Consider the following 56,228-nt stretch of genomic DNA (forward strand, 5'->3'; position numbering starts at 1 on the left):
TCGTGGGCGATCACGTCGACCTTGCCGCCGATCAGGCTCACCTTGAGCTTGCGGACGAGTTCGAGGTCGATGACCCGGGAGTCGCCGGGTGCGATGACCCACTTCTCGATGGCCATGGTGTTCTCCTTCTGCGGGACCGGGGTGCCGGCGGCATCCGTCGCCCTGCTGGTTTTCGCGATATATCGCGTTTGTGATGAGATCACGATATATCGCGTTTGCCACGATTGCAAGCGATCGGATGCCGCATCGCTTGACATTGACGCTGCGTCAATGTCTAGCGTGGATGCCATGGACACGGGAACGAGGGTCGCCGACTGGTCGATCCAGGAGATCGCGAAGATCGCCGGGACGACGAGCCGCACGCTGCGGCACTACGACGACATCGGGTTGCTGCCGCCGACGCGGGTCGGCGGCAACGGCTACCGCTACTACGACGACGACGCGCTCGTGCGGCTGCAGCGCATCATGCTGCTACGCGACCTCGGCCTCGGGCTCCCCGCCATCGCGGAGGTGCTCGACCGCGAGGCCGACGCCGAGCGCGCCCTGCGCCGCCACCTCGAGTGGCTGCGCGAGGAGCAGAGCAGGCTGGCGCGGCAGATCGCGTCGGTCGAACGCACCATCGGAGCACTGGAAGGAGGTGAACGACTCATGGCAGAGCAGATGTTCGACGGCTTCGACCACACCCAGTACAAGGAGGAGGTCGAGGAGCGCTGGGGGAAGGACGCGTACGCGAAGGGCGACGCGTGGTGGCGCTCGATGAGCGCCGACGAGAAGGCCGCATGGCAGCAGCTCGCGGCGCAGCTCGGCAGCGACTGGATCGCGGCCCACGAGCGGGGCGTCGACCCCGCCGGCGAGGAGGCGCAGGCGCTGGCCCAGCGCCAGTTCGACTGGCTCCGCGGCATCCCCGGCACGCCCGGCGGCGGCGCGGAGGGCCCGTCGAGGGAGTACTTCCTCGGCCTCGCCGAGATGTACGTGGCGGATCCGCGCTTCGGCGCCAACTACGGCGGCCAGGCGGGCGCGGAGTTCGTGCGCGACGCGATGACCGCGTACGCCGAGCGCAACCTGTAGTTCGGTCGTCGAGTAGCGCCGCGCGGAGCGCGACGCGTATCGCCCCCGAGGTGTCCCAGCCTCGGGGGCGATCGGCACCCGGTCGTCGAGTAGCGCCGCGCAGCGACGCGTATCGAGACGCAGCACGAGGTCTCGATACGCGTCGGCCTGCGGCCGGCGCTACTCGACCACCGGAACGTGCGGCCGGCGCTCCTCGACCACCGGACCGCGCGGCCGGCGCTACTCGACCACCGGAACGGCGCCCGTGCCTGCGCGGACGCGCGTCCGTCGCGCCTGCACCCGATCCGCCGGCATCCGCTCGGAGCGCCGGATCGCGAACAGCGGGATCGTGTAGCCGCAGAGCGGCCCGATGAGCAGCGCGAAGGCGAGCGTGCCGATGCCGACGTCGCCGCCGAGCAGCCAGCCGGCCGCGAGCACGACGACCTCGATGCCCGTGCGCACGATCCAGATCTTCCAGCCGGTCACCCGGTGCAGGCCCGTCATGAGGCCGTCGCGCGGGCCGGGGCCGAAGTGCGCGCCGATGTAGAGGCCGGTCGCGATCGCGAGCACCACGATGCCGGCGGGCAGCAGCAGCGCGCGGATCCAGAGGTCGAGGCCCGGCGGGATGAGCCACAGGCCGAGGTCGGCGAACGGGCCGACCAGCAGCGCGTTCATGACCGTGCCGAAGCCCGGCTTCTGCCGGATGGGGATCCAGAGCAGCAGCACGACGCCGCTCGTGAGGATCGTGATGAGCCCGAAGTTGAGGCCGGTCTGCTTCGCGATGCCCTGCGTGAGCACGTCCCACGGGGCGACGCCGAGCTCGCCGCGCACGATGAGCGCGATGCCGATGCCGTAGAGGAACAGCCCGACGAAGAGCTGCACGAATCGTCGGACGAGCACGGGCGCGGGATCGGTCGGTCGGCGAAGCATGTCCCAATCCAATTCCATGATTGGCCTGTTCTCATATAGCCAATTCGCCTAAAGTGGCCTTATGGCCGATCTCGCGCTGACCGCGCGTTCCCTCGAGCTCCTCCTCGGCGACTGGCGCGGACCCGGCAGTGCCTACGAGGCGCTCGCCGAGCGCATCCGACTGCTCATCGTCGACGGGCGCATCGCCGTCGACACCCGGCTGCCCGCCGAGCGCGACCTCGCCGAGCGGCTCGGGCTCAGCCGCACGACCGTGACCGCGGCCTACCGGCACCTGCGCGAGCAGGGCAACCTGCACAGCGTGCGCGGGTCGGGCAGCGTCGCTCGCCTGACCGGCGCGCCCGCCATCCTGCCGGCGCCCCCCGAGGCCGAGTACATCGACTTCTCCAAGGCCGCGCCCACCGCACTGCCGTGGCTGCCCGAGATCGCCCGCCAGGCGGTCGAGGACCTGCCCGCGCACCTGCTCGACGCGGGCTTCGACCCGATCGGTGCGTCCGCGCTCCGGCAGGCGATCGCCGACCGCTACACGGCCCGCGGCCTGCCGACCACGCCCGACCAGATCATGGTCACCATCGGCGCGCAGCACGCCATCGCCCTGCTGTCCCGCGCGCTCATCGGCCGCGGCGACCGCGCCGTCACCGAGGTGCCGATCTACCCGCACGCCTACGAGGCGCTGCGAGCGGCGGGCGCCCGGCTCGTTCCTGTGCCGGTTTCGCCGCACGACGTCGACGACGACCTCGACGATCGCGAGGAGACCATGGGCCTCGTGCAGGCCATCCGGCACTCGAATCCGGTCATGGCGTACGTCATCCCCGACTTCCAGAACCCGACGGGCCGCACCATGAGCCGGGTGTCGCGGGCGCGCGTGCTCGACGCCGCCGCCCGCCAGGGCACGGTCGTCGTCGCCGACGAGACCACCGCCGAGCTCTCGATCGACCGCCCGGGCCACTTCCCGCCCATGGCCGCCGACGGGCCGGCCGTGCTCATCGGCTCGGTCGGCAAGACCGTGTGGGGCGGCCTGCGCGTCGGCTGGATCCGGGCCGAGCGCCCGCTCATCCGCCGCCTCCTCGCCGTGCGCTCGCCCGGCGACCTCGGAACGCCCATCCTCGAGCAGCTCATCGTCACGCGGCTCCTGCCCCGCATGGACGAGATCCTCGAACTGCGCCGCGGGCAACTCCGCGCCGGCCGCGACCGCCTCGAGGAGCTCGTCGCCCGCCACCTGCCCGAGTGGGAGGTGCCGCACGTCGACGGCGGCATCGTCACCTGGGTCGGCCTCGGCGCTCCCGTGAGCTCGCAGCTCGCACTCGCCGCCCGCCGCGAGGGCCTCATCGTCGCGGCCGGGCCGCGGTTCGGCATCGACGGCGCGTTCGAGCGCTTCCTTCGCCTGCCCGTCTGCTACTCCCCCGAGACGACGGATGCCGCGGTGCAGGCGCTCGCCCGAGCCTGGCGCTCGCTCGGGCACGTGCCCGTCGGCGAGCCCGAGCCCGAGCTGCTCGCGTCGGTGGTCTGATCCGTCGACTCAGATGACGGCGGAGGCTCCGGTGGCTCCTACCGTCTCGGACTGGGCGTCGCGCGGGGCGGCGATCGACGGGCCGTCGCTGCGACGACGGAACAGCGTCGCCGCGATCACCGCGCCAAGGGCGAAGAGGCCGGCGCCCCACCAGTACGCCACCGTGTAGCTGTGGATCGCGGCATCCGCGAGCACCGCCTCGGTGGGCGGAGTGTGCGCCGCGATGTAGTCGGTGGCCGCCGTCGCGGCGAGCGTGTTGAGCAACGCCGTGCCGACGGACCCGCCGACCTGCTGGCTCGTGCTGACCATCGCCGACGCGACGCCCGCGAACGATCGTTCCACGCCGAAGGTGGCCGTCTGCATCGACGCGGGCATGATCGAGCCCATGCCGAAGCCGAGGATCATGAGCGGCGGCAGGACGTCCACGGCGTACGTGCTCTGCGCGTCGAGGTGGGTGAGGTAGACCATGCCGGCCGAGGCGATGAGCATGCCGATCGGGACCATGACCTTCGGGCCGAATCGAGGCACGAAGATGTTCGTGGACAGCTGGGCGGCGAGCACCAGCATGAGGATCATCGGCAGGAATGCCAGGCCGGTCTGGATCGGCGAGTACCCGAGCGACGTCTGCAGGTAGTAGGTGACGAACAGGAAGACGCCGAACATGCCGGCGCCGGCGATGAACACCGAGATGTAGGCCGCACCGCGGTTGCGGTCGAGCACGATCGGCAGCGGCAGGAGCGGGTGGGCGGCGCGGCGCTGCCAGAGCACGAAGGCGACGAGCAGCACCCCGGATGCCGCGAGCATGCCCCACGTCTGCGGTGCGTCCCAGCCGTCGGTCTCGGCGTTCGAGAAGCCGTACACGAGGAGGAAGAGGGCCGCGGACACGAGCACGGTGCCGGGCAGGTCGAGCTTGGGGCGCGGGCCCGTGCGTGCGACGTGCCGCACGAACAGGGCGGCGCCCACGATCGCGATCGCCGCGATGAACACGTTGATGTAGAGATTCCATCGCCAGTTGAACTGCTCGGTGAGGAATCCGCCGAGCAGGAGGCCGATGGCGCCGCCCGCACCGGCGATGGCGCCGAAGACGCCGAAGGCACGTGCGCGTTCCTTGGGGATCGTAAAGGTGGTGGTGAGCACGGCCAGGGCGGTGGGGGCGAGGAGGGCGCCGAACGCGCCCTGCAGCGCACGGCCCGTGACGAGCACGCCGAAGGTGGGAGCGGCGCCGGCGAGGGCGGACGCGGCGGCGAAGCCGATCAGGCCGATGATGAACGTGCGCTTACGCCCCCACAGGTCGGAGAGGCGGCCGCCCAGGAGCAGCAGACTGCCGAACGCGAGCGAGTAGGCGGTGATCACCCACTGGCGGTCGCCGTCGGAGAATCCGAGGTCGGCCTGCGCGGCGGGCAGGGCGATGTTCACGACCGTCGCGTCGAGCACCACCATCAGCTGGGCGAGGGCCACCGTGGCGAGGGTCCACCACCTGCGTGAGTGGGCGATGGCGGGCGCCTGGGTCTCGACCGGAGCAGAAGTCATACGCGCCACTCTATACGAGACTCGACAGTTTCGGATATGAACAGTTCCTGAAGTAACATGTCAGCAACATCACGCATCACGCGAGAAACGGAGACGACCGCGATGACGCAGCCCGACTCCATGGTCGACCCCGAGCTCGAGGCCTCGACGTCGGCCCCCGCGTCGAAGCTCGGACGCAAGCGCGATCACACCCGCGACCCCGAGATCCTCGACGCGGCGATCGACGTTCTCGCCGAGACGGGCTTCGACGGGATGACGATCGACATGGTCGCTGCCCGTGCCAAGGCCGGCAAGGCCACGATCTACCGGCGGTGGACCTCGAAGGCCGACCTCGTGCTCGACGCCGTGGCATGCATGAAGGCGGGCGAGCTCGACGCGGAGCACCTTCCCGACACCGGGACCCTGCGCGGCGACCTCGTCGCCATGATCCGCCCGCGCTCCATCGAGGAGGGCGAGCGCAAGCTGCGCATCATGGGCGGGCTCTTCGGCATGATCTCCAGCTCGCCCGAACTCGCGGATGCCGCGCACGCCGCGATCATCGAACCCCGGGTGGCCGTGAATCGGCTCTTCCTGCGTCGGGCCATCGAACGCGGCGAGATCCCGGCCGACTGCGATGTCGAGACGCTGGCCGTGGTGACCCCAGCCATGGCCGCGTTCCGCCTGCTGATCCAGAAGCAGCCGATCGACGCCGAGTACCTGCTGTCGCTGATCGACGGGGTGCTGCTTCCCGCGGCCGGCATCGATTCCGGTCGTCCCGTCGCGAGGGTCGGCCCGGGCTCGCACGGCATGCACCTGGCCGTCTCGGAGCCGACCGCCGACTGACGGCGCCGCGGTGCCCCCGGGATCATTCCCGAGGGAGGTGGTGCGGGGCGGCGGGCGGGTGTCTCCGCCGCCCCGCACCTGGCCGCGTTCAGATCGCGGCCGGGGCCGCGCGCGTCGGGTCGCTGCGCGGCCTGGGAGGGGCGAGGCCCGGCACTGGGGGCAGTGCACCGGACCCCACCCGGTCAACGTCGCATCGGGAGCCTCCCGATGCGGAGCTCATAGGCGCCGTGGGGCACGGCGGCGCGGCGGAGCACGGGGAAGCGGCGCGACGCCTGACGTGCCTGCGTGATGGTTCGCGACATGACCCGGTCCTCCCGACTGATCGATGGACTGCTCCCGCGCAGGGAGCGACGACCGCTCGACGCCTGCATCACGGCAGGCGGAGCCGGCCCCGATCAGTCAGGGGTGGTGTCGGTGCCGAAGACCGGCGACGACGGCAGTTCGTCGTCGACCGAGCCGAGCACCAGCGACGCGAGCGCGTCGAGGCCGAACGCGGTGAGTGCCGCGTCCGAGGTTCCGGATGCCCCGGCCGCGCCGGCGCCCGCGCCGGATCCGCCGGTTCCCGCACCGCCGCCCGCCCCGGGCGAGCCCGATGCGGCGGGGCCGTTCGGCGTGCCGTCCACCGGCAGGATCGCGCCGGCCGGCGCGTCGGGGGTGCTCGTGTCGTCGGCGGCGTTCGCGTCGGGATCCGCCCAGGAGGGGGCGTCCACGCCCGCACCGACGCCGGCGACCGCGTCGGAGGTGGGCCCGACCAGCGTCGCGCCGATCGCGGCGAGCGCCGCGGGTTCGGCCGGCCGGGGATCGGCCGAAGCCGCGACGTCGGCCGCGTTCACGACGGCCGGGTGATCGGCCGGCTTGTCGGCGAGCCCCGGCGGCACCGTGTGCTGCGCATTGTTCGTGGTCGAGTTCTCGTTCGCGTTCGCGCGCTGGTTGGAGTTCGCGTTCTGCGAGGCGGGTGCGGTGCGATCGGCGGGCTTGGTGGACTGCCCGGGCGGCACTGCCTTCTCCGTAGCCTGCCACGGCGGGACGGCGTGCTGGGTCGCGCCGCTGCTCGCGGTCGAGCCCTGGTCCGCGTTGCCCTGGTTCGCGTTGCCCTGCTTCGCGCTCGCGTTCGCGTTCTGCGAGGCGGGTGCGGTGCGATCGGCGGGCTTGGCGGCCTGCCCGGGCGGGACCTTCTCCGTCGCCTGCCCCGGCGGGACGGCCTTCTCCGTCGTCGCCTGCCCGGGCGGCACCGCCTTCTCCTTCGCCTGCCCCGGCGGAACGAAGCCGGCGTCACGACCGGGTGCAGCCGTTGCGGCAGTGGCGGGCTCGGCTGCGACCGCGGCCGCGGGAGTCGTCGTCTCGGCGGGCGCCGGGGGCTCGGCGACGACGGGCTCAGGGGCGACGGCAGCCGGTGCGGCCGGCTCTCCCTGATCGCCCGAGACGGCCGCCACCGCGGCATCCGCGGCCGTATCCGGCAGCGTCTCCTCGGCCGACGCCGAGTGCGTGGACGAGAACAGGCTGAACGCGAGCCAGATCGCGGCGGCGATGAGACCGAGGAGGGCGAGGCGGAGCCACGGCATCGGCCGTGCGGCATCCGCTGTCGTCATCGAGCTCACCCCCCCCCGTGCCTCTCGACGGTACTCCCGGTCGGTCGGACGGTCCAGCGCGGGATCCGCGGGATTCCCAGCATCCCGTGACATCTCCGCGAGCATGCCCCTGCGAGAATCGGGGGCATGCACCTGCTTGCCGCGCTCAGCATGAAGAACCGCGCGCTCATCGCTCTCGTGACCGTCGTGGTCGCCATCTTCGGCGGCATCGCGCTGACGAACCTCAAGCAGGAGCTGGCACCGTCGATCGAGTTCCCGCAGCTGTCGATCGTGACGGCGTACCCGGGCGCCTCGCCCGATGTCGTGAACACGGATGTCTCCACGCCGATCGAGACCGCGATCCAGGGGATCACGGGGCTCGAGTCCACCTCGACCACGAGCTCGACGGGCCTCTCGCGCGTCGTCGCGAGCTTCACGTACGGCACCGACCTCGCGTTCGCCGAGCAGAAGCTGCTCTCGGCGGTGAACCGCGTCTCGAACCAGCTGCCCGAGGACGTCGATCCCCGGGTGCTCGCGCTGAGCCTCGACGACTTCCCCGTGATCGTCGTCGCCGTCACGGGGGCCGACGACGTCAGCGCGCTCTCCGACGAGATCTCGCGCACCACCCTCGGCGAGCTCAACGACCTTCCCGGCGTACGCGAGGCGACGCTCATCGGCGACGTCGGCCAGCGCGTCACCATCACGCCCGACCCGACCGCACTCGCAGCCCGCGGGTTGACCCAGCAGGCGATCCGCGACGCGCTCGCGCAGAACGGCCTCCTCGTGCCGGCGGGCACGATCACCGCCGACGACCGGACGTTCGCCGTGCAGACCGGCCAGGTGCTCACTGGCGTCGACGGCATCTCGGCGCTGCCGGTGCTCGGCACCCCGGGCGTCCCGCAACCCGCGACGACCATCGGCGACGTGGCATCCGTCGAGCTCACCGACAACCCGGTCACGAGCATCTCGCGCGTGAACGGCGAGCCCGCGCTCTCGATCTCGGTCACGAAGCTGCCGGCGGCCAACACGGTCGACGTGTCGAACGAGGTGCGCGCTGTCCTTCCCGACCTCGAGTCCTCGCTCGACACCACGAACCCGGGCGCGTCGTTCACCGTCGTGTTCGACCAGGCGCCGTACATCCAGCAGTCGATCGAGTCGCTCGCGACCGAGGGCCTGCTCGGACTCCTGTTCGCGGTGCTCGTGATCCTCGTGTTCCTGCTGTCGATCCGGGCGACGCTCGTGACGGCCATCTCGATCCCGACGTCGGTGCTCATCACGTTCATCGGGCTGCAGGCCGCCGACTACACGCTGAACATCCTGACGCTCGGCGCCCTCACGATCGCCATCGGCCGCGTCGTCGACGACTCCATCGTCGTGATCGAGAACATCAAGCGCCACCTCGTCGAGGGCGTCGACAAGGCCTCGACGATCGTGCACGCCGTGCGTGAGGTCGCGGGGGCGATCACGGCGTCGACGATCACCACCGTCGCGGTCTTCCTGCCGATCGCGCTGGTCGAGGGCGTCACGGGCGAGCTGTTCCGCCCGTTCTCGCTGACGGTCACGATCGCGTTGCTCGCGTCGCTGCTCGTCTCGCTCACGATCGTGCCGGTTCTCGCGTACTGGTTCCTGAAGCCCGCCAAGATCCACAAGCACGACGACGCGGGGGAGGCCGCCGCGGCGGCGTTCGTCGACGATTCGGGGCCCGCGGCCGCTTCGATGGGCTCAGGGGGCGTCGTCGACGAGCTCGAGCACCCGTCTCGCCTGCAGCGCGGCTACCTGCCGATCATCGAGTGGACGCTGCGCCACGGCGTCGTCACGCTCGTGATCGCGGGCCTCGTGCTCGTGGGCACGCTCGCGCTCACGCCCTTCATGAAGACGAACTTCCTCGGATCGTCGGGCCAGAACACGTTCCAGGTCACGCAGGAGCTGCCGGTCGGCACGAGCCTCGATGCGATGGACGAGGCCTCGAAGCCCGTCGAGCGCACGCTGCTCGACATCGACGGCATCGAGACGGTGCAGACCTCGATCGGCTCGGGCGGGCGCGGCCTGGCCGCCGTGCTCGGCGGCGGCAGCGGCGCCACCATCACCTACTCGGTCACGACCGACGAGAACGCCGACCAGGAGGCGCTGCAGGACGAGGTGCGCACCGAACTCGACGACCTCGGCGACAGCATCGGCGAGATCACCCTCGCCGCCTCGAGCGGCTTCGGCGCCTCGAACGACATCGAGGTCGACGTCACCGCCTCGAACGCCGAGGACCTGCAGGCCGCGACCGACGCGGTGCAGTCGGAGGTCGAGGACCTCGACTCGGTGTCGCAGGTCACGTCCAACCTGTCGGAGTCGCGCGAGTACATCGCGGTCGAGGTGAACCGGTCGGATGCCGCGGCCGCCGGCTACTCGGAGGTCGCCCTCGGCGGCTTCGTCTCGGCGGCCATGCACCCGCAGTCGGCCGGCTCGATCGTCATCGACGAGAAGACGCTCACGATCTACCTCGAAAGCGAGGACCCGCCCACGACCGTCGAGGAGCTCTCGGCGCTCACGGTGCCCACGGTGATCGGTCCCGTGCAGCTCGACTCGCTCGCGACCGTCGAGGAGGTCGAGGGCCCCTCGTCGGTGACGACCGTGCAGGGCCTGCGCAGCGCCACGGTGTCGGCGACCCCGAGCGGGAGCGACCTCGGCACGGCGAGCGCCGAGGTGTCGGCCGCCGTCGCCCGCGCCGACCTGCCGGCAGGCGCCACCGCCTCCATCGGCGGCGTCACCGCCGACCAGCAGGAGTCGTTCTCGCAGCTCGGCCTCGCCCTGCTCGCGGCGATCCTCATCGTCTACATCGTGATGGTCGCGACGTTCCGCTCGCTGCTGCAGCCGCTGCTGCTGCTCGTGTCGATCCCGTTCGCCGCCACGGGCGCGATCGCGCTCCAGGTCATCACGGGCATCCCGCTCGGCGTCGCGTCGCTCGTCGGCGTGCTCATGCTCATCGGCATCGTGGTGACGAACGCGATCGTGCTCGTCGACCTCGTGAACCAGTACCGCGATCGCGGCCGCAGCGTGCGCGACGCGCTGCTGCACGGCGCCTCGCGCCGACTCCGTCCGATCCTCATGACCGCGCTCGCGACGATCTTCGCGTTGCTGCCCATGGCGATCGGACTGACCGGCCACAGCGGCTTCATCTCGCAGCCGCTCGCGCTCGTGGTGATCGGCGGCCTCGTGTCGTCGACGGCGCTCACGCTCATCGTGCTGCCCGTGCTCTACGACCTCGTCGAGGGCGGCCGCGAGCGGCGCCGGGAGCGGAAGGCGGCGAAGGCCGCGGCGGAGCCGGTTTCGGTCGTCGAGTAGCGCCGCCGCAGGCGACGCGGTGTGCCCGGTCGTCGAGTAGCGCCGCCGCAGGCGACGCGGTGTGCCCGGTCGTCGAGTAGCGCCGCCGCAGGCGACGCGTATCGAGACGCAGCACGGGTCTCGATACGCGTCCGGCTCCGCCGGGCGCTACTCGACCACCGGAACCGCGCCGGGCGCTACTCGACCACCGGGCGGAGCCCCGCCGCCTTCGCGAGGAGCGCCGCCCGCTCGCGCTCGTTGCCCGTGAGCCGCGCGGCGCTCTCGAGCTCGCCGCGGGCCTCCTCGTTGCGCCCGAGGCGGGCGAGCAGCTCGCCGCGCACGGCGGGGAGTCCGGCGTAGCCGGCGAGCCGTCCGGAGCGCTCGAGGTCGTCCACGATGCGGAGCGCGCTCGCGGGACCCGTCGACATCGCCACGGCGACCGCGCGGTTCAGCTCGACCACGGGCGACGGTGCGATGCGCCCGAGCGCCTCGTAGAGCACCACGATGCGGCCCCAGTCGGTGTCCGCTGAGGTCGGCGCGACCGCGTGGCACTCGGCGATCGCGGCCTGCAGCCCGTACGACGCGCGGCCGCGTCCGATGCGGTCGGCGCGGGCGAGCGCGGCGCGGCCCCGCTCGATCTGGGCGCGGTCCCAGCGGCTGCGATCCTGCTCGTCGAGGGGGATCGGCGTGCCGTCGCGCGCCACGCGCGTTGCGAACCGCGCCGCATGGAACTCCATGAGCGCCACCAGCGACTGCGCCTCGGGCTCGCGCGGCATGAGGCCGGCGGCCATGCGGGCGAGGCGCAGCGCCTCGGCGGAGACATCCGGTCGCACCCATTGGTCGCCCGCCGCAGGCAGGTAGCCCTCGTTGAAGATCAGGTAGAGCACGCTGAGCACCGAGCCGAGTCGCTCGGCGTAGTCCTGCGGCTCGGGCACCTCGAAGGGCACGTTCGCGGCGGCGAGGGTCTTCTTCGCCCGCACGATGCGCTGCTGGATCGTCGCGACCGGGACGAGGAACGCGCGGGCGATCTCCTCGGAGCTGAGGCCGCCGACGATGCGCAGCGTGAGCGCGATCTGCGCCTCGCGCGAGAGCACGGGGTGGCATGCGACGAACACGAGCCGGAGCACGTCGTCGTCGATCGTGTCAGGGTCCCAGAAGGTGCCCGACGCCGTGCGCCCCTCCTCCTCGAGGTCGTGGGCCATCGCGGCATACCGCTCGTCGAGCCGCTCGCGGCGCCGCCAGCCGTCGATCGCGCGGCGCTTCGCAACCGCCGTGATCCAGGCGCCGCCGTTGCGCGGCACGCCCTCGAGGGGCCACTGGCGCATGGCCTCGAGCATCGCCTCCTGCGCGAGGTCCTCGGCCTGGCCCACGTCGCCGACGAACCGCGTCAGCGTCGCGACGATGCGCGCCGATTCGATGCGCCACACCGCGGCGAGGGCGCGCCGGGCGCGGTCGGCGTCGGCGTCATCCGCCGGTGCGACCGCGCCCGCGGCATCCGTCACGTCGGACATTCAGCTCGACGATCCGAGGCGACCCTCGGCGTCGGCGCGCCACTGGGCCTCCTTCTGGATCCACTCGTTGTCCTGCGGGAAGTCCTCGAGCTCGTTGACGCGGCGCACCTCGAGCTTCGAGCCGGGGCCGAGCGGGCACCGCTTCGCCCACTCGATGGCCTCCTCCTTGCTCGAGACGCCGATGATCCAGAAGCCGTTGAAGAGCTCCTTCGCCTCGGCGTACGGGCCGTCGGTCACGACCGGGGGCGTCGCATCGAAGTCCACGACGAAGCCCTCCTCGACGCCCGCGAGGCCCTCGCCGCCGAGCAGGACGCCGGCCTTGATGAGCGACTCGTTGTAGGCGCCCATGGCCGCGATGACCTCCTCGAAGTCGACGTCCTGGAAGGCGTCGACGGCCTCTTGGGTGGACCGCATGATCAGCATGTACTTCATGGTGATTCGCTCCTTCGTCGGGTGGGCCGTGCGCCCGCCTCACTTGCACGTCGAACGGACCGGGGGCTGGATCGACATCGTCGGCGAGATTCCTCCGCCATGTTTCCACGACCGTGTGCGAGTGGCGAGACATACCCTAGGGGGGTATACTCTCCAACGACCCGACGAAAGGCCGACCATGACTCTCCCACGCGCAGTCGCCGTCGTCGGCGTCGCCCTCGCCGCAGCGCTCGCGTTCACCGGGTGCGCGGCCATGAGCAGCGGCACGGGTGGCATGAGCCACGACGGCCACGGCACGAGCGGCGCGGATGCCGCGGCCGAGGCGAACGCGGCCGACGTCATGTTCGCGCAGATGATGATCCCGCACCACGAGCAGGCGCTCGAGATGAGCGCGATCGTGCTCGCGAAGGACGGCGTCGACCCCGAGGTGGCCGACCTCGCCGAGCAGATCGCCGCCGCACAGGGCCCGGAGATCGAGCAGCTCGAGGCGTGGCTCGACGCGTGGGGCGTGCCGCGGATGTCGGGCGACCACGACATGGCCATGGACGGCATGCTCACCGAGGAGCAGCTCGACGAGCTCGAGGCCGCCGACGCGGCATCCGGTTCGGAGCTCTTCCTCGAGCAGATGATCGCGCATCACGAGGGCGCGATCGACATGGCCGAGCAGCACCAGGCGTCGGGCGAGCACGAGGGAGCGCTCGAGCTGTCGGCGGCGATCATCGAGACGCAGGCCGCCGAGATCGAGCGGATGCGGGTGCTGCTCGCCGCGTAGGCGACCGACGGCCGATCCGAGGCGGACGGACCCGCGGGGCGTACGCTGAGGATCGGTCGTTTCTCGCTGGGGGCTCCGTCTCGACCGCCGCCGGCCTGGGTCGGCCGCGTGCTCCGCACGAGCACGCTGCGGCACGAGCAAGGAGGCTCTCCATGTCCCCGTCACCCGCCACCGTACGCCCCGGCATCCGCCCCTTCACCGGCGACGTCCACGTGATCGGCGCAGGCCCGGTCGGCCTCATGCTGACCGCGCTGCTCCAGCCGATCGAGGGCATGCGGGTGCACCTCTACGAGAAGCGCACCTCGTACACGCGCACGCGGATGGTGCAGCTCGCTCCGTACCTCGTGGCGGATTCGGTCGAGAGCTACGAGACGGACGTGATCGACGGGGACAGCATCGGTGCGCTGTTCGATCCCGACGAGCTCCTCGACGGCCTCGCGTTCCGCGCGGCAATCCCGAGCGACCTGGGCGCGCTCCTCCACGAGTGGTCGCTGGGGTTCTGCGCGCTCAACGAGATCGAGCAGTCCCTCAGCGACCTCATCGACGCGCGCACGACGCGCCCGGTCGAACGCACGTCGGGCATCGTCACGGCAGAGGACGCGATCGCGATGCTCGATCCGGGCGGCATCCTGGTCGACTGCACCGGCAGCGGCTCCATCCTCAGGAACCACCTGACCACCGGGGCGGACGACGTCGAGGCGCGCGCGAACACGATGACGGTCCGTCTCGAGTACGCGCTCGTCATCACGTTCCTCTACGGGCAGCCGTACGACTGCAACGAGTCCTGCAAGTACTACAAGAACGTCGGGAACCCCCAGTACAAGTTCATCCCGATGGTGCATCGCACGCACTACGACGGAAGCGTCAGCCACGTGACCGGCATCGTCACCATCACCCCCGAGGAGTTCGCGGCGATTCCGCCGCGCTGCGACGGGGCGTGGCTGCGTGAGAACTTCCCCGCCATCGCCGAGTCGATGGACCGCTTCATCGAGAAGATCCGGCAGGAGACGAACGGCGACCTGATCGGAGACCTGGAGATCGTCCGCATCCCGCTCAACGTGTACCGCGCCCGGAACGCGACGAACCGGCGCTGGCTGCGGTCGGGACGCACCGACCACCCCCTCGCGCATGCCCCGGCGTTCCTCGCCGGCGACTCCGCCATCGGGTCCCCGTACTTCCAGTCGATCTCGCTCGGGTTCGAGTGCGCGATGCGCCTGGCGGAGCTCATCGCCCGACCCGACCTGCCGCTCGACGACCTGCTCGACGAGTACGAGCTGTTCATGTACAAGCAGTGGCTCCGCGTCTACATGCGCAGCAAGATGATCAAGCACAACAAGGACCTCTTCGAGTCGATCGACGAGCCGCTCCAGCTCCTCGAGAAACTGCACATCTACTGACGCCGAGTGCGGCCGTGTCACGGGCCGGATGCCGCGTGGTCGTCGGTCCTACGATTGAGCCGTGCTCGTCCTCGATGCGGTGATCCTCATGGGCGGCCGTGCCGAACGCCTCGGCGGCGCCGCGAAGGGCGACCTCCGCGTCGAGGGGCGCACGCTGCTCGAGCGGGTCGTGGCCGCCGCCGAGGTGGCGCGCGATCGCGTGGTGGTCGGCGAGGCCGGTGCGTCGGTGCTGCCCGACGACGTGCGCGTGGTCCGCGAGGAACCGCCCTTCGGCGGTCCGGCCGCGGCGGTCGCGGCGGGCGTCCGCGCGCTCGGCGGCGACGCGGATGCGGTGCTCCTGCTCGCCGGCGACCAGCCCTTCGTCGCGGCGGCGATCGAGCCGCTGCTCGCCGGGTTCGCCCGGGTGACGGATGCCGGCGGCGACGGCGTCCGGGCCGTGGACGCCGGCGGTCGGGCGCAGCACCTGACCTGCATCGTGCGACGGGCGGCACTCGAGGCGGCGATCGACGCGGCATCCGTCGACGGCTCGATCGATGGCGTCTCGATGCGCCGACTGCTCGAGCCGCTGCGACTCGCCGACGTCGCCGTGCCGCACGAGGCGACGATGGACGTGGACACCTGGGCCGACGTGGACAGGGTCGGCGCGACGGGAGGAGAGGGACGATGACGGTCTCCGACGAGGAGTTCGACCGCGTGCTCGGGGAGTGGGCCGCGCGCGTGCGCGCGGAGCTCGGCATCCCCGACGCGCCGCTCGACATCCAGCAGGTGCTCGGCGTCGCCGGCGTCGCCGCGCATGCCGTCATGCGTCCGGCCGCGCCCATCACGACCTGGCTGGCCGGGTACGCGGCCGGCGTCGCCGCTGCGGGTGGTGCGGATGCCGCGACCGCCGCCCACGATGTGCTCGACCGCGTGCGCAAGCTCGCCTCCCCGTGAGCCGCGGACTCGGCTGGGACATCGCGCGTGAGCGCGCGGCCGGGGCTGCGCCCGCGCCGGTGACCGAGCACGTGCCGCTGCATCGCGCCGTCGGGCGCGTGCTGGCCGAGGACGTCGCGACCCCGATCCCGCTGCCCCACTACGCGTCGTCGGCCATGGACGGCTGGGCGGTGCGGGGCGCGTCGCCGTGGCGGCTGGTCGAGGGGCCCGAGCTCGAGGCGGGCGAGGCGGTCGTGATCGTCACGGGCGGGCTCGTCGCTGCGTCCGCCGAGGCGGTACTCCGCTCCGAGGCCGGGCGCGTGGACGAGGGTCGGCTCGAGCCCGTCGGCGAGACGGGGCAACGCGATGTCGCCGAGCGGCGGCACATCCGGCCGGCCGGCACCGAGGCATCCGTGGGAGAGGTCGTCCTCGAGGCCGGCACACCGCTGACGCCGCCGCGCGTCGCGCTCGCCGCAGCGACCGGTGCCGATCGGCTCACGGTGCGGCGTCGCCCTCGGGTGGCGCTCGTGCTCACGGGCGACGAGGTCGTCGATTCCGGCGTGCCCGAGCCGGGCCGCGTGCGCGACAGCTTCCGGCTGGCGCTGCCCGCGATCCTGCACGAGCTCGGTGCCGAGGCGATCGCGGTGCACCGAGTGGGCGACGACCCCGTTGCCACCGCGGACGCGCTCACCGCCGATGACGTCGACCTCGTCGTGACGACGGGCGGTACGGGCGGCTCGCACGCCGACCAGGTGCGGGTCGCGATCGAGCGGCTCGGCGCGGACGTGCTCGTGCCGTCGGTCGCGATCCGCCCGGGCGGACCGACCTTCCTCGCGCGCCTGCCGGATCGGCTCGTGCTCGGGCTCCCGGGCAACCCGCTCGCGTCGGTGCTCGGGCTCCTCGCGATCGGCGGGCCGCTGTTGGGGGCGTGGACGGGCCGGACGTCCGTACCCGCGCGACTCGTGGCCGGGGAGGCGCTCGCCGGCACGCGCGGTGCGACCCGGCTGGTGCCCGTCACCATCCGCGACGGTGTCGCGTCGGCGACGGGTCACGCCGGGTCGGGGATGCTGCGCGGGCTCGCCGCGGCGGACGCCGTGCTCGTCGTGCCCGAGGCGGGCGTCGAGCCCGGGGCATCCGTCGGGGCGCTGGGACTGCCCTGGCCGACGTGAGCGGAGCGCCGACGTCGGCCACGACGGAGCGGTCGGCCTATCCGGCCACGGCGACGCGCTCGGGCTCGGTCGCACCCGAGGGGCGCCCGGCCCGCGACAGCACGGCGCGGGTCGACGCCTCGGGCCGCAGGTCGAGCCGGCGCAGCAGTTGCGCGTTGAGCGCGACGATCACCGTCGAGAGGCTCATCAGGATCGCGCCCACCGACATCGGCAGCACGAACCCGATGGGGGCGAGCACGCCCGCGGCGAGTGGCACCGAGATGAGGTTGTAGCCGGCGGCCCACCACAGGTTCTGCGCCATCTTGCGGTAGCTCGCGCGCGACAGCTCGATCACCGAGATCACCGAGCGCGGGTCGGACGATGCGAGGATGACGCCGGCCGAGGCGATCGCGACATCCGTGCCGGCGCCGATGGCGATGCCGACGTCGGCCTGCGCGAGCGCGGGGGCGTCGTTCACGCCGTCGCCGACCATCGCGACGCTGAGGCCCTCGTGCTGCAGCTCCTGCACCTTGGCGGCCTTGTCCTCGGGGCGCACGCCGGCGTAGACGCGGTCGATGCCGAGGCTCCCGGCGACCGTGCGTGCGACGGGCTCGGCGTCGCCGGTGATCATCACGACCTGCACGCCGAGCGCGTGGAGGGCGTCGACCGCCTCCCTCGACTCGGGCCGTACCTCGTCGGCCAGGGCGATGGCCCCCGCGACGCGACCATCCACGAGCAGGTGCAGCACGGTCTGGCCTCGCTCGCTCCAGCCGGCGGATGCCGCGAGCGGCTGGGCGCCCTCGCGGACGAGCAGCCCGGGGCCGCCGACCTGCATCGAGCGGCCGTCGACGGTGGCGTGCACGCCGATCGCGGCCGACGCGGTGAAGCCCGACGCGGGCAGGACGGTCAGGCCGCGGCGCGCGGCATCCGCGACGATCGCCTTCGCGAGCGGGTGCTCGGAGTCGCCCTCGGCTGCGGCGGCGAGCGCCATGACCTGGTCGGGGTTCCAGCCGGGTGCGGCGACGGCGTCGGTCACGGCCGGCTCGCCCTTCGTGAGGGTGCCGGTCTTGTCGAACAGCACGGCCTGCACGGTGCGCATGGTCTCGAGCGCGAGGCGGTCGGTGATGAGCACGCCGCCGCGGGCCGCGCGCTCCGTCGCGATCGAAACGACCAGGGGGATGGCGAGGCCGAGCGCGTGGGGGCACGCGATCACGAGGACGGTGATGGTGCGGACGACGGCGTCATCGGGGTTGCCCAGGAGCGTCCAGACGACGGCCGTGATGACGCCCACGCCGAGCGCGAACCAGAACAGCCAGCCGGCGGCGCGGTCGGCGAGGCGCTGGGCGCGCGAGCTCGACGCCTGCGCCTGCGCGACGAGGCGCTGGATGCCGGCGAGCGCGGTGTCGTCGCCGACCGCTGAGACGCGCACGCGGATCGCGGTGTCGGTCGCGACGGTGCCCGCGACCACGTGGTCGCCGGGGCCGCGGCTCACCGTGGTGGACTCGCCCGTGATCATCGACTCGTCCATCGCGGCGGTGCCGTCGATCACGTCGCCGTCGGCCGGGACGCGTCCGCCGGGGCGGACGATCACGACGTCACCGACGCGGAGGTCGGACGGCGCGACGATCTCGACGGTGGTCGCTGAGCCCGTCGAAGGGCTTCCCGAGCCCGTCGAATGGCCGGCGGCCTCCGTCACCCGCTCGGCCTCGTCGGGGAGCAGCGCGGCCAGCGCGTCGAGCGCCGAGGAGGTGGCCGCGATCGACCGCATCTCGATCCAGTGGCCGAGCAGCATGATGACGATCAGCAGCGCGAGCTCCCACCAGAAGTCGAGGTGATGGTCGAGCAGGCCGAGGCTTGCGCCGAGCGACGCGAAGTACGCGACCGTGATCGCGAGTCCGATGAGCAGCATCATGCCGGGCTTGCGTGCCTTCATCTCCGACCACGCGCCGGTCAGGAACGGGCGGCCGCCCCAGAAGTACATGACCGTGCCGAGCACGGGGGAGATCCACGGGATCAGGGCGTTGTCGGGCAGCTCGTAGCCGATGATGTCGGCGAACATCGGGCTGAACAGGATCGTCGGCACCGCGATGACCAGGTTGATCCAGAACAGGCGGCGGAACTGGCCGACGTGGTCGCCGTGGCCTCCGTGGCCCATGTCGTGGCCGGCGTGGTCCGTGCCGTGGCCGGCGTGGTCCATGCCGTGCCCGGCGTGGTCGTCGTGGCTCATGTCATGACCCGCGTGCAGGTCGTGGCCGCCGTGGTCCATGTCGTGCCCGGCGTGCATGTCGCGCATCTCGTGGCCCGCATGCGGGTCATGCACCGCGTGCGGATCGTGCCCGGGGTGTCCCTGCGTCTCGTCCCGCGTCATGTCCATCGATCATCCTCCAAGTCGAATGCTTCTGCAGCATATCCCCTAGGGGTATCTGTCACAACGACGAAGGGGACGGATGCATTCCCGGGCTCGTGGTTCGCGATCCGAGAACAGGCGTGCCCGCGGCATCCGTCGCATGCTGTGATGAGCGGATGGACCTGCTCATCCTCGGTGGCACGCAATGGCTCGGACGCACACTCGCCCAGACGGCGCTGGAGCGCAGACACCGGGTGACGTGCCTCGCCCGCGGCGAGGCGGGCGCGGTGGCCGACGGCGCGGAGCTCGTCGTCGCCGACCGCTCGAAGCCCGACGCCTACGACGCGGTATCGGGCCGCGATTGGGACGCGGTGATCGACGTGACCCGCCAGCCCGGCTTCGCCCGACGGGCGGCCGTTGCTCTCGCGCCGCGGGCCGCGCACTGGACGTTCGTTTCCTCGGGCAACGTCTACGCCGCGCAGGACGAGCCGGGCGCCGACGAGTCGGCGGCACTCATGCCGCCCCTCGCGTCCGACGAGTCGACGCCCGACACCTATGGCGAGGCGAAGTCGGCGATCGAGCAGGCGTATCGCGACGCACTCGGCGACCGGCTGCTCGTCGTGCGTCCGGGCCTCATCGCCGGACCGGGCGATGCCTCCGGACGCGGTGGCTACTGGGTGGCGCGGGCCGCGCGCGACGACGACCCCATGCTCGTGCCCGACATCCTCGACGCGTCGGTGCAGGCCATCCATGTCGACGACCTCGTGGCATTCACGCTCGACGCGATCGAGGCGGGGCGCACCGGCGCCTTCAACGCGGTGGGCGACCGCGTCACCTTCGAAGACTGGCTCGAGGCGAGCCGCGCGGTGGGCGGATACGGCGGCGAGATGGTCGCGGTGTCGCCGGAGTGGCTCGCCGAACAGGGCGTCGCCGAGTGGTCGGGGCCCGACTCGCTGCCACTGTGGATCATCGACCCCGGGTGGAACGCCTTCCTCGACCGGTCGAACGCGGCGGCGAAGGCGGCGGGCCTGCGGCTGCGTCCGCTCGAGCAGCTGCTCGCCGAGACGCTCGAGTGGGAACGCGACGAGGGCCTCGACCGCGAGCGCGGCGCCGGGCTGTCGAAGGCGAAGGAGCAGGAACTGCTGGCGGCGCTGCGGAGCTGACGTGGCGCGCATCCGCCGGCGTCCGGGATCGCAGACACGGCGGTCGACGGATGCCTCGGCTCGCGGCATCCGCCGTTGCTAGCGTCGTGGCATGGCGACGCTCTCGTACGACCCGCTCTGGCCCCGCGCGGGCGACTGGCCCGCCCTCTCGGACTTCGGGCCCGGGGCAGCCGTCGACCTCGCCCTGCTCGGCGTGCCCGCCTGGCGCACCTCGCTCTCGCCGACGAACGCGCACGCGACGCCGGCCGCGATCCGCGACGCGCTGCGGCGCTACAGCCCGGCGCTCATGCCCCACCGGTCGGCCGGCCGCGCAGCGATCCAGGTTCCGGATGCCGCGGGCGCGCATCATCCGCGCGACCTCTTCGAGCTGCGGTTCGCCGACGCCGGCGACATCGAGGAGCCCGACGGGCCCGAGGGCGAGGCGCGCACGATCGCCGCGGCATCCGCAGCCCTCGAGCGCGCGGAGGCGCTCATCGCGCTCGGCGGCGACAACTCGGTCACGGTCGCCACGGCGCTCGGCGCGTGGGGCGACGACCTCTCGACCGCCGGGCTCGTCACCATCGACGCGCACTACGACCTGCGCGACGGGGTCTCGAACGGATCGCCCGTGCGGCGCCTGATCGAGGCCGGCCTCGACCCGAAGCGGATCGTGCAGATCGGCATCGCCGACTTCGCCAACTCCGTCGCCTACGCGACGCGTGCGGCCGACCTCGGCATCACGGTGATCCATCGCGACGAGCTGCACGGCCGACGCCCGGCCGACGTCATGGCCGAGGCGCTGTCGATCGCCGGCGCGGCCGGGGGTCCGGTGCACCTCGACGTCGACGTGGACGCCTGCGACCGTTCGGTCGCGCCCGGGTGCCCGGCATCCGTGCCGGGCGGGCTCGCCGCGTGGGAGCTGCGGGCGCTCGTGCGAGCTGCGGCCGTCGATCCGCAGGTGCGGTCGGCCGACCTCGTCGAGATCGACGCGACGGCGGATGCCGCGGACGGGCGCACCGTGCGCCTCGCGGCGCTGTGCGTGCTGGAGTTCGCGGCGGGGCTGGCGGCGCGGGGCTGAGGTCCGTCTGCTCGCCCTGGCGCGACTCGGCGGCTCGCGGCATCCGACCTCGCGGCCCGTTGCGCGCGGTGGCAGACTCGGCCCCATGAAGACCCTTGCGCTCGTGCGCCACGCGAAGTCGAGTTGGGACCACCCCGGCGTGTCCGATCACGACCGGCCGTTGAACTCGCGCGGCCTGCGGGATGCCCCGGCCGTCGGTCGCCGGCTCGCCGAGCGCGGATTCCGGCCCGAGCGGATCCTGTCGAGCACCGCCCTGCGGGCGCGCATGACGGCGCAGCTCATCGCGGATGCCCTCGGATTCGACGCCGATCGGATCATCCTCGACGAGCGCCTGTACGCGGCATCCGCCGATGAGGTGCTGCGCGTGATCGGCGAGGTCGACGGCGACGTGTCGACCGTGATGGTCGTTGGCCACAACCCCGAGACGGCGTCGCTGGCGCACGAGTTCTCATCGGACATCCACGAGATGCCCACGTGCGCGGTCGCGGAGTTCACGTTCGATGTCGACGCCTGGTACGAGCTCGAGGACGTCGAGCCGTCGTCGGTGCGGGTGGAGACGCCGCGGGAGGGCTAGGCATCCGCCGCCACCAACCAAACGTTTCTCAGGACGCAGGTTCCCGAATCACCCCGTTCTCAGGACGACACGCCGAGGAACGGCGCCGACCGCCCGGCATCTCCTGAGAACGGCCGCGAGCCGGGGCACCGACGCTCACTCGCCCGATGCCGCGAGCATCCGTTCCACGTACGGCGTCGCGGGCGATGCGCGCAGCTCCTCGAGCGTGCCCCGCTGCGTCACGCGGCCCCCCTCGAGCACGAGCACCGAGTCCGCGAGCGCGCCGGCATCCGCCGGGCTGTGCGTGACGAGCACCGTCGCCCCGCCGAACTCCCGAACGTGCGTCGCGAGCTCCGTCCGCATGTCGGCGCGCACCTCCACGTCCAGCGCCGACATCGGCTCGTCGAGCAGCAGCACGTCGGGCTCGGCCGCGAGCGCACGGGCGAGGGCCACGCGCTGCGCCTGGCCGCCCGAGAGCTGGGCGGGGAACCGGTCGGCGAGAGCCAGGAGCCCGTAGCGGTCGAGCCACGGCTCGGTAGCGGCGCGCGCGGCGGCACGCGATCCGCGCATCCGGGCCGCGAACGCGACGTTGTCCCGCACGGTCAGGTGCGGGAAGAGCACGTAGTCCTGGAAGAGCACCCCGATGCGGCGGCGCTCCGGCGGCATCCGGTCGACCGAGCGAGCGCCGATCGCGACGCGTCCCGACTCGAGCGGCACCAGCCCCGCGATCGCCGCGAGCACGCTCGACTTTCCGGCGCCGTTCGGTCCGATCACGGCCAGCGGATGCCCCGGCGCCACGTCGAACGCGGCAGCGATCCGCGTCTCGCCGCGGGCGACCACGACGTCGGCGTGCAGCGCGGGTCGCGTCGCCGTGGCGGCCGACGACGAACCGGTGGCCGACGACGAACCGGCGGCCGACGACGCACCGGCGGCATCCGTCATGCCCGCACCTCCGGCAGCCAGCGGTCGCGGAGCCCCAGCAGCACGATCACCGAGACGGCGAGCAGGAGCAGGGCCAGTGCGATCGCCTCGTCGGGATCCGACTGCATCGCGAGGTAACTCGCGATCGGCAGCGTGCGCGTGACTCCGGGAAGGGAGCCCGCGAACGTGATGGTCGCGCCGAACTCGCCGAGCGCACGCGTGAAGCACAGCACCGCGCCCGCGGCGACGCCCGGCGCCACGAGCGGCAGCGTCACGTGCCGGAACACCTGCCAGCGCGACGCCCCGAGCGTCGCGGCGGCCAGCTCCGTGCGCCGATCCGCCGACCGCAGCGCACCCTCGACCGCGAACGTGAGGAACGGCAACGACACGAACACCTGCGCGATCACCACGGCCCCGGTCGTGAACGGCACGGTCACACCGAACCACTCTTCGAGGAGCTGCCCGATCGGCCCGCGTCGCCCGAGCAGCATGAGGAGCGCGATGCCGCCGACGACCGGCGGCAGGACGAGCGGCACCGTCACGGCGGCCCGCAACGCTCGGCGCGGCAGCGTCGGCCAGTCGGCAGCCCGCGCGAGCAGGGCGGCGAGCGGCACGCCGAGCACGAGGCAGCACGCCGTCGCGACGGTCGCGGTCGTGAACGACAGCACGAGCGCCTGCAGCACCGACTCGCGGGCGAGCAGCTCGGTCAGGTCCGCCCAGGGAGCGCGCACCACGAGCGCTGCGAGCGGCAGCACGAGGACCGCGAGGGCGATCCCGGCCACCGCGGCGACGGGCCACGCCAGTCGCCCGGCGACGCTCGAACCGCGCTGCGCGCCGCGCGCTGTCCGGGGTCCTCGTCCGATCCCGGGTCGGTCCGACACGGGTGCCGCCACTACGGCTTCCCGAAGCCCGCCTCGGCGAGCACGGCTCGACCGGCATCGCCCGTCACGAACGCGACGAACTCGGCCGCCGCGTCGGGATCGCCCGCCTCGGTGAGCGCCGCGATGGGGTAGCGGTTGACGACGGATGCCGCACCGGGCACCTCGATGCCCTCGACCTGGTCGCCCGCCGCGATGACATCGGTGCGGTAGACGAGCGCCGCATCGACCTCGCCGAGGGACACCTTCGTGAGCACGGCCTTCACGTCGGACTCGAGCGTGTCGGGCGCCGCGACCACGCCCTCCTGCTCGAGCAGCTTCAGGGATGCCGCGCCGCACGGCACCGACGCATCGCACAGGGCGATCCGCAGGTCGGCGTCGGCGAGGTCGTCGAGGCCCGTCACGCCCGCCGGGTTGCCGGCAGGCACGATGAGCTCGAGGGTGTTCGTCGCGAAGACGACCGGATCGCTCGCGAGCCCGGCGTCGACGACGGTCTGCATGGGCGGCTCGGCGGCCGAAGCGAACACGTCGACCGGTGCGCCCTCGACGACCTGCTGTGCGAGCGCGGCGCTGCCGCCGTAGCTCAGCGTGACCTCCACCGACGGATGCTCGGCCTCGAACTGCTCGGCGAGCTCGTCGAACGCCTCGGTGAGCGAGGCGGCGGCGAAGACCGTGAGGGTGGTCGGCTCGGTGTCGGCTTCCGTCGGCACGGCCGAGGGGATCGTCGCGCCGGCGCCGGCGGATGCGCACCCCGCGAGCACGAGCGCAGCGAGCGCGGCGACGGCCGCGGCTATCGAGCCGGCGAATCGCCCGGTCATGCGTCGCTCCCCGGCGGCAGCTCGATCGTGACGTTCGTCGCCTTCACGCTCGCGGCCGCGAGCATCCCGGGCTCGAGCCCGAGGTCGTCGGCTGCCTCGCGGCTCATGAGCGACACGACCCGGAACGGGCCCGCCTGCAGGTCGACCTGCGCCATGACGCCGTCGCGCTGGACGCGAGTGACGAGGCCGACGAAGCGGTTGCGGGCCGAGGCGCGCGCCAGCGGGAACGCCTCGGCCAGCGTGCCGCCCGATCCCGCCTCCGTCATGAGCGGCACGAGGTCGGTGCCGTCGACCACCTGCATGCCGTTCGCCCCGCGCCGGAGCGTGAGACGCCCGTGCTCCCCCCAACGGCGCACGGTGTCGTCGCTCACTCCGAGCAGGGCGGCGGCCTCGCTGATGCGGTATTGGGGCATCAGCGGATCCTCAGATGCGTGATCACAGGGCGATCCTATCCGTACCCGCGGATCGCCGCGACGGCGGCCGCGCAGGCTGCGGCGCCTGCGAGAATCGGAGCATGCCCGCGATCGATCCCGACTCGCCCCGCTACGCCCGCCAGCGCGTGCTGCCCGGCTGGGGCGCCGACGCGCAACGTCGACTCGCCGACGCCCGCGTCGTCGTGCTCGGCGCCGGCGGGCTCGGCAGTTTCGTCGTGCCCGCACTGGTCGCGGCCGGCGTCGGCACCGTCGTCGTGGTCGACGACGACGACGTCGACGTCACCAACCTGCACCGCCAGCTCCTGCACGCACCCGGCGACGTGGGTCGGCTCAAGGTCGAGTCCGCAGCGGATGCCGCGTTCGACCTCTCGCCCGACACGAACCTCGTCCCGGCGGCGATCCGCTTCGACGAGACCGTGGCCGACGAGCTCCTCGCCGGGGCCGACCTCGTCGTCGACGGCACCGACGACATCCTCACGCGATATGCGGCGGATGACGCGGCGACCCGAGCCGGCATCCCGTTGGTCTGGGGGTCGGCCGCGAAGTTCTCGGGCCAGGTCGGCGTCTCGTGGGACGCGCGCGGCGTCTCGTACCGAGACCTGTTCCCCGAACCGCCCGCCGACGCCGGGCTCAGCTGCGACGTCGACGGGATCCTGCCCACCGTGTGCACCGTGACCGGCGGCATGATGGCCGGCGAGGTGCTGAAGCTCCTCACTGGCGTCGGTGAACCGCTCCTCGGCCGCGTCGTCGTCTACGACGGGCTGAGCGGCCGGTCGCGTGAGATCGCGTACCGGCGCGCGGAGGACGCTGAGTCTCGGCAGGCGGGTTTCGAGACGCCTGCTGCGCGGGCTCCTCAACCCGCGGGGCCGGCACAGCCGGGCAACGTCGCGCCCGCCGCGCTCGCCGACGAGCTCGCGTCCGAGGCGCCGCCGCTGCTCCTCGACGTCCGCGAGCCGTGGGAGGCCCGGATCGCGACGATCGAGGGCGCCACGCTCATCCCGCTGCCGCAGCTCGCCGACCGGGCGAGCGAGCTCGACCCCGAGGCATCCGTCGTCGTGTTCTGCCACCTCGGCGTCCGCTCGGAGTACGCCGCCCGGATGCTCGCCGGATCGGGCTTCGCGAACGTGCGCAACCTCGTCGGCGGCATCGACGCCTGGTCGCGCACCGTCGACCCCGCGGTCGCGAGGTACTGATGGCCGACCGCATCTCCGTCGACGAGCACGCCGCGTTCGTGCGCTCGCTGCTCGCCGGGCTCGGCGCGCGCCCGACCGAGCGGGTGGCGCTCGCCGACGCGCTCGGTCGCATCACGGCCTCGCCGGTGGAGTCGCCGATCGCGCTCCCGCCGTTCCGCAACTCGCAGATGGACGGCTTCGCCGTGCGAGCCGACGACGTGGCGGATGCCCCGCTGTCCCTGCCGATCGCCGGCGAGGTCGCCGCGACGGCCGGCGCACCGGCATCGCTCGAGCCCGGCACGGTCGTCCGGATCATGACGGGCGCGCAGGTGCCCGACGGCGCCGACGCGATCGTGCCCGTCGAGGACACCGAGCCCGACGGCGACGGCAGCGTCCGCATCCGGAGCGCCCGGCGCACGGGGGAGTACGTCCGCGAGGCGGGCTCCGACCTCGCCGCCGGCGCCGACGTGCTGCCGGCCGGACTGAAGCTCGCCTCGCGCCACCTCGCGGCGGCCGCGGCATCCGGCCTGACCCAGCTGCTCGTGCGGGAGCGCGTGCGCGTCGCCGTGATCAGCACGGGCAGCGAGCTCGTCGCGCCCGGCGCGGAGCTCGAGCCCGGCGAGATCCCCGACTCGAACGGCACCGCGCTCGCCGCGGCGGTGCGCGCCGCAGGTGCGGTCGTCGTGCACGAGGCGCGCGTCCGGGACGCCGTCGATCGGCTGCGCGCCGAGCTCGACGCGGCGCACGAGGCGGACGCCGAGCTGGTCCTCACGAGCGGCGGCATCTCGCAGGGCGCCTACGAGGTCGTGCGCGAGCTCATCGAGCCGCTCGGGGCGTGGGTCGGCTCGGTCGCGATGCAGCCGGGCGGCCCGCAGGCGACGGGCGCGTACCGCGGCATCCCGCTGATCGGCTTCCCGGGCAACCCGGTGAGCGCGCAGCTCTCGTTCGAGCTGTTCGTCGCGCCGACCCTGCGCGCGATCGCCGGGCTCCCCCAGGCCCGCAGCGAACGCCTCGAGCTCGCCGCCCCGCTCGCGTCGGTCGCCGGCAAGCGCCAGTTCCTGCGCGGACGCCGCACCGATGACGGCCGAGCCGAGGTCGTGGGCGGACCGGGGTCGCACCTCGTGGCGGCGCTCGCGGCATCCGACCTGCTCATCGTCGTGCCCGAGGACGTCACGTCGCTCGACGCGGGCGCCGTCGTGGATACCGTGGAGCTATGACCTCGCTCACCCACCTCGACGACGACGGCCGCGCGCGCATGGTCGACGTCGGCGGCAAGCCCGTCACGCGCCGCGTCGCGATCGCGGAAGGCCGCCTCGACACCACGGCCGAGGTGGTCGGGCTCGTGCAGTCCGACGGCCTGAAGAAGGCCGACGTGCTGCCCACCGCGCGCATCGCCGGCATCTCGGGGGCCAAGCGCACGAGCGAGCTCATCCCGCTCGCGCACATCGTGCCGCTCGACGCGGTGTCGATCGACTTCGGCTTCGAGGAGGCGGCGGTCACGATCCGGGCGACCGTGTCCACGACGGCCCGCACCGGCATCGAGATGGAGGCGCTCACGGCGGTCGCGATCGCCGGCCTCACGCTGCACGACATGGTCAAGGCCGTCGACCCGGCGGCGCAGCTCGGCGGCATCCGCCTCGTCGAGAAGCGCGGCGGCAAGCGCGGCGTCTGGCGAGCGGATGCCGCGGGTGAGCCCGATGCAACGAATGAGGCGGATGCCGCGGGCGTGACGGATGCCGCTACGGAGACCGTGACCGCCGCCCCGCGTGCCGCCGGCATCGCGGAGGTCCTCGTCGTCTCGACCCGCGCGGCCGACGGCACCGCCGACGACACGACCGGGCCGATCATCGTGGAGTGGCTCCGGGAGCGCGGCTTCGACACCGATGCCCCGGTGATCGTGGCGGACGCCGACGTCTCCCAGGCGCTTCGGGGCGCGGTCGCGGGCTCGCCGGCCGTGCTGATCACGACGGGCGGCACCGGCGTGAACCCGGGCGACCGCACGCCCGAGGCGACGCTCGCGATCCTCGACCAGGAGCTGCCGGGCGTCGCCGAGGCGATCCGCGCGGCCGGTCGCGCGGCCACCCCGACCGCGGCGCTGAGCCGCGCGCTCGCGGGCATCGCCGGTCGCACCGTCGTCGTCAACCTGCCCGGGTCGCGCGGCGGGGTCGCCGACGGCCTCCGCGTGCTCGACGAACTGCTGCCGCACCTGCTCGACCAGGTCGCTGGCGGCGACCATGCGCCGCGCGGAGGAGCCGATGGCTGACCCCGAGCGTGACGAGCTCGAGCGCGACGACCCCGAGCTGGCTGACCCCGAGGTCCTCGCGCTCGTGCTCGACGAGCCCATCGACCGCGCCGAGATCGAGGCGTTCGTGCAGTCCGCGCAGGACGGCGCCCTCGTGACGTTCGAGGGCGTGATCCGCGACCACGACCACGGGGCATCCGTCACCCGGCTCGACTACCAGGCGCATCCAGAAGCCGAACGCTTCCTGCGCGAGACGTGCCTCGAGGTCGCGCGCGAGACGGGGCTGCGCGTGGCGGCGGCCCACCGCGTCGGCACGCTCGCCATCGGGGACGTCGCGCTCGTGGCCTCCGTCGCCGCACCGCACCGGGCCGAGGCGTTCGCCGCCTGCGCCCTGCTCGTCGACCGCATCAAGGAGCGCACGCCGATCTGGAAGCGCCAGCACCTCGAGGGCGGCGCGACCGAGTGGGTGAACCTGTAGGGCCGGGGCTCGCTCAGCCGCCCGAGAACGGCGGCAGCACGTCGACGTTCGCGCCGATGGGGGCGGCGGCGTCGCGTCGCACGACGCCGTCGACGAGGAACGAGCCGTTCGCGACGACGCGCGCCATCGCCGGACCGTAGCGGCCGACGAGCAGGTCGCGCAGCTCGCCCAGGGTCGCCCCGGCCTCGGTCGTGGGGAGGGTTTCCTCCTCGACCCCGGCCACCTCGGCGGCTGCCGCGAAGTACCGCACGGTCACGGATGCCACGTCAGCCGCCGATCCCGCCCATGGAGCGGACCGGGCGGTGGAAGTCCGCCGCGTCGATGCCATGGCCGGCCTGCTTGCCCCACATCGCGGCGCGCCAGCGAGCGGCGAGCTCTGCGTCGGATGCCCCGTCGCGGAGCATCGCGCGCAGGTCGGTCTCGTCGTCGCCGAAGAGGCACGAGCGCACGGTGCCCTCGGCGGTCAGGCGGGTGCGATCGCAGGCGGCGCAGAACGATCGGGTCACCGAGGCGATGACGCCGACCGTGGCCGGCCCGCCGTCGACGAGCCACTCCTCGGCCGGGGCCGACGGGTCGTCGCGGCCGACGGGCTCGAGGTCGAAGTGCGCGCCGAGCACGTCGAGGAGCTCCTGGGCGTCGACCATGTTCGCGCGGCGCCACGTCTCGTCGGCGTCGAGCGGCATCTGCTCGATGAACCGCAGGCGGCATCCGTGCTCGATCGCCCACGCGAGCAGGGTGGGCGCGTCGTGCAGGGTCTCGCGCATCGCGACGGCGTTGACCTTGAGCGGGCCGAGCCCGGCGCGGTGCGCCGCGGCGATGCCGTCGAGCACGCGGGGGAGGCGATCGCGGCGCGTGAGCCGGGTGAAGTGCTCGCGGTCGAGGGTGTCGAGCGACACGTTGACCCGGCTGAGCCCGGCGTCCTTGAGGGCCTGGGCCTTGCGGTCGAGGCCGATGCCGTTGGTCGTGAGGGCGAGCGGCGTGCCGGGAGCGGCGGCGGCGCTCAGGGCGATGATCTCGACGAGGTCGGCGCGCGTGAGCGGCTCGCCGCCCGTGAAGCGCACCTCCGTGACGCCGAGGTCGCGCACGGCGATGCCGACGAGGCGGGCGATCTCGGTCGCCGAGAGCAGCTCGTCGCGCGGGAAGACGGGCAGGCCCTCCGCGGGCATGCAGTACGTGCAGCGCAGCGAGCAGGCCGACGTGATCGACACGCGGAGGTCGCGGGCGACGCGCCCGAACCGGTCGACGAGCCCCGCGACATCCGGTCGCCCCTCGATCGACGGCGCAGCCGACGGCGGCCGGCGCACCGCCGGCATGCCGAGCGAGAGGGCCGCCATGCCTCCACACTAGGCGCTCGGATGTTTCGCGCCGATGTCCGTCCGTTCACGTCGACCGGTCGACTGCCTCGGATTCCGTGACAGCGCCCCCGCGCGTCACTACCCTGAGACGAGTCGGGAGGAGACGCCATGTCGTTCATCACTCGAGGGTTCAGCGGACGCAGTCGCGAGCGCGACGATCGGCTGCCGCCGGGGCAGACGTTGGTCGGCGACTTCCCGGTGCTGTCGGCCGGGCCCACGCCAGAGGTCGACACCGAGGACTGGGAGTTCACGATCCGCACCGAGACCGGCGCGCACTCGTGGAACTGGGACGAGTTCATGGCGCTGAAGATCGAGGACGTCGACACCGACATCCACTGCGTGACGCACTGGTCGAAGCTCGGCACGCGCTGGCGCGGGGTCTCGCTTGACACGCTCTTCGAGGACGTCGAGACCGAGTACGACTACGTGATGGCGCACAGCTACGGCGGGTACACGACGAACGTCCCGCTCGACGAGCTGCTCGACGGCAAGTCGTGGGTCGCGTTCGAGTTCGACGGCGAGCCGCTCGACCCCGAGCACGGCGGCCCGGCGCGGCTGCTCGTGCCGCACCTCTACTTCTGGAAGAGCGCGAAGTGGGTGCGCGGACTCGTGATGATGGACCAGGACGAGCCCGGCTTCTGGGAGCAGAACGGGTACCACATCCACGGGGATCCGTGGAAGGAGGAGCGGTACTGGTGAGCGACGCTCCCACCGCGCAGGCCGTCGCGCCGAGCGCGGCGCTCCAGGCCGTGCCACGCGCGGGCTGGCACGTCGCCACCGTGGCCGCGACGCACCGGGAGACCCCGAACGCGACCCGCATCGAGCTCGACGTGCCCGGCTGGCCGGGCAACGCCGCCGGACAGCACCTCGACGTGCGACTCACGGCGCCCGACGGCTACCAGGCCACGCGCTCGTACTCGATCGCGTCGTCGGGGTCGTCGACCCGCGTCGTGCTCGCGGTCGACAAGCTGCCCGACGGCGAGGTGTCGCCGTACCTCGTCGACGACGTGCGCGATGGCGACATGCTCGAGGTGCACGGCCCGCTCGGCGCGTTCTTCGTGTGGGCTCCGGCGGCCGAGACGGGCGACCATCGCCCGGTGCAGCTCATCGCCGGCGGCTCGGGCGTCGTGCCGCTCTACGCGATGGCGCATGCGCACGCGGGCGCTGAGGACCCGACGCCGTTCCGCCTGCTGTACTCCGTGCGCACGCCCGACGACGTCTACTTCGACGACGAGCTCGGGACGCTGGCGGACGCCGCCGCACCGTTGCAGCTCGACTTCGTGTACACCCGCCGCGCGCCCGACGGCTCGGCCATCGTGCCCGGCCGGATCACGCAGAAGGCGCTGGAGGCCGCGGTGTTCCCCGCGTCCGAGCGTCCCCGCGTGTTCGTCTGCGGCTCGACCGGCTTCGTCGAGCGCGTCGCCGACTGGCTGGTCATGCTCGGGCACGATCCGCGGTCGATCCGCACCGAACGCTACGGAGGAACCTGATGGAGCACGTCGACGGCAATGTCCTGGCCGGCCCGCTCGCCGAGTTCTTCGCATTCGACGTGACGATGGCCACCGGCCGCTGCGTCGGCTGCGGCTCCGTCGCCGAGCTCGCGCGGGCGATGGTCTACCGCAGCGGCGCCGGCACGGTCGTGCGCTGCAGCACGTGCGACACCGTGCTCGCCACGCTCGTCGAGGCCGACGACCGCGCCTGGATCGGCCTGCGGGGCCTGACCGCGATCGAGGTGCGCCGAGCCCCGAACGAGGGTTGAGGAGCGCGGTCGGAGCCGACGCGTCTCGAAGCCCGGAATCGATCGGGAGCACCCCATGTGGATCGGCTGGATCGAGTTCGACCTGCTGCTCGGTGACGTGCACTCGCTGAAGGACAAGCGCGCGGTCATCCGCCCGATCCTCGCCGACCTGCGCCGTGCCACGGAGGCGAGCGTCGCGGAGGTCGCCGATCAGGACCTGCACCGTCGCGCCGTGCTCGGCGTCGGCGTCGTGGCCTCCGGCGCCGAGCGCGTCACCGACACGCTCGACCGGGCCGAGCGGCTCGTCGCGTCGCGCCCCGACATCACGCTGCTGTCGGCGCGCCGGCGGCTGCGTCGTAGCGACGACGACGACTGAGCGGAGCCCACGAGCGGATGCCGCGGGCTCCCGTCGGTCGGATGCCGCGGGCTATGCGCCCGCGACCGCCACGCCGTCCTTCCAGACGCGCCCGACGAGCGGCACGCCCGGCCGATAGGCGAGGTGCACGTGGCTGGGCGCGTCGAGCAGCACGAGGTCGGCCGGACCGCCGGGGCGGATCGCGCCGACATCCGTGCGCCGCAGCGCCGCCGCCCCGCCCGCGGTCGACGCCCAGACCGCCTCGGCGGGTGTCATGCCCATGTCGCGCACGGCGACCGCGATGCAGAACGGCATCGAGCTCGTGAAGCTCGAGCCGGGGTTGCAGTCGCTCGCGAGCGCCACGGTCACACCCGCCTCGAGGAGCCGTCGCACGTCGGGGTACGGCTGGCGGGTCGAGAACTCGACGCCCGGCAGCACGGTGGCGACCGTGTCGGATCCGGCGAGCGCCGCGACATCCGCGTCGTCGAGGAACGTGCAGTGGTCGACGGATGCCGCGCCGAGCTCGACCGCGAGGCGGACCCCGTCGCCCTCGCCGAGCTGGTTGCCGTGCACGCGCACGCCGAGGCCCGCGGCCGCGCCCGCCTCGAGCACGCGCCGTGACTGCTCGGCGGTGAAGGCGCCGCGCTCGCAGAACGCGTCGATCCACTTCGCGTGCGGCGCGCACGCCTCGAGCATCTCGCCGACGACGAGGTCGACGTAGGCCTCGGCGCCCGTGCCCGGGTCGCCGGACGGGTCGGCGTAGTCGGCGGGCACGACGTGGGCGCCGAGGAACGTGACCTCGTCGGTGACCTCGCGGGCGAGGCGCAGGATGCGCTCCTCGTCGCGCACCGAGAGACCGTAGCCCGACTTCACCTCGAACGTCGTGGTGCCCTGGGCGTGCAGCTCGGCCACGAACCCCGCGAGGCGGGCGCGCAGCTCGTCGTCGGTCGCGGCACGCGTCGCAGCCACGGTCGAGCGGATGCCGCCCGCCTCGTAGCGGCGCCCGGCCATGCGCGCGGCGAACTCCTCGGCCCGGTCCCCGCCGAAGACGAGGTGGGTGTGGCTGTCGACGAAGCCCGGGATCACCGCGCGGCCGCCGGCGTCGACCACCTCGACGTCGGCGTCCCACAGCGACCGGTGCTCCTCGCCGTCGCGCCGCTGCTCGCGTTCGTGCCGCAACTCGTCGTCGTGCGACGGCAGGTGCGCGGCGGGCCCGATCCACGCGATGCGGCCGTCCTCCACGAGCACGGCCGCATCGCGCACGATGCCGAGCGGGCCGCCGTCGCGATCGGGAGCCGGGTCGTTCGTGACCAGTTCGCCGACGTTCGTCAGCAGCATCCGCCTCACTGCACCGCCATCAGTCATGCGTCCATCATGGGCACGCGGAGGCCGCGCTCGCGAGCCACTTCGACGGCGCGGTCGTAGCCCGCGTCGACGTGGCGCATGACGCCGGTGCCCGGGTCGTTCACGAGCACGCGCGCGATCTTCTCCGCGGCGAGGTCGGTGCCGTCGGCGACGACCACCTGGCCGGCGTGGATCGAACGGCCGATGCCGACGCCGCCGCCGTGGTGGATCGACACCCAGGTCGCGCCCGACGCCGTGTTGAGCAGCGCGTTGAGGAGCGGCCAGTCGGCGATCGCGTCGGAGCCGTCGGCCATCGCCTCGGTCTCGCGGTACGGGGAGGCCACCGATCCCGAGTCGAGGTGGTCGCGGCCGATGACGACCGGCGCGCTGAGCTCGCCCGAGGCGACCATCTCGTTGAACTTCAGGCCCGCGAGGTGGCGCTCCTGGTAGCCGAGCCAGCAGATGCGGGCCGGCAGGCCCTCGAAGTGCACCTTCTCGCCGGCCTGCGTGATCCAGCGGCGCAGGTGCTCGTCGTCGGGGAACAGCTCGAGGATCGCCCGGTCGGTCGCCGCGATGTCGGCCGGGTCGCCCGAGAGCGCCGCCCAGCGGAACGGGCCCTTGCCCTCGGCGAAGAGCGGGCGGATGTATGCCGGCACGAAGCCCGGGAACGCGAAGGCGCGGTCGTAGCCGCCGAGCTCCGCCTCGCGACGGATCGAGTTGCCGTAGTCGAACACCTCGGCGCCGGCGTCCTGGAAGCCGACCATGGCCTCGACGTGCTTCGCCATGCTCGCGCGGGCGCGGATGGTGAATGCCTCGGGGTCGGATGCCGCGAGCTCGTGCCACTCGTCGACCGAGACGCCCTCGGGCAGGTACGACAGCGGGTCGTGCGCGCTGGTCTGGTCGGTGACGATGTCGATGCCGACGCCGCGGGCGAGGAGCTCGGGGAACACGGTCGCGGCGTTGCCGACCACGCCGACGCTGAGCGGCTCCCCGGCCGCCTTCGCGGCGAGCGCGCGGTCGACGGCGTCGTCGAGATCGTCCGCGACGACGTCGAGGTAGCCGTGCTCGACGCGGCGCACGAGGCGGGACTCGTCGACGTCGACGATGAGCACCGCGCCGCCGTTCAGGGTCACCGCGAGCGGCTGCGCCCCGCCCATGCCGCCGCAGCCGGCGGTGAGCGTGAGCGTGCCGGCGAGGCTGCCGTCGGGACGGCCGAGCGAGCGGCCGACGGCGCCGAAGGTCTCGTGGGTGCCCTGCAGGATGCCCTGCGTGCCGATGTAGATCCAGGAGCCGGCGGTCATCTGGCCGTACATGGTGAGGCCGAGCTGCTCGAGGCGGCGGAACTCGGGCCACGTCGCCCAGTCGCCGACGAGGTTCGAGTTGGCGATGAGCACCCGCGGCGCCCACTCGTGCGTGCGGAAGACGCCGACGGGCTTGCCCGACTGCACGAGCAGGGTCTCGTCGGGCTCGAGGTCCTCGAGCGTGCGCGCGATGGCGTCGAACGCCTCCCAGTTGCGGGCGGCCTTGCCCGTGCCGCCGTAGACGATCAGGTCGCCGGGGCGCTCGGCCACCTCGGGGTCGAGGTTGTTCATGAGCATGCGCAGCGGCGCCTCGGTCTGCCAGCTCTTCGCGGTCAGCTCCGAGCCGCGGGCGGCGCGGACAGTGCGCGCGGGGGCGAGGGGTGCATCGGTCATGTCTCGATCCCATCGCACGCCGAGCCCTGCGACAACGGATGCCGCGGCGTGCGCGTCCGGGATCCCAGACGAGGTGGGACGCCCGAACCGCTTGGTCGGCGGCGACGCTCCCGGTACCCGGCTCAGCCGAGCTGGATGCCGCGGGCGGCCATGAACGGGACCGCGTCGATGGCGGAGCCGTCGAGGTGCACCTCGAAGTGCAGGTGGCATCCGGTGGAGGCGCCCGTGCTGCCCACCGCGCCGATGAGCTGGCCCGCGGTCACCGTCTCGCCGGCGGCGACGAAGATGCCGCCCTGGGTCAGGTGCCCGTAGCCGGTCTCGACGCCAGAGCCGTGGTCGATCTGGATCCAGTTGCCGAGGCTGCCGTTCGGCCCGGCGGCGTTCACGACGCCGGACGTCGCGGCGTACACGGCCGTGCCGCACGCGGCGGCGAGGTCGGTGCCGCGGTGGAAGTCGTTCACGCCCGGCAGCGGCTTGACCGGCCGCGGCCCGAAGCCGTCGGTGATGCGGCCGACGACGGGGAGTGCCCACCCCTGGTCGCTGAGCTGGCCGGCATCGGCGGGAAGGTTGAGCAGGAGCGAGACGCCGCTCGATGCCAGCACGCTGTCGTTCGCGGCATCGGACTGCAGGTCGTCGAGCTCCTGACGCGCGTCGGCGAGCGCCTGCTCGGCGGCTTCGACGTCGGCTTCGGCCGCCTCGACCGGCACCTCATCGACCGCGGCCCACGCGACATCGGCGCGCTCCTGCGCCGCCGCGGCCTCTTCGGTGCGCTTGTCGGCGATCGCCAGGAGCTTCTCGACGTCGCCGGCGATCTGCTCGACCCGGGCGACGCCGCCGAGGCCGGCGAGCAGGTCCTTCCCGGCGCCGAACGCGGCGGGGATCGACGAGAGCGTCGCGCCGTCGCCCTGGGCGGCGGCGAAGTACACGCGGCCGGCGGAGTCGGCCTCGGCCTGGGCGTCGTCGGCGAGGCCCTGCATGCGCTCGGCGACCGCCTGGGCCTCGGCGCGCATCGAGCGCGCGTCGGCCAGTGCCGTCTCAGCGGCGCGCAGTTGCGACGTGGCGAACTGGATGCGCGCCTGCGCCGCGGCGAGCGCGGCCGACTGCAGGCTGTTCGTGCCGAAGCTCGACGCGCCGGCCCGCAGCGTCGAGCGGGTCGTGGTCGTGGTCGTCGGCGAGGTGGTCGGCGTCGCCGACGGGCTCGGCGTGGGCGTCGGCTCGGGCGTGGGGGTCGGCGTGGGCGTCGGCTCGGGCGTGGGGGTCGGCGTCGGCTCGGGCGTCGGAGTCGGTGTCGGTGTCGGCGTGGGCGTGGGGGTCGGCTCGGGCGTCGGCGTCGGCGTCGGCGTCGGAGACGGCTCGGTCGTCGGGTCGGTCGTCGGATCGCCGGTCGCGGGCGTCGTCGGCTCGGTCGTCGCGTCGGTGGGCGCCGGCGTCTCCGTCGTGCTCGTCGTCGTGTCGGTGGCCCCGCCGGTCGGGAGCTCCTCCGCGTACGAGGGCGCGCCACCGAGGACGCTCAGCAGCACGACCGCCGTCGCGGCAGCAAGCGTCACACCACCGCGGCGAGCGCTCCGTGAGTACCACGGGCGTTCTCTGCCGGGTGCTGCGCAGGTCGGCGTCGGCGTCATCTGGTTCCGTTCGGGTGTCGGCCCGGGGAGCCGATCCCGTCCAGTCTGTCATCGGCGCCCGGGGGAGACAACCGTTCCGGAGGGTCCGTTCCGCCCACGTTCGGGGTACATGAGCATGCCTCAGGTTCAGCACGACCCGCTGACCACCCGACGAGCGGGGGATCAGACCAGCGCGCCGGCCTCCCGCGACGCGGTCGCCACGACCTCGCCCGACGCCACGAGCCCCGTGATCGCCTCGATCTCGGGCGACAGGAATCGGTCGGGTCCCGGCACGGCGCCGACGCCGGCGACGAGCGACACGATCGCGCCCGTGGCGGCGCCCGGCTCCAGCGGGGCGCGCAGCGCGAGGCCCCGCGACGCCGTCATGACCTCGATCGCGAGCACGCGCGCGAGGCCGTCGATCGCGCGGCGCAGCTTGCGGGCCGCGGCCCACCCCATCGACACGTGGTCCTCCTGCATGGCCGACGACGGGATCGAGTCCACCGACGCCGGCACCGCGAGGCGCTTGAGCTCTGACACGATGCCCGCGGCCGTGTACTGGGCGATCATCAGTCCGGAGTCAACGCCCACCTCGTCCGCGAGGAACGGCGGCAGCCCCTGGTTGCGCGCGCGGTCGAGGAACCGGTCGGTGCGGCGCTCGCTCATCGACGCGACATCCGCCACGGCGATCGCGAGGAAGTCGAGCACGTAGCCGACCGGAGCGCCGTGGAAGTTGCCGTTCGACTCGACGCGGCCGTCGAGCGTGAGCACCGGGTTGTCGATCGCGCTCGCGAGCTCGGCGTCGGCGACGGATGCCGCGTGCGCGAGCGTGTCGCGCGCGGCGCCGTGCACCTGCGGGGCGCAGCGCAGCGAGTAGGCGTCCTGCACGCGGGTGCACTCGGGTCCCTGGTGGCTGGCCACGATGGGGGACTCGGCGAGCAGGCGACGCAGGTTGGACGCGGCGAGCGCCTGGCCGCGCTGCGGACGCAGGGCGTGCAGGTCCTCGGCGAAGACCGCGTCGGTGCCCATGAGGCCCTCGACGCTCATGGCCGCGGCGATGTCGGCGGTCGTGAGCAGCAGACGCAGGTCGTCGATCGCCAGCGCGAGCATGCCGAGCATGCCGTCGGTGCCGTTGATGAGGGCGAGGCCCTCCTTCTCGCCGAGGCGCAGCGGGGTGATGCCGGCGGCGGCGAGGGCCGTCGCGGCATCCGTCAGCTCGCCGTTCGCTGAGCTCGTCGAAGCGATCGCGTCGTGGTTGCTCCCTTCGACGGACTCAGGGAGCGGGGCGGGCTCAGGGAACGGGGACACCCGCACGTCGCCCTCGCCCATCGCGACGAGCGCGCAGTGCGCGAGCGGCGCGAGATCGCCCGAGCAGCCGAGCGAGCCGTACTCGCGCACGACGGGGGTGATGCCCGCGTTCAGGATCGCCGCGTACGTCTCCGCGGTCTCACGGCGCACGCCCGTACGCCCGGTCATGAGCGTCGAGAGGCGCAGGAGCATGAGGGCGCGCACGACCTCGCGCTCCACCTCGGCGCCCGAGCCGGCGGCGTGCGAGCGCACGAGGCTGGCCTGCAGCTGGGCGCGACGGTCCTCGGCGATGAACGTGGTCGCGAGCGCGCCGAAGCCGGTCGAGATGCCGTAGTGCGGTTCGGGGTCGGCGGCGAGGCCCTCGACGATCGCGCGGCTCGCGGCGACGCCCTCGAGGGCGGCCGGGTCGAGCTCGACGGATGCACCGTGCCGGGCCACGGCGACGACGTCCTCGATCGTGAGGGCTCCGGTGCCGACGGTGACGGATGCCGCGGTGCGGGCGGGTGCGGGCGCGATGGTGCTCATGCCTCCGATTCCACACCGCACCCGCGCGCGCGGGAACGCCGAGGAGTACGCTGGCGTCCGGGATCCCGGACGGCACGGAATCGGGCGGCGTCGGCGCACGGCGTCCGTGATCAGCGGGGATCCGGACGAGGAGGTCGCATGGAGCCCGGCTCGAAGGTGCCCGCCGCCGACCAGACGCTCGCGATCCTCGCCCACCTGGCCGCGCAGCGCGGTCCCGTGCCCGCGGCGACCATCGCCCAGGCGCTGGAGATCCCGCGCTCGACCGTGTACCACCTGCTCGCGGTCATGCAGGAGCGCGGCTTCGTCGTGCACCTGCCCGAGGAGCGCCGGTACGGACTGGGCATCGCCGCGTTCGAGCTGTCGAGCGGGTTCAGCCGACAGCAGCCGCTCGCCCGCCTCGGTCGGCCCCTGGTCGCGGCGCTCGTCGACCGGCTCGGCGAGTCGGGACACCTCGCCGTGCTGCACGGACGCGACGTGCTCTACCTCGTCGAGGAGCGCGCGCCGCGGCGCCCGTCCCTCGTCACCGACGTGGGCGTGCGCCTGCCCGCACACCTCACGGCCACCGGGCGGGCCATGCTCGCCGAGCTGCCGCCGGCGCAGCTGCGTGCGCTGTATCCCGACCGCGCGGCGTTCGCCGAGCGGCATCCCGAGGGCGAGGCGGATGCCGCGGAGTGGAGCTACGGGCGCCTGAAGCGCGTGCTCGCCGACGTGCGCGCGCGCGGCTGGGCCGCCGAGGACGGCGAGGTCACGAGCGGACTGGCGTCGGCGGGCGCCGCGGTCGTCGACCACCTCGGCTGGCCGGCCGCGGCGATCGCCGTGACGTTCCCCGACGACGCCGCGACCGGGCTGCGCGAACGTGCTGTCGAGGGCGTGCGGGAGGCGGCCGCGACGCTCTCACGTCGCATCCGCGGCATCCGCTAGCCCGCGCCGGGGCGGCCTCGGCCTCGGTCGCGATCAGCCCTTCGGTGCGAGCCAGCGCCGCAGCATCCGCGTAACGAACGGCAGCACCCAGTACGTCATGATCGGAGTCAGCACGAGCGTGGTGCCGAGCGCACGCAGCCAGATCGGCAGCTCGCCCCATCCGGGCACGGGTGCCACGAGGTACGCGAACAGCAGGTTCACCGGGAAGAAGCCCAGCCAGATCGTGACCGCCTGCTTCCAGCGCGGCGGCGCGGGCGGAAGCTCGGATGCCTCGGCGCCGGGCCCCGTGGCATCCGCCACCGGCACCGAGCCCGTCGCCGGCTCGTCGAACCAGCCCTCGATGCCGGTGCGCCGCCGACTGCGCTCCGAATGGACGAAGCCCTCGCCCATCGACAGCCACCAGCTGCGCTCGGGCGACCGCTCCCACGCCTCGAGCGTCTCCTCGTTCGCGAAGCGGTAGAGCATGTGCCACACGGTCGACGTCTCGCCCGCGCGCACCCAACCCGACCCGAGGAAGCCCGGGTACGCGTTCGCGAGGTTGACGCCCGTCTGCACCCAGGCGGTGGCCTCAGAGATCCGCGCCGGGTCCACCTCGCGCCGGATCGACACGGTGATCGGTTCGCTGGCCATGCACCCATCCCACCTCATCGCGGTTTCGGAGCGGTAACGGATGCGCCGACCGGATGGCGCCGGGCGGGCTCTCGCGGTTATCGTCATCCAGCCGGACAGCGCACGGAACCACCGACGCACGGGATCGACCCGCGGCGCACGAGTGGGAACGGAGGCGTCGGTGACGCAGGAGGCAACGGTCGACGCAGCGCGGCCCGGCACGACGGAGGCGCCGGAGGCTGCGGAGGCACCCGAGGGCGCTGAGGCGGCAGAGGCTGCGGAGGCGACCGAGGTTGCGGAGGCGCTCGAGGCTCCGGAAGCGGACGAGGCTGCGGCAGCGCTCGTGCCCGCTCCGGTCGCCCGCACCCGCACCAGGTGGTGGATCCCCGTGCTCGCGATCGTCGTCGTGCTCGGCGGCTCGGCGGGCGTGTACGTCGGGTCGGGCTACCTCGCGCACGAGGCGCGCAACGAGCTGATCCTGGAGGTGAACGCGATCGAGGCGCGCGCCGAGGAGGCGGTCGGCGACTGGCGCGCGGCCCGGACGCTCGCGACCGCGGCGGCCGCCGACGGCACCGCGGTGTCCGAGGTCGTCGTCGAGGGACTCGGCTCGGCCGAGCTCGCCGCGACGCTCACGGCCGCGGCGGAGGAGGCCGGCGCGCTCGTCGATGCGGCGGAGGGCGAGCCGAAGCTGCCCGAGCCCATCGTGTACGACGCAAGTGCCGTGCGGCCGGCGTCGACGAGCATCCTCGAGATCTTCGCCACGCGCGAGCGCGCCGCGAAGCTCGAGGCCGAGCTCGACCGGCTCACGCGATCGGCCGCGGAGCTCGACGCCGCGGCGGACGCCGCCGAGGAGGCGCGGACGGCGTTCTACGCCTCGGCCGCCCAGGACGCGACCGCCGCACTCGCGGAGCACTCGATCGCCACCTACGAGACGCGCATCGCCGTGCAGCACGGCATCGACCAGAAGGGCACCGGTTGGGTGCAGTCCCGCGACAGCCGTGGCGCCTACGCCGACCTCGCCGCCGCCGTGGACGCCATGAAGGCGTCGTCCGCGGCCGAGGCGGCCCGCCGCGCGGAGTCCGACTACGCCGTGCGCGGTCCCATCGAGGACTTCGCCCGGTCGATCGCGCATGGCGTGAACCTCGACTTCACGTGGGCGCACGTCGTGAACGGCCGCTCGAGCGACGAGTGGTACTCCGGCACGGCCATGTACCGCGACACCGACGGCGGCTGGGCCACGATCGAGCTCAGCCACAGCATCGGCTGGTACTTCTCCGACGACATCAACGCCAAGGCGGTCGTCGTGCACGAGGTGGGGCACGCCCAGGTCGTCCGACCCGAGTGCAAGCCGCTCTTCACGGGACCGGTCTTCGCCTCCGACGACGAGATGTGGGCGACCGCCTGGGCCATCGCCAAGGGCTACGACACGTCGGGCGCCGGCATCGGGGCCTACGGACGCCCGTCGGACGCCCAGATCGCCGAAGCCGGGAAGTGCATCTGAGCGTCCGATCGGGTGTCAGGTCGGGCTGACCGAGGTCAGCCGACGAGCCGTCGCGCCGCGCCGAGCACCCGTCGGGAGCCGACGAGCGCCAGCGTGAGCAGCGCGAGCGCGACGAGCGCCGGCACCGGCCCGAAGCCCGCGACGAGCAGGGTCGCGACGCCCGCGACGGCCGCGACGGTGTCGACGGCGGTGGTGATGACGGATGCCGCGTGGCCGCCACCATGACGTCGACCCCGCTCGAAGCGCGCGAACACGAGCACGACGGGCACCACGGCCGCCGCCCCCGCGGCGAGCCAGAGCGGACGCGTGGCCCACCACTCGACGCCGACCGGCTCGGGCAGGGGCGTGCCGTACGTCGCGTTCGCGGCGAGGGAGAGGCCCGCGAGTGCGACCAGCACGGGCATGTGCCAGAGGTACACCGTCATGGCGCGCTCGCCGACCGCGGAGATCGGGCCCGAGGCATCCGCCCGGTCGACCCAGGCTCGGATGCGCGGGCGTGCGAGCTGGAACAGGGCGAGCTGCGCGATGCCGAGCACGACGAGGGTCACGTTCGGCGGGTTGAGGTTCTCGTACATGTCGACGGGATACGGGCCCGCGACGGTCAGCACCCCGAGCACGGCGAGTGCCGCTCCCGCCATGCCCCACAGCGCGCGGGGACCGAATCGGTCGAGCCCGCCGTCGGCGAGGTGGAAGCCCAGCTGTTGCACGAGCAGCCACACGAGCACCAGGTTCAGCAGGCCGATCGCGTCGACGCCCGTGGAGAGGCGCACGACGTCGACCGCGACCACCGCCACGAGGAGCGCGACGGGCGTCAGCAATCGTGCCCGCTCGTGGGCGCGCACCATGATCGGCACGAGCGCGGAGGTCACGAGGTAGACGCCGAGGAACCACAGCGGCTGGCCGATGCGGAAGCCCGCCGTCGCGACGAGGTCCTCGGGCAGGCCGGCGAGCCGCAGCACCACGAGTCCGCTCGCGACGACCGCGACGACGGCGATCGCCGGTCGGACGAGGCGAACGATGCGGGAGCGCACGTAGTCCGACGGCGTCGCGCCCTTCGCGCGCATCGACCGCCAGTGGTGGAAGCTCGAGAAGCCGCCGGCGATGAAGAACAGCGGCATGATCTGGACGACCCAGCTGACGGGCCCGAACCAGGCCTGGCCCTCGAGCGCGTTCTGCAGCACCGGTCCGTCGGGGCCCGTGCTCACGCCGAACATCATCGCGTGCAGGCCGAAGACGACGACGAGCAGGGCGACGCGGATCGCGTCGACGCTCGAGTCGCGGGCGACGCCGGTGCGTCCGCCGGCGAGCGCGGTGCTGCGGTCGGATGCCGCGGCGCGAGCGCCCGCCGGGCGGCTGAGCGTGTCGGTCATCACCGTGCTCCATCCGGGCGGACCCTCCACCCACGACAGCGACGGTAGGGATGCGGCACCCGACCCCGCATCACACGGGGGTGCCGTTCCGGCCCCTACCGCGGTACCGCTCGCGGGGACGGCGGATGGGTCGTCGGTACGACGCCCGCCGTTCGCTGAGCTCGTCGAAGCGAACCCGTCGGGGTCGTCCCTTCGACGGGCTCAGGGACCGCCAGGCGTCACGAGACCCGTGTCGTACGCGAGCACGACGGCGTGCACGCGATCGCGCAGGCCGAGCTTCTGCAGGATCTTCGACACGTGCGTCTTCACGGTCTGCTCGGCGATGAAGAGGGCCGACGCGATCTCGGCGTTCGACATGCCGCGGCCAACGAGCACGAGCACCTCGCGCTCGCGCTCCGTGAGGCCGGCCAGGCGGGTCTCCGACGTGCGCGGCGGCTGCGCCGACCGGGCGAAGTCCTCGATGAGGCGCCGGGTCACGCTCGGGGCGAGCAGCGCGTCGCCCGCGGCGACCACGCGCACGGCGGCAACGAGCTCCTCAGGCGTGGCGTCCTTCAGGAGAAACCCGCTCGCGCCCGCGCTCAGCGCCTCGTAGACGTACTCGTCGATGTCGAACGTCGTGAGCATGAGCACGCGCGGCACGTGGTCGGAGCCGCGCGCCGGCGCCTGCAGGTCGCGCGTCGCCTCGATCCCGTTGCGGTGCGGCATCCGCACGTCCATCACGACGACGTCGGGTCGCAGCTCCCGGGAGAGCGCGACGGCCTCGACGCCGTCGCCGGCCTGCCCCACCACGTCGATGCCGGGCTGGGCGGCGAGCACCGCCGCGAACCCGGCACGCACCATCGCCTGGTCGTCGGCGACGAGCACCGTGATCGTCACGTGGTTCCTCCGTCCGACCCGAGCGGGAGGGTCGCAAGCACACGGTATCCCCCGCCCGGACGCTCGCCGTACTCCGCACGGCCCCCGAGCAGGGCCGCGCGCTCGCCGATGCCCACGAGCCCGTGTCCGCCACCGCGCGCGTCGGGCCCAGGGGCATCCGTGGCCGCCTCGTTCTCGACGCCGACGACGAGGTCGTCGGCGAGCACCTCGACCGTGACGTGCGTGGTGGCGCCCGGGGCGTGGCGCACCACGTTCGAGAGCGCCTCCTGCACGATGCGGTAGGCCGTGGTCGCCGTGAGGCCCGCCGCGGGCAGCGCCTCGCCGAGCTCGAGCGTGACCGGCACACCCGCGCGCTCGACCGACCCCACGAGCGCGGGCAGGTCGTCGAGGCCGGGCTGCGGCGCGGTGTCGGGGGCGGCGTCCGCGCTGCGCAGCACGCCGAGCAGCTGGCGCATCTCGGTCATGGCGGTGCGAGCGGATGCCGCGATCTCGCCGAACTCGGCCGTCGCCTCGTCGCTCAGCCCATCCAGGCGATACGGCGCGCTCGTCGCCTGCACGTGGATGATCGACAGCCCGTGCGCGACGACGTCGTGGAGCTCGCGTGCGATGCGGTTCCGTTCCTCGACGAGCACACGGCGCTCCTGCTCGGAGGCGGTGGCCGCCCGCTCGCGGAACAGCTCGACGCCGATGGTGCGACGCTGCGCCACCAGCACGGCCACGGCCAGTGCCGAGAGCGTGATGGCCGCGGCCGTCACGACGTTGGCCGCGGCGCCCGCATCGACGAACGCGAACGGCGCGGTCACGACGACGCCGGCGAGCCACGCGACGAGGCCGAGCCACCACGGGCGCATGAGGCCGAGCACGATGAGAAGGGCCGCCTGCGACACGATCGACGTCACGGGCCACGGCCAGGGCGCGGCATCCGACGACGCGGAGATCAGGGCGAAGGCGAGGAGGCCGACGGTCGAGAGGGCGGTGCCGAGCCACGGCAGGCGCACGGCGAGCGGGACCGCGCCCGCGAGCGCCAGGCTCGTCACGAAGGCCGCGAGGAGGTGCACGCCGTAGGCGGTCGCGGCGATCGGCGCCGAGATCGTCACGAGCACGACCGCGACCAGCGCGGTCGCGAGCCAGGTCCACGCGCGGAAGCGGCGGTCGGCGTCGCGGGGCGGTGCGGGCATTCGGGAGTCCATGGTGGCAGCAGCCTGTCATGCGGGCCGCGACGCGGCATCCCCCCGCGGAGCGATCCTGCGGCCGTACGCAGGTAGGGGGCGCCGTCAGCGCTCCGTCGACGGGGTCACCACGCCGTCGACTGCCGTGTCGGGCTTCATCCGCGAGGACGCGAGGCGGTCGACGTTCCGGCTCTCGCGGTTCTTCTGGATCATGCGATCGTCGCGGAGCGGGAGTTGCAGGCCATCCTCGGCGTCGATGCCGTTGCGCAACTGCCGCGCTCGCTCGACCTCGGTGTCGAGCACCGCGCCGAAGACGAGCGCGAGGTTCGACAGCCACACCCAGAGGAGGAACGCCACCGCGAACCCGAGCACCCCGTACGTCCGCTCGTACGTGCGCACGCCGAGCACGTAGGCGGTGAAGAGCGCGGTCGTCGCGAGCCAGCTGAGCAGGGCACCGCCCGCGCCGACGCTCATCCAGCGGATGTTCCGGCGCTTCACGTTCGGCGTCGCCCAGTAGAGCACCGCGATCATCACCGCCACCAGCACCGCGACCACGGGCAGCTTCAGGAAGTCCCACCAGATGACGAGCCCCTCGTCGAGCCCGAGCGAGCGCGCCAGGGCGTCGGCGACCGGGCCGCTCACGAGCATGAGCACCGCCACGATCGAGGCGAGCGCGACGATCACGACGGCGACGCCGATGAACAAGGGACGCGACTTCCAGAACGGGCGGCCCTCCGCCACGCCGAGGATGCGGTTCATGCCGCGCCCGAACGTGCCGAGGTAGCCCGACACGGTCCAGAGGGTCAGCACGAGCCCGGTCGCGAACGCGAGCGCGGCGTGCGACGCGTCGAGCAGCTGCTCGATCGGCTCGTCGACCGCCGTCGCGACCTGGTCGCCGGCGAGGTCGCCGATCACGTCGAGGGCGGTGCGTGCGACGGCCTCCGCGCTCCCGAAGATGCCGATGAGCGCGAGGGCGCCGAGCAGTGCGGGGAACACCGAGAGCACCGCGTGGTAGGTCAGGGCCGCCGCGAGGTCCCAGCTCTGGCTGATCCGGAACTCGTGCAGCGTGCGACGGAAGAGGGTGCGCCAGTCGTCGCGCGTCAGCTCGACGGGTGAGTCGACGGGTGAGTCGGCATGGGAACTCATCTCGCCTCCTCGGGACGGACGGATGACGCTCGCTGGTGCCGAGCCTATGGCCGCGGATGCCGCGGACGGCAGGGGTTGCGCACGCCTTCCCGGTCGGGTCAGCCGAGGTGGGCGTGCAGGAAGGCCGCCACGCGCGGTCGGAGCGCGTCGTCGAGGATGCCGATCGAGTGCGCATCGCCCGGGACGACGACCAGCTGCGCCGGGACGCCGGCGGCGCCGAGCGCCGCGACGAAGCGCTCCGACTGCCCGAGGGGCACGACCTCGTGCTCGGCGTGCCCGATGAAGACCGGCGGGTCGCTCGCGTCGACCAGGCTCGCCGGCGAGGCATCCGCCGACTGCGGGCACGCCTCGAGGCTCGCACCCGGGTCGCACCCGAGGTACTCGCCGACGATGCCCTTCAGCCACGGCGATGCGGCGTCGGCGGCCAGCTCGGCCGCGCTCAGGCCGACAGGACCCGACAGCTCCGCGACCGCGGCGACCCGCGAGCCCTGGTCGAGCGGCCCCTCGCCGGTCATGCCGAGCAGCGCGGCGAGGTTGCCGCCGGCCGAGCCGCCGAACGCGCCGATGCGCGTCGGGTCGATGCCGAACCGCTCGACCTGCTCGGGGTCGCGCAGCCACTCCACCGCGAGCGCCACGTCGTCGATCGCGGCCGGGAACCGTGCGTCGGGCACGAGCCGGTAGTTGACGGATGCCGCGACGAAGCCCTCGCTCGCGAGCCACAGGCACACGTTGCGCCAGTCGGCGTTCGCCTTGTCGCCGCGCGCCCAGCTGCCGCCGTGGATCGACACGACCGCGGGCCGCTGCTGCTCGAGCGCATCGGCGGCGGGCAGGCAGACGTCGAGCGTCAGCAGCGTGCCGTCCTCGCGCGTGCCGTACTCGAGGTCGGCCTCGACCTCGAGGCCCGCGGGCGGGGTGAACGTGCGGATGCCGATCACCTCGGCGCTCGCGACCTCGCTCGCCGCATCCGGCCCCGTCGGGTCGATCTCGCGGAGCTGGGTGTGGAAGCCGGAGAGCGCGACCACGCCCGTGATCGCCGCGATGGCGGCCAGCGCGGCTGCGACGATCCGCCTGGCGCGGATGCCGGAGCCGCCTGCGATTCGGGTCGAGGTCACACCGGGCTCCGGGTTCAGGGGTGGAGTGATGCTAACCCACCATCCGGTGATGTCAAACGCGGCGGCCTGCGGCGGAACCGCGGCCTGCTCGGGGCTTTCCCAGCCGCGATCCGGTATCGTTGCGGAGTCGGTTCTGGACACCGTGCCGTGGCACGGATGGGTTTGTGAGTCCTGAGGGCCGGATTCGAGGACGGCTTGTCCTCGGAAGTCACCGTATGTGAACGGCCCCGGTCGACGATGTTCCGGGTTCTCAGACCTGCCGAGCGCACTCCTGCGCCCGGCGGGCTGCCATGTACTCAAGTACAACCCAGGAAGATCCATCGTGCCCAAGAACAAGAAGCCCGCTGGCGGACGACCCGCCAGGAACTTCGATCCCTCGTACGCGAAGGGCGGCCGCAAGGGCGGCACCGCCTCGCGCAACGGCTCGACCTCGCAGAAGGCCGGATCGCGCAGCCCCGGCCACCGCGGCTACCGCGCCGAGGAGGAGGCGCCCCGGAAGGAGCGCTGGTCGCGCGAGGAGCGCGTCGCCACCGGCCGCGCACCGCACCGCGCCGTGCGCGAGGGGCGTCCGGCGCGTGACGAGCGCCCGGCGCGCGACGACCGTGCGCCGCGTCGGTTCGACCGCGACGACCGTGCTCCGCGTCGCGACCGTGACGACCGCCCCGCGCGCGCGCACTACCGCGAGGAGCGTCCGGCTCGTTCGTACGACCGTGACGACCGCGGGCCGCGTCGGTTCGACCGGGACGAGCGTCCGGCTCGTTCGTACGACCGTGATGACCGTGCCCCGCGTCGGTTCGACCGCGACGAGCGTGCCCCGCGTCGGTTCGACCGTGACGAGCGTCCGGCTCGTTCGTACGACCGCGACGACCGTGCCCCGCGACGCTCCGACCGCGATGAGCGTGCCCCGCGTCGGTTCGACCGTGACGAGCGTCCGGCTCGTTCGTACGACCGCGACGACCGTGCCCCGCGTCGCTCCGACCGCGACGAGCGTCCCGCCCGCCGGGAGCGTCCCGCTCGTTCGTACGACCGCGACGACCGTGCCCCGCGTCGCTCCGACCGCGACGAGCGTCCCGCCCGCCGGGAGTTCGACCGTCCCGGCTTCCGCGACTCCGAGCGCCGTGCATCGAGCTTCTACCCCAGCCGTGAGGCCGAGACCCGCTTCACGCCCGAGGACGACGTCGTGCTCGAGCGCCTCGAGGCCGAGGCGATCCGCGCCGAGGAGGTCGATGGCGTGACGTTCGCCGACCTGGGCCTCGGCGGCAACGTCGTGCGCGCGCTCGCCGAGCTCGGCGCCGAGACGCCGTTCCCGATCCAGGCGGCGACGATCCCCGTCGTGCTCGAGGGTCGCGACGTGCTCGGCCGCGGACGCACCGGCTCGGGCAAGACCATCGCCTTCGGCGCGCCCACGGTGGAGCGCCTCATGCAGCTGTGGACGGCCTCGGCCCCTTCGACCCTTCGACAGGCTCAGGGCACCGCGGGCCACTCAGGGACCGGCCGCGTGAAGCGCCAGATGGGTCGCAGCCCCCGCGCGCTGATCCTCGCGCCGACCCGCGAGCTCGCGCTGCAGATCGACCGCACCGTGCAGCCGATCGCGCAGAGCGTCGGCCTCTTCACCACGCAGATCTACGGCGGCGTCCCCCAGGGCCGCCAGGTCGGCGCGCTCCAGCGCGGCGTCGACATCGTGATCGGCACGCCGGGCCGCATCGAGGACCTCGTGGAGCAGGGCCGTCTCGACCTCAGCCAGGTCGTGGTCACGGTGCTCGACGAGGCCGACCACATGTGCGACCTCGGATTCCTCGAGCCGGTGCAGCGCATCATCCGCCGCACCTCCGAGGGCGGCCAGAAGCTCCTCTTCTCCGCGACGCTCGACACCGGCGTGGCCGCGCTCGTCGACGAGTTCCTCGTCGACCCGGCGGTGCACGAGGTGGCCGGCGAGGACCAGGCGTCCTCGGCCATCGACCACCGCGTGTTCGTGATCGACAACCGCGACAAGCGCGACATCGTCGCCCAGCTCGCGCAGCGCGACGGCAAGACCCTCGTGTTCTCGCGCACCCGCGCGTTCGCCGAGGACCTCACCGACCACCTCGAGGACTACGGCATCCGCGCCGTGGCCCTGCACGGCGACCTCAACCAGTCGCGCCGAACGCGCAACCTGCAGCAGCTCACGAGCGGCCGGGTCGACGTGCTGGTGGCAACGGATGTCGCGGCACGCGGCATCCACGTCGACGACATCGACCTGGTGATCCAGGCCGACGCGCCCGACGAGTACAAGACGTACCTGCACCGCGCCGGTCGCACCGGTCGCGCCGGCAAGGAGGGTCGCGTCGTCACGCTCATCCCGCGCAATCGCCAGCGCCGCATGGCCGAGCTCCTGGGCCGCGCCGAGATCGAGGTCGACTTCGTCGACGTTCGCCTCGGCGACGACCTGCACGCCGAGCTCGAAGCCGCGCCCGCGCAGGCCGAGGCCGCGATCGAGGCCACGACCGAGGCCACGACCGAGGAGGTCGCCTCCTAGGCGACGGCCGCACCACCCGAACAGGCCCGCGACCCGCCCGGTCGCGGGCCTGTTCGCGTCCCATCCGCGGGATTAGCATGAGCGCGACGCGCGTCGCCGTGCACCACCTGGGGAGTCCGGGAGCGCGAGACGTGGAGGGCGCATCGACATGAGCGACGACCGTACCCCGCAGGGCGCATCGCCCGATTCCCCGACGCAGGGGGCTGCTCCGCAGGCGGCACCGCCGCCCCCGGGCCCCCCGACCGTGAGCCGGGCGACGCTCATCTGGTTCGGCGTCGCGATCGTCGTGCTCTCGTTCGTCGCGGCCTTCCTCGGGTCCTGGGTCGCCCGCGCGGGCGACACCACGGCGGCGGAGCCGACGCCGACGCCGACCGCGGCGGAGGTCGACGAGGCCGCCTACGAGGAGGCGATCAAGGAGATCCTGCCCGCGGGCTCGGCCGTTCGCGCCGGTACCGGCGTGCCCGAGGAGGGCAAGGGGTACGAGGGCGATGTCTACATCGACATCTCGAACTCCGACGTGTACCTGTTCCAGGACGGCGAGTGGACGCTCGTCGGGAACATCCGCCAGAACGCCGCCGAGAACCTCACCGGCGCGCAGGGGGAGCAGGGGGCGCAGGGCGAACAGGGCGCCCAGGGCGAGCAGGGCGCGCAAGGCGAGCAGGGTGCCCAGGGCGAGCAGGGCGCGCAGGGCGAGGCCGGAGCCGCGGGCACGCAGGTGCTCCTCGGCGTCGGCGTCCCCGACCCCTCGACGTGCACCACCGACGGCGACATCTTCATCGACACGAGCAGCGTGCAGTTCTACGAGTGCAAGGCCAGCGCCTGGACGTTGTTCGGCCCGACCCCGGCCCCGACGCCCGCGCCCACCGAGGGCTGACGCATCGCGACGGATGGCATCGCCTCGGCACCGACGTGCCGGCGCGACGCCGTCCGTCGTGCCGTCCGAGTGGCGCCCCGCTCGACGCTGGGGCATAATTACTGACTGAACGGTCGGTTGCCAATTCCGAACCCGAGCTGCCGCTCGGCCCGGAGGACCCGTCGGCGAATACGCTGGGCGGGCGAGCGTTCCCGGACGATGCAGTCAGGAGTGAGCATGGCGGAGGCCTACCTCGTCGGCGGGGTGCGCACCCCGGTCGGACGCTACGGCGGTGCGCTCGCGAGCGTGCGGCCCGACGACCTCGCCGCCCTCGTGGTCGGCGAGCTGGTGCGACGCACCGACCTCGACCGGGCCGGCGAGCTCGGCGCCATCGACGAGGTCATCCTCGGCGCCGCCAACCAGGCCGGCGAGGACAACCGCAACGTCGGGCGCATGTCGGTGCTGCTCGCGGGCCTGCCCGACGAGGTGCCCGGCATCACCGTCAACCGGCTCTGCGCGTCGGGCATGTCGGCCATCACGATGGCCTCCCAGGCCATCCGCGCCGGCGACGCCGACCTGATCATCGCGGGGGGCGTCGAGTCGATGACCCGTGCGCCCTGGGTGCAGGCCAAGCCCGACCGGCCGTGGGCCAAGCCCGGCGCCGCCTACGACACGTCGATCGGCTGGCGCTTCCCGAATCCGCAGCTGCTCGCCCGCGACAAGGCCACCTACGCGATGCCCGAGACCGCCGAGGAGGTCGCCCGCGTCGACGGCATCACGCGCGAGGACGCGGACGCGTTCGCCCTCCGTTCGCAGCAGCGGGCCGCCGCCGCCATCGCCGCGGGCCGGTTCGAGCCCGAGATCGTCGGGGTCCAGACCCACAAGGGCGAGGTGCTCGTCGACGAGGGCCCCCGCCCCGAGACGACGCTCGAGGTGCTCGCGGGCCTGCGTCCCGTGGTGCACGGCGGCTCGGTCGTGACGGCCGGCAACTCGAGCGCGCTCAACGACGGCGCATCCGCGATCCTCGTCGCGAGCGGCGAGGCGGTCGAGCGCTACGGCCTCACGCCCCGCGCCCGCGTGGTCGTCGGCACGAGCGCGGGGCTCGCGCCCGAGATCATGGGCCTCGGGCCGGTCCCCGCGACCGAGAAGGCCCTCGAGCGGGCGGGCATCGACCTCGACGACATCGGCTCGGTCGAGCTCAACGAGGCGTTCGCCACCCAGTCCATCGCGTGCATCCGCCGGCTCGGCCTCGACGAGTCGCGCGTGAACGCCGACGGCGGCGCGATCGCGCTGGGGCATCCGCTCGGCTCGTCGGGTTCGCGACTCGTGGTGACCCTGCTCGGACGCATGGAGCGCGAGGGCTCGCGCTATGGCCTCGCGACGATGTGCGTCGGCGTCGGCCAGGGCACCGCGCTGATCGTGGAGCGCGTGTGATGGCCGACGTGCACCCGCTGTCGGATGCCGCGGGCGGGCCCCTGCGCGTCGAGCGGTTCGACGACCGCGTGGTCGCCACGCTCAACCGTCCCGAGAAGCGGAACGCGATCGACCAGGCCACGATCGACGCGCTGCACCTGCTCTGCGCCGAGCTCGAGGCGATCCCGCGGATCCTGATCCTCACGGGCGCCGGAGGCGTGTTCGCGTCGGGCGCCGACATCGGCGAGCTGCGCGAGCGACGGGCCGCCGACGCCCGCCGCGGCATCAACGCGAACGCGTTCGTGCGCGTGCACGAGCTGCCCATGCCCGTCATCGCGGCCCTCGACGGGTACGCGCTCGGCGGCGGCGCCGAGCTCGCGTACGCGGCCGACATCCGCATCGCCACGCCGCGCCTGCGCATCGGCAACCCCGAGACCGGACTCGGCATCATCGCGGCGGCCGGGGCGAGCTGGCGCCTGAAGGAGATCGTCGGCGAGGCGCGCGCGATCGAGCTGCTCCTCACGGGCCGCGCGGTCGGCGCCGACGAGGCGCGCGACCTCGGCCTCGTCACCGAGGTGCACCCCGTCGACGAGCTGCTGCCCGCGGCGCACGCGATCGCCGACCGGATCGCGGCCAACGACCGCGCCGCCACGATCGCCACGAAGCGCGTCTTCCGCGCTCCGCGCGCGGAGCATCCGGCCGTCGACCTCGAGACCCAGGCCGACCTCTTCGAGAGCCCCGAGAAGTTCCGGCGCATGACCGAGTTCCTGGAGCGGAGGCAGAAGCGATGAGCGAGATGTCCGGTGGTCGAGTAGCGCCCGGCGAAGCCGGACGCGTATCGAGACCTGGCGACGAGGATCTCGATACGCGTCGCGCTCCGCGCGGCGCTACTCGATCAGCGACCGCCACGGGAGCACCGTCCGACGTCGGCGTGCTCGGCGGCGGACGCATGGGCGCCGGCATCGCGCACGCGTTCCTGCTCGCCGGCTCGCGCGTGACCGTCGTCGAGCGTGACGCGGATGCCGCGGGCGCGGCCTCGGCGCGCGTGCTCGAGTCCGTCGCGGCATCCGTCGCCCGCGGCACCGCCGACGACGACGAGTCGGCGATCGCCGCCCGTTTCGCCACGAGCACCGACGTCTCGGACTTCGCACGCGCGGGCCTCGTGATCGAGGCCGTGCCCGAGGACCTCGAGCTGAAGATCGACGCGCTCACCCGCGTCGAGGCGGTGCTGCCGCCCGAGGCCGCGCTCGCGTCGAACACGTCGTCGATCTCGATCGACCAGCTCGCTGCGCTGCTCGACCGGCCCGACCGCTTCCTCGGCATGCACTTCTTCAACCCCGTGCCGGCCTCATCGCTCGTCGAGATCGTGCGCGGCGACGCCTCGCAGGGCACCCTCGTGGCGGAGGCCCGCGAGTGGGTGCACGCGATCGGCAAGACGCCGATCGTCGTCGCGGATGCCCCGGGCTTCGCGTCGTCTCGACTCGGTGTCGCGCTCGGGCTCGAGGCCATCCGCATGCTCGAGGACGGCGTGGCCAGCGCCGAGGACATCGACGCCGCGATGACGCTGGGGTACAAGCATCCGGTGGGCCCCCTGCGGCTCACCGACATCGTCGGCCTCGACGTGCGGCTCGGCATCGCCGAGTACCTCTCGTCGACGCTCGGCGAGCGATTCGCGCCGCCGGCGCTGCTGCGCCGCATGGTGGCGGAGGGCAAGCTCGGCCGCAAGACGGGCGAGGGCTTCTACCTGTGGGATGCGCCGTGACGCTTCCCGGTCGTCGAGGAGCGCCGCGCGCAGCCGGACGCGTATCGAGACGCGAAACGGATCTCGATACGCGTCCGGCTTCGCCGGGCGCTACTCGATCACCGGATCTGAACACCTTCGAGAGGAACACACGATGACCGAGATCCTGCCGAGCTACCTCCAGGGCCAGTGGTGGACGCCGGACGCCGCGGCCGCGGCGTCGGCGACCGAGGTGCGCGACGCCTCGACGGGCGACGTGATCGCCCGCGTGTCGACCGAGGGGCTCGACCTCGCGGGAGCGCTGGAGTACGCCCGCACGGTGGGCCAGGCGAGCCTCGGCGAGCTGACGTTCCACCAGCGCGCGGTGCTGCTCAAGCAGTTCGCGCTCGCGCTCACCGAGCGCAAGGCCGAGCTCTACGAGCTCTCGAGCCGCACGGGTGCGACGAAGCAGGACTCGTGGGTCGACATCGACGGCGGCATCGGCGTGCTCTTCACCTACTCGGGCAAGGGCCGCCGCGAGATGCCGAACAGCACGGTCTACATCGACGGCAACGTCGAGAACCTGTCGAAGGACGGCTCATTCCTCGGCCGGCATATCTATACCCGGCTCCCCGGCGTGGCCGTGCAGATCAACGCCTTCAACTTCCCGGTGTGGGGCTCGCTCGAGAAGTTCGCCCCGGCCTTCCTCGCCGGCGTCCCGACGATCGTGAAGCCCGCGACCCCCACGGGCTACGTCGCCGAGGCCATGGTGCGCATCCTCGTCGAGTCGGGCCTGCTGCCCGAGGGGTCGCTGCAGCTCGTGTCGGGCAGCGTGCCCGACCTCTTCGACCACCTGCGCCTCGGCGACCTCGTCGCGTTCACCGGCTCGGCGTCCACCGCCGAGCGACTGCGCTCGCACGACTCCGTGCAGACGGGCGGCGTGCGGTTCACGAGCGAGACCGACTCGATCAACGCGTCGATCCTCGGCACCGACGCGGTGTCGGGCACGCCCGAGTTCGACGCGTACGTGAAGCAGCTCGTCGTAGAGATGACCTCCAAGGCGGGCCAGAAGTGCACCGCCATCCGCCGCGCGATCGTGCCCGAGGCATCCGTCGACGCGGTCATCGACGCCGTGCGCGCGCGCATCGCCGAGCGCGTGGTCGTCGGCGACCCGCGCGCCGAGGGCGTCACGATGGGCCCGCTCGCCTCGCTCACCCAGCGCGACGAGGTGCTCCGCCAGGTCGGCCGGCTCGAGCAGGCGGGCGGCGAGCTCGTCATCGGCTCGACGGATGCCCCGAGCATCGTGCACGCCGACGGCAGCACCGGTGCCGCGCCCGACGGCGCCTTCGTCGGCCCCATGCTGCTGCGGTTCGCGGATGCCGCGAGCCCCGCGCTGCACGAGGTCGAGGCGTTCGGGCCGGTCGCGTCGATCGTCGGCTACGGCTCGCTCGACGAGGCCACCGGGCTGGTGGCCCGCGGCGGCGGATCGCTCGTCACGAGCGTCGCGACGCACGACCCCTCGGTCGCCGTCGCGCTCGCGGCGGGCATCGCGGCGTACAACGGCCGCGTGCTCTTCCTCGACCGCGACGACGCGCGCAGCTCGACGGGCCACGGCTCGCCGCTGCCGAACCTCGTGCACGGCGGACCCGGTCGCGCCGGCGGCGGCGAGGAGCTCGGCGGCATCCGTGCCGTGCTGCACCACATGCAGCGCACCGCCGTGCAGGGCTCGCCCGAGATGCTCACCGCGCTGACCGGCGTGTGGCACCAGGGCGCGGCGTCGCAGGCCGACGGCGTGCACCCGTTCCGCAAGTCGCTCGCGGAGCTGCGCATCGGCGACCAGGTCGTCTCGGCGTCCCGCACGGTGACCCTCGAGGACATCGAGACGTTCGCGGAGTTCACCGGAGACACGTTCTACGCGCACATGGACGAGGAGGCCGCGGCAGCGAACCCGTTCTTCCCGGGGCGCGTCGCGCACGGCTACCTGCTCGTGTCGTGGGCCGCCGGCCTGTTCGTCGACGCCGCGCCCGGCCCGGTGCTCGCGAACTACGGCCTGGAGAACCTGCGCTTCATCACGCCGGTGTCGCCCGGCGACTCGATCCGGGTCGAGCTCACGGCGAAGCAGATCTCTCCGCGCGAGACCGACGAGTACGGC

General features: G+C 73.2%; 51 protein-coding genes (2 of these 51 cut by a window edge). 28 read left to right on the forward strand and 23 right to left on the reverse strand.

Features of this window, described 5'->3' with window-relative positions; translation table 11 throughout:
• Positions 1–116, reverse strand: partial view of a DUF4097 family beta strand repeat-containing protein gene (locus tag ACFVN5_RS03665; protein WP_376953289.1) — the 5' end (the start) only. It extends 757 nt beyond the left edge of the window; 116 of the gene's 873 nt are visible here — the first part of the coding sequence; its start codon is at positions 114–116; the stop codon falls past the left edge of the window.
• A 172-nt stretch (positions 117–288) separates the two neighbouring features.
• Here ACFVN5_RS03665 and ACFVN5_RS03670 point away from each other — a divergent pair, with 172 nt between their 5' ends.
• The gene (locus ACFVN5_RS03670; protein WP_376953290.1) at positions 289–1,068 is read left to right on the forward strand and encodes a MerR family transcriptional regulator; all 780 of its coding nucleotides are present in this window, start codon (positions 289–291) and stop codon (positions 1,066–1,068) included.
• Positions 1,069–1,287: 219 nt separating this feature from the next.
• Here ACFVN5_RS03670 and ACFVN5_RS03675 read toward each other — a convergent pair whose 3' ends face one another.
• Positions 1,288–1,977: a YitT family protein gene (locus ACFVN5_RS03675; RefSeq protein WP_376953291.1), complete on the reverse strand. Its 690-nt coding sequence runs from the start codon at positions 1,975–1,977 to the stop codon at positions 1,288–1,290.
• 61 nt (positions 1,978–2,038) lie between these two features.
• Between ACFVN5_RS03675 and ACFVN5_RS03680 the strand changes: the two genes are divergently transcribed.
• Entirely contained in the window at positions 2,039–3,484 is a 1,446-nt protein-coding gene (locus ACFVN5_RS03680; RefSeq protein ID WP_376953293.1) for a PLP-dependent aminotransferase family protein, read from the forward strand.
• Between the two features lie 9 nt (positions 3,485–3,493).
• On the opposite strand, the gene ACFVN5_RS03685 is transcribed toward ACFVN5_RS03680, so the two are convergent.
• Positions 3,494–5,014, reverse strand: a complete 1,521-nt coding sequence (locus ACFVN5_RS03685; protein WP_376953295.1) for a DHA2 family efflux MFS transporter permease subunit — start codon at positions 5,012–5,014, stop codon at positions 3,494–3,496.
• Positions 5,015–5,116: 102 nt separating this feature from the next.
• Between ACFVN5_RS03685 and ACFVN5_RS03690 the strand changes: the two genes are divergently transcribed.
• The gene (locus ACFVN5_RS03690) at positions 5,117–5,836 is read left to right on the forward strand and encodes a TetR/AcrR family transcriptional regulator (RefSeq protein WP_376953296.1); all 720 of its coding nucleotides are present in this window, start codon (positions 5,117–5,119) and stop codon (positions 5,834–5,836) included.
• 395 nt (positions 5,837–6,231) lie between these two features.
• On the opposite strand, the gene ACFVN5_RS03695 is transcribed toward ACFVN5_RS03690, so the two are convergent.
• Positions 6,232–7,425, reverse strand: coding sequence for a hypothetical protein (locus ACFVN5_RS03695; RefSeq protein WP_376953297.1), 1,194 nt, complete (start codon positions 7,423–7,425; stop codon positions 6,232–6,234).
• 126 nt (positions 7,426–7,551) lie between these two features.
• Between ACFVN5_RS03695 and ACFVN5_RS03700 the strand changes: the two genes are divergently transcribed.
• Positions 7,552–10,737 (forward strand): efflux RND transporter permease subunit, encoded by a 3,186-nt coding sequence (locus ACFVN5_RS03700; protein ID WP_376953298.1) that lies wholly within the window; start codon positions 7,552–7,554, stop codon positions 10,735–10,737.
• A gap of 176 nt (positions 10,738–10,913) precedes the next feature.
• On the opposite strand, the gene ACFVN5_RS03705 is transcribed toward ACFVN5_RS03700, so the two are convergent.
• The gene (locus tag ACFVN5_RS03705) at positions 10,914–12,227 is read right to left on the reverse strand and encodes an RNA polymerase sigma factor (protein WP_376953299.1); all 1,314 of its coding nucleotides are present in this window, start codon (positions 12,225–12,227) and stop codon (positions 10,914–10,916) included.
• Complete coding sequence (locus ACFVN5_RS03710; RefSeq protein WP_376953300.1) at positions 12,228–12,659, reverse strand: YciI family protein; 432 nt, start codon at positions 12,657–12,659, stop codon at positions 12,228–12,230.
• A 178-nt stretch (positions 12,660–12,837) separates the two neighbouring features.
• On the opposite strand from ACFVN5_RS03710, the gene ACFVN5_RS03715 reads away from it, so the two are divergent.
• The 5 genes from ACFVN5_RS03715 to ACFVN5_RS03735 all read left to right on the forward strand — a co-directional run bounded on the left by ACFVN5_RS03715 (position 12,838) and on the right by ACFVN5_RS03735 (position 16,909).
• Positions 12,838–13,431, forward strand: coding sequence for a DUF305 domain-containing protein (locus ACFVN5_RS03715; protein WP_376953301.1), 594 nt, complete (start codon positions 12,838–12,840; stop codon positions 13,429–13,431).
• A 152-nt stretch (positions 13,432–13,583) separates the two neighbouring features.
• Positions 13,584–14,828, forward strand: coding sequence for a hypothetical protein (locus ACFVN5_RS03720; protein ID WP_376953302.1), 1,245 nt, complete (start codon positions 13,584–13,586; stop codon positions 14,826–14,828).
• A 61-nt stretch (positions 14,829–14,889) separates the two neighbouring features.
• Complete coding sequence (locus ACFVN5_RS03725) at positions 14,890–15,495, forward strand: molybdenum cofactor guanylyltransferase (protein ID WP_376953304.1); 606 nt, start codon at positions 14,890–14,892, stop codon at positions 15,493–15,495.
• Positions 15,492–15,761 carry a DUF6457 domain-containing protein gene (locus ACFVN5_RS03730; protein ID WP_376953305.1) on the forward strand — a complete coding sequence of 90 codons (270 nt, stop codon included), beginning with the start codon at positions 15,492–15,494 and terminating at the stop codon, positions 15,759–15,761. Before ACFVN5_RS03725 ends, ACFVN5_RS03730 begins: the two co-directional genes overlap by 4 nt.
• Positions 15,758–16,909 (forward strand): molybdopterin molybdotransferase MoeA, encoded by a 1,152-nt coding sequence (locus ACFVN5_RS03735; protein WP_376953307.1) that lies wholly within the window; start codon positions 15,758–15,760, stop codon positions 16,907–16,909. The genes ACFVN5_RS03730 and ACFVN5_RS03735 overlap by 4 nt, the downstream gene beginning before the upstream one ends.
• Positions 16,910–16,946: 37 nt before the next feature.
• On the opposite strand, the gene ACFVN5_RS03740 is transcribed toward ACFVN5_RS03735, so the two are convergent.
• Positions 16,947–19,262: a heavy metal translocating P-type ATPase gene (locus ACFVN5_RS03740; RefSeq protein ID WP_376953308.1), complete on the reverse strand. Its 2,316-nt coding sequence runs from the start codon at positions 19,260–19,262 to the stop codon at positions 16,947–16,949.
• Positions 19,263–19,411: 149 nt separating this feature from the next.
• Between ACFVN5_RS03740 and ACFVN5_RS03745 the strand changes: the two genes are divergently transcribed.
• The 3 genes from ACFVN5_RS03745 (at position 19,412) to ACFVN5_RS03755 (ending at position 22,029) form a co-directional block, all read left to right on the forward strand.
• Entirely contained in the window at positions 19,412–20,398 is a 987-nt protein-coding gene (locus tag ACFVN5_RS03745; protein WP_376953310.1) for an NAD-dependent epimerase/dehydratase family protein, read from the forward strand.
• Positions 20,399–20,489: 91 nt separating this feature from the next.
• Positions 20,490–21,455: an arginase family protein gene (locus ACFVN5_RS03750; RefSeq protein ID WP_376953311.1), complete on the forward strand. Its 966-nt coding sequence runs from the start codon at positions 20,490–20,492 to the stop codon at positions 21,453–21,455.
• Between the two features lie 85 nt (positions 21,456–21,540).
• Positions 21,541–22,029 (forward strand): SixA phosphatase family protein, encoded by a 489-nt coding sequence (locus ACFVN5_RS03755; protein ID WP_376953312.1) that lies wholly within the window; start codon positions 21,541–21,543, stop codon positions 22,027–22,029.
• Between the two features lie 135 nt (positions 22,030–22,164).
• Here the strand turns inward: ACFVN5_RS03755 and ACFVN5_RS03760 are convergent, their stop codons facing one another.
• The 4 genes from ACFVN5_RS03760 to ACFVN5_RS03775 form a co-directional block, all read right to left on the reverse strand.
• Positions 22,165–22,950, reverse strand: a complete 786-nt coding sequence (locus ACFVN5_RS03760; RefSeq protein ID WP_376953313.1) for an ABC transporter ATP-binding protein — start codon at positions 22,948–22,950, stop codon at positions 22,165–22,167.
• Positions 22,947–23,711 carry a molybdate ABC transporter permease subunit gene (gene modB, locus ACFVN5_RS03765; RefSeq protein ID WP_376953314.1) on the reverse strand — a complete coding sequence of 255 codons (765 nt, stop codon included), beginning with the start codon at positions 23,709–23,711 and terminating at the stop codon, positions 22,947–22,949. Before modB ends, ACFVN5_RS03760 begins: the two co-directional genes overlap by 4 nt.
• Before the next feature lie 110 nt (positions 23,712–23,821).
• Positions 23,822–24,625, reverse strand: coding sequence for a molybdate ABC transporter substrate-binding protein (gene modA / locus ACFVN5_RS03770; protein ID WP_376953315.1), 804 nt, complete (start codon positions 24,623–24,625; stop codon positions 23,822–23,824).
• On the reverse strand, positions 24,622–25,038 hold the full coding sequence (locus ACFVN5_RS03775) for a molybdopterin-binding protein (protein ID WP_376953316.1): 417 nt from the start codon (positions 25,036–25,038) through the stop codon (positions 24,622–24,624). Before ACFVN5_RS03775 ends, modA begins: the two co-directional genes overlap by 4 nt.
• 101 nt (positions 25,039–25,139) lie before the next feature.
• Here ACFVN5_RS03775 and ACFVN5_RS03780 point away from each other — a divergent pair, with 101 nt between their 5' ends.
• From ACFVN5_RS03780 to ACFVN5_RS03795, 4 genes are read left to right on the forward strand one after another with little or no spacing between them, the layout of a single operon-like run.
• Positions 25,140–26,252, forward strand: a complete 1,113-nt coding sequence (locus tag ACFVN5_RS03780; protein WP_376953317.1) for a ThiF family adenylyltransferase — start codon at positions 25,140–25,142, stop codon at positions 26,250–26,252.
• Positions 26,252–27,448: a gephyrin-like molybdotransferase Glp gene (glp, locus tag ACFVN5_RS03785; protein WP_376953318.1), complete on the forward strand. Its 1,197-nt coding sequence runs from the start codon at positions 26,252–26,254 to the stop codon at positions 27,446–27,448. The genes ACFVN5_RS03780 and glp overlap by 1 nt, the downstream gene beginning before the upstream one ends.
• Entirely contained in the window at positions 27,445–28,494 is a 1,050-nt protein-coding gene (gene moaCB, locus ACFVN5_RS03790; protein WP_376953320.1) for a bifunctional molybdenum cofactor biosynthesis protein MoaC/MoaB, read from the forward strand. The genes glp and moaCB overlap by 4 nt, the downstream gene beginning before the upstream one ends.
• Complete coding sequence (locus tag ACFVN5_RS03795) at positions 28,487–28,951, forward strand: molybdenum cofactor biosynthesis protein MoaE (protein ID WP_376953321.1); 465 nt, start codon at positions 28,487–28,489, stop codon at positions 28,949–28,951. The genes moaCB and ACFVN5_RS03795 overlap by 8 nt, the downstream gene beginning before the upstream one ends.
• 13 nt (positions 28,952–28,964) lie before the next feature.
• Here the strand turns inward: ACFVN5_RS03795 and ACFVN5_RS03800 are convergent, their stop codons facing one another.
• Both ACFVN5_RS03800 and moaA read right to left on the reverse strand, forming a co-directional pair.
• Positions 28,965–29,216, reverse strand: a complete 252-nt coding sequence (locus tag ACFVN5_RS03800) for a MoaD/ThiS family protein (RefSeq protein ID WP_376953323.1) — start codon at positions 29,214–29,216, stop codon at positions 28,965–28,967.
• Between the two features lies 1 nt (position 29,217).
• Entirely contained in the window at positions 29,218–30,285 is a 1,068-nt protein-coding gene (moaA, locus tag ACFVN5_RS03805; RefSeq protein WP_376953325.1) for a GTP 3',8-cyclase MoaA, read from the reverse strand.
• Positions 30,286–30,414: 129 nt separating this feature from the next.
• Here moaA and ACFVN5_RS03810 point away from each other — a divergent pair, with 129 nt between their 5' ends.
• From ACFVN5_RS03810 to ACFVN5_RS03825, 4 genes are read left to right on the forward strand one after another with little or no spacing between them, the layout of a single operon-like run.
• Positions 30,415–31,005, forward strand: a complete 591-nt coding sequence (locus ACFVN5_RS03810) for a sulfite oxidase-like oxidoreductase (protein WP_376953326.1) — start codon at positions 30,415–30,417, stop codon at positions 31,003–31,005.
• On the forward strand, positions 31,002–31,796 hold the full coding sequence (locus ACFVN5_RS03815; protein WP_376953327.1) for an FAD-binding oxidoreductase: 795 nt from the start codon (positions 31,002–31,004) through the stop codon (positions 31,794–31,796). The genes ACFVN5_RS03810 and ACFVN5_RS03815 overlap by 4 nt, the downstream gene beginning before the upstream one ends.
• Entirely contained in the window at positions 31,796–32,065 is a 270-nt protein-coding gene (locus ACFVN5_RS03820; protein ID WP_376953328.1) for a DUF6510 family protein, read from the forward strand. The genes ACFVN5_RS03815 and ACFVN5_RS03820 overlap by 1 nt, the downstream gene beginning before the upstream one ends.
• A 55-nt stretch (positions 32,066–32,120) precedes the next feature.
• Positions 32,121–32,420: a DUF503 domain-containing protein gene (locus ACFVN5_RS03825; RefSeq protein WP_376953329.1), complete on the forward strand. Its 300-nt coding sequence runs from the start codon at positions 32,121–32,123 to the stop codon at positions 32,418–32,420.
• Between the two features lie 51 nt (positions 32,421–32,471).
• Here the strand turns inward: ACFVN5_RS03825 and hutI are convergent, their stop codons facing one another.
• The 4 genes from hutI to hutH all read right to left on the reverse strand — a co-directional run bounded on the left by hutI (position 32,472) and on the right by hutH (position 38,871).
• Positions 32,472–33,764, reverse strand: coding sequence for an imidazolonepropionase (gene hutI, locus ACFVN5_RS03830; protein WP_376953330.1), 1,293 nt, complete (start codon positions 33,762–33,764; stop codon positions 32,472–32,474).
• Entirely contained in the window at positions 33,761–35,437 is a 1,677-nt protein-coding gene (gene hutU / locus ACFVN5_RS03835; RefSeq protein WP_376953332.1) for a urocanate hydratase, read from the reverse strand. Before hutU ends, hutI begins: the two co-directional genes overlap by 4 nt.
• A gap of 122 nt (positions 35,438–35,559) precedes the next feature.
• On the reverse strand, positions 35,560–36,984 hold the full coding sequence (locus ACFVN5_RS03840) for a M23 family metallopeptidase (RefSeq protein ID WP_376953333.1): 1,425 nt from the start codon (positions 36,982–36,984) through the stop codon (positions 35,560–35,562).
• A gap of 237 nt (positions 36,985–37,221) precedes the next feature.
• Positions 37,222–38,871, reverse strand: a complete 1,650-nt coding sequence (gene hutH / locus ACFVN5_RS03845) for a histidine ammonia-lyase (protein ID WP_376953334.1) — start codon at positions 38,869–38,871, stop codon at positions 37,222–37,224.
• 138 nt (positions 38,872–39,009) lie between these two features.
• Between hutH and ACFVN5_RS03850 the strand changes: the two genes are divergently transcribed.
• Positions 39,010–39,792 carry an IclR family transcriptional regulator gene (locus ACFVN5_RS03850; protein WP_376953335.1) on the forward strand — a complete coding sequence of 261 codons (783 nt, stop codon included), beginning with the start codon at positions 39,010–39,012 and terminating at the stop codon, positions 39,790–39,792.
• 33 nt (positions 39,793–39,825) lie between these two features.
• Here ACFVN5_RS03850 and ACFVN5_RS03855 read toward each other — a convergent pair whose 3' ends face one another.
• On the reverse strand, positions 39,826–40,422 hold the full coding sequence (locus ACFVN5_RS03855) for an antibiotic biosynthesis monooxygenase (protein ID WP_376953336.1): 597 nt from the start codon (positions 40,420–40,422) through the stop codon (positions 39,826–39,828).
• Positions 40,423–40,582: 160 nt separating this feature from the next.
• Here ACFVN5_RS03855 and ACFVN5_RS03860 point away from each other — a divergent pair, with 160 nt between their 5' ends.
• Complete coding sequence (locus ACFVN5_RS03860; RefSeq protein WP_376953337.1) at positions 40,583–41,902, forward strand: hypothetical protein; 1,320 nt, start codon at positions 40,583–40,585, stop codon at positions 41,900–41,902.
• A gap of 35 nt (positions 41,903–41,937) precedes the next feature.
• Here the strand turns inward: ACFVN5_RS03860 and ACFVN5_RS03865 are convergent, their stop codons facing one another.
• The 5 genes from ACFVN5_RS03865 to ACFVN5_RS03885 form a co-directional block, all read right to left on the reverse strand.
• Entirely contained in the window at positions 41,938–43,272 is a 1,335-nt protein-coding gene (locus tag ACFVN5_RS03865; protein WP_376953338.1) for an acyltransferase, read from the reverse strand.
• A gap of 201 nt (positions 43,273–43,473) precedes the next feature.
• On the reverse strand, positions 43,474–44,148 hold the full coding sequence (locus ACFVN5_RS03870; protein ID WP_376953339.1) for a response regulator: 675 nt from the start codon (positions 44,146–44,148) through the stop codon (positions 43,474–43,476).
• Positions 44,145–45,326 (reverse strand): sensor histidine kinase, encoded by a 1,182-nt coding sequence (locus ACFVN5_RS03875; RefSeq protein ID WP_376953340.1) that lies wholly within the window; start codon positions 45,324–45,326, stop codon positions 44,145–44,147. Before ACFVN5_RS03875 ends, ACFVN5_RS03870 begins: the two co-directional genes overlap by 4 nt.
• Positions 45,327–45,422: 96 nt before the next feature.
• On the reverse strand, positions 45,423–46,463 hold the full coding sequence (locus tag ACFVN5_RS03880; protein ID WP_376953341.1) for a YihY/virulence factor BrkB family protein: 1,041 nt from the start codon (positions 46,461–46,463) through the stop codon (positions 45,423–45,425).
• A gap of 98 nt (positions 46,464–46,561) precedes the next feature.
• Positions 46,562–47,575, reverse strand: a complete 1,014-nt coding sequence (locus ACFVN5_RS03885; protein WP_376953342.1) for an alpha/beta hydrolase — start codon at positions 47,573–47,575, stop codon at positions 46,562–46,564.
• A 322-nt stretch (positions 47,576–47,897) separates the two neighbouring features.
• Here ACFVN5_RS03885 and ACFVN5_RS03890 point away from each other — a divergent pair, with 322 nt between their 5' ends.
• The 6 genes from ACFVN5_RS03890 to paaZ all read left to right on the forward strand — a co-directional run.
• Entirely contained in the window at positions 47,898–50,090 is a 2,193-nt protein-coding gene (locus ACFVN5_RS03890; RefSeq protein WP_376953343.1) for a DEAD/DEAH box helicase, read from the forward strand.
• Positions 50,091–50,238: 148 nt separating this feature from the next.
• Positions 50,239–50,964 (forward strand): hypothetical protein, encoded by a 726-nt coding sequence (locus ACFVN5_RS03895; RefSeq protein WP_376953345.1) that lies wholly within the window; start codon positions 50,239–50,241, stop codon positions 50,962–50,964.
• 216 nt (positions 50,965–51,180) lie between these two features.
• A complete protein-coding gene (locus ACFVN5_RS03900) occupies positions 51,181–52,377 on the forward strand; it encodes an acetyl-CoA C-acyltransferase (protein WP_376953347.1) in 1,197 nt (398 codons plus the stop codon).
• Positions 52,377–53,147: an enoyl-CoA hydratase/isomerase family protein gene (locus ACFVN5_RS03905; RefSeq protein WP_376953348.1), complete on the forward strand. Its 771-nt coding sequence runs from the start codon at positions 52,377–52,379 to the stop codon at positions 53,145–53,147. Before ACFVN5_RS03900 ends, ACFVN5_RS03905 begins: the two co-directional genes overlap by 1 nt.
• Positions 53,144–54,118, forward strand: a complete 975-nt coding sequence (locus tag ACFVN5_RS03910; protein WP_376953350.1) for a 3-hydroxyacyl-CoA dehydrogenase family protein — start codon at positions 53,144–53,146, stop codon at positions 54,116–54,118. Before ACFVN5_RS03905 ends, ACFVN5_RS03910 begins: the two co-directional genes overlap by 4 nt.
• A 133-nt stretch (positions 54,119–54,251) precedes the next feature.
• Positions 54,252–56,228, forward strand: the 5' portion of a protein-coding gene (gene paaZ / locus ACFVN5_RS03915; protein ID WP_376953351.1) for a phenylacetic acid degradation bifunctional protein PaaZ. The gene runs 105 nt beyond the window's last position; the window shows 1,977 of its 2,082 coding nt (coding positions 1–1,977); its start codon is at positions 54,252–54,254; its stop codon lies beyond the right edge, outside the window.

It is taken from the genome of Agromyces sp. NPDC057865 (assembly GCF_042796995.1).
Lineage (GTDB): Bacteria > Actinomycetota > Actinomycetes > Actinomycetales > Microbacteriaceae > Agromyces.

Excerpts from the sequence above, each read along its gene's own strand:
- ACFVN5_RS03670 (WP_376953290.1), top strand. The coding sequence starts at position 289 with ATGGACACGGGAACGAGGGTCGCCGACTGGTCGATCCAGGAGATCGCG.
- ACFVN5_RS03675 (WP_376953291.1), bottom strand. The coding sequence starts at position 1,977 with ATGCTTCGCCGACCGACCGATCCCGCGCCCGTGCTCGTCCGACGATTC.
- ACFVN5_RS03680 (WP_376953293.1), top strand. The coding sequence starts at position 2,039 with ATGGCCGATCTCGCGCTGACCGCGCGTTCCCTCGAGCTCCTCCTCGGC.
- ACFVN5_RS03685 (WP_376953295.1), bottom strand. The coding sequence starts at position 5,014 with ATGACTTCTGCTCCGGTCGAGACCCAGGCGCCCGCCATCGCCCACTCA.
- ACFVN5_RS03690 (WP_376953296.1), top strand. The coding sequence starts at position 5,117 with ATGACGCAGCCCGACTCCATGGTCGACCCCGAGCTCGAGGCCTCGACG.
- ACFVN5_RS03695 (WP_376953297.1), bottom strand. The coding sequence starts at position 7,425 with ATGACGACAGCGGATGCCGCACGGCCGATGCCGTGGCTCCGCCTCGCC.
- ACFVN5_RS03700 (WP_376953298.1), top strand. The coding sequence starts at position 7,552 with ATGCACCTGCTTGCCGCGCTCAGCATGAAGAACCGCGCGCTCATCGCT.
- ACFVN5_RS03705 (WP_376953299.1), bottom strand. The coding sequence starts at position 12,227 with ATGTCCGACGTGACGGATGCCGCGGGCGCGGTCGCACCGGCGGATGAC.
- ACFVN5_RS03710 (WP_376953300.1), bottom strand. The coding sequence starts at position 12,659 with ATGAAGTACATGCTGATCATGCGGTCCACCCAAGAGGCCGTCGACGCC.
- ACFVN5_RS03715 (WP_376953301.1), top strand. The coding sequence starts at position 12,838 with ATGACTCTCCCACGCGCAGTCGCCGTCGTCGGCGTCGCCCTCGCCGCA.
- ACFVN5_RS03720 (WP_376953302.1), top strand. The coding sequence starts at position 13,584 with ATGTCCCCGTCACCCGCCACCGTACGCCCCGGCATCCGCCCCTTCACC.
- ACFVN5_RS03730 (WP_376953305.1), top strand. The coding sequence starts at position 15,492 with ATGACGGTCTCCGACGAGGAGTTCGACCGCGTGCTCGGGGAGTGGGCC.
- ACFVN5_RS03740 (WP_376953308.1), bottom strand. The coding sequence starts at position 19,262 with ATGGACATGACGCGGGACGAGACGCAGGGACACCCCGGGCACGATCCG.
- ACFVN5_RS03745 (WP_376953310.1), top strand. The coding sequence starts at position 19,412 with ATGGACCTGCTCATCCTCGGTGGCACGCAATGGCTCGGACGCACACTC.
- ACFVN5_RS03750 (WP_376953311.1), top strand. The coding sequence starts at position 20,490 with ATGGCGACGCTCTCGTACGACCCGCTCTGGCCCCGCGCGGGCGACTGG.
- ACFVN5_RS03755 (WP_376953312.1), top strand. The coding sequence starts at position 21,541 with ATGAAGACCCTTGCGCTCGTGCGCCACGCGAAGTCGAGTTGGGACCAC.
- ACFVN5_RS03760 (WP_376953313.1), bottom strand. The coding sequence starts at position 22,950 with ATGACGGATGCCGCCGGTGCGTCGTCGGCCGCCGGTTCGTCGTCGGCC.
- modA (WP_376953315.1), bottom strand. The coding sequence starts at position 24,625 with ATGACCGGGCGATTCGCCGGCTCGATAGCCGCGGCCGTCGCCGCGCTC.
- ACFVN5_RS03775 (WP_376953316.1), bottom strand. The coding sequence starts at position 25,038 with ATGCCCCAATACCGCATCAGCGAGGCCGCCGCCCTGCTCGGAGTGAGC.
- ACFVN5_RS03780 (WP_376953317.1), top strand. The coding sequence starts at position 25,140 with ATGCCCGCGATCGATCCCGACTCGCCCCGCTACGCCCGCCAGCGCGTG.
- glp (WP_376953318.1), top strand. The coding sequence starts at position 26,252 with ATGGCCGACCGCATCTCCGTCGACGAGCACGCCGCGTTCGTGCGCTCG.
- moaCB (WP_376953320.1), top strand. The coding sequence starts at position 27,445 with ATGACCTCGCTCACCCACCTCGACGACGACGGCCGCGCGCGCATGGTC.
- ACFVN5_RS03795 (WP_376953321.1), top strand. The coding sequence starts at position 28,487 with ATGGCTGACCCCGAGCGTGACGAGCTCGAGCGCGACGACCCCGAGCTG.
- moaA (WP_376953325.1), bottom strand. The coding sequence starts at position 30,285 with ATGGCGGCCCTCTCGCTCGGCATGCCGGCGGTGCGCCGGCCGCCGTCG.
- ACFVN5_RS03810 (WP_376953326.1), top strand. The coding sequence starts at position 30,415 with ATGTCGTTCATCACTCGAGGGTTCAGCGGACGCAGTCGCGAGCGCGAC.
- ACFVN5_RS03820 (WP_376953328.1), top strand. The coding sequence starts at position 31,796 with ATGGAGCACGTCGACGGCAATGTCCTGGCCGGCCCGCTCGCCGAGTTC.
- ACFVN5_RS03825 (WP_376953329.1), top strand. The coding sequence starts at position 32,121 with ATGTGGATCGGCTGGATCGAGTTCGACCTGCTGCTCGGTGACGTGCAC.
- hutI (WP_376953330.1), bottom strand. The coding sequence starts at position 33,764 with ATGACTGATGGCGGTGCAGTGAGGCGGATGCTGCTGACGAACGTCGGC.
- hutU (WP_376953332.1), bottom strand. The coding sequence starts at position 35,437 with ATGACCGATGCACCCCTCGCCCCCGCGCGCACTGTCCGCGCCGCCCGC.
- hutH (WP_376953334.1), bottom strand. The coding sequence starts at position 38,871 with ATGAGCACCATCGCGCCCGCACCCGCCCGCACCGCGGCATCCGTCACC.
- ACFVN5_RS03850 (WP_376953335.1), top strand. The coding sequence starts at position 39,010 with ATGGAGCCCGGCTCGAAGGTGCCCGCCGCCGACCAGACGCTCGCGATC.
- ACFVN5_RS03855 (WP_376953336.1), bottom strand. The coding sequence starts at position 40,422 with ATGGCCAGCGAACCGATCACCGTGTCGATCCGGCGCGAGGTGGACCCG.
- ACFVN5_RS03865 (WP_376953338.1), bottom strand. The coding sequence starts at position 43,272 with ATGACCGACACGCTCAGCCGCCCGGCGGGCGCTCGCGCCGCGGCATCC.
- ACFVN5_RS03875 (WP_376953340.1), bottom strand. The coding sequence starts at position 45,326 with ATGCCCGCACCGCCCCGCGACGCCGACCGCCGCTTCCGCGCGTGGACC.
- ACFVN5_RS03880 (WP_376953341.1), bottom strand. The coding sequence starts at position 46,463 with ATGAGTTCCCATGCCGACTCACCCGTCGACTCACCCGTCGAGCTGACG.
- ACFVN5_RS03895 (WP_376953345.1), top strand. The coding sequence starts at position 50,239 with ATGAGCGACGACCGTACCCCGCAGGGCGCATCGCCCGATTCCCCGACG.
- ACFVN5_RS03900 (WP_376953347.1), top strand. The coding sequence starts at position 51,181 with ATGGCGGAGGCCTACCTCGTCGGCGGGGTGCGCACCCCGGTCGGACGC.
- ACFVN5_RS03905 (WP_376953348.1), top strand. The coding sequence starts at position 52,377 with ATGGCCGACGTGCACCCGCTGTCGGATGCCGCGGGCGGGCCCCTGCGC.
- ACFVN5_RS03910 (WP_376953350.1), top strand. The coding sequence starts at position 53,144 with ATGAGCGAGATGTCCGGTGGTCGAGTAGCGCCCGGCGAAGCCGGACGC.